The sequence below is a fragment of the Azohydromonas lata genome, from assembly GCF_034427735.1.
Taxonomy (GTDB): domain Bacteria; phylum Pseudomonadota; class Gammaproteobacteria; order Burkholderiales; family Burkholderiaceae_C; genus Azohydromonas; species Azohydromonas lata.
On sequence record NZ_JAXOJX010000019.1, the window covers coordinates 55,594 to 103,998 of the forward strand.

The 48,405-nt window shown below is 68.9% G+C and carries 42 protein-coding genes and 3 pseudogenes (1 of these 45 only partly in view); 18 read left to right on the forward strand and 27 right to left on the reverse strand.

Annotation, left to right across the window (positions count from 1 at the left end):
• Both SM757_RS13150 and SM757_RS13155 read left to right on the forward strand, forming a co-directional pair.
• A protein-coding gene (locus SM757_RS13150; protein ID WP_322465816.1) for a histidine kinase famiy protein crosses the window boundary here: on the forward strand, nucleotides 1-70 show its 3' end. Its footprint begins 1,556 nt before the window's first position; the window shows 70 of its 1,626 coding nt (coding positions 1,557-1,626); its start codon lies off the left edge, out of view; the stop codon is at nucleotides 68-70.
• A gap of 30 nt (nucleotides 71-100) precedes the next feature.
• On the forward strand, nucleotides 101-2,332 hold the full coding sequence (locus SM757_RS13155) for an ATP-binding protein (RefSeq protein ID WP_322465817.1): 2,232 nt from the start codon (nucleotides 101-103) through the stop codon (nucleotides 2,330-2,332).
• Nucleotides 2,333-2,587: 255 nt separating this feature from the next.
• On the opposite strand, the gene SM757_RS13160 is transcribed toward SM757_RS13155, so the two are convergent.
• The 7 genes from SM757_RS13160 to SM757_RS13190 all read right to left on the reverse strand — a co-directional run bounded on the left by SM757_RS13160 (nucleotide 2,588) and on the right by SM757_RS13190 (nucleotide 9,468).
• Nucleotides 2,588-2,845, reverse strand: coding sequence for a DUF3820 family protein (locus tag SM757_RS13160; protein WP_066342207.1), 258 nt, complete (start codon nucleotides 2,843-2,845; stop codon nucleotides 2,588-2,590).
• A gap of 46 nt (nucleotides 2,846-2,891) precedes the next feature.
• Nucleotides 2,892-3,800, reverse strand: a complete 909-nt coding sequence (locus SM757_RS13165; protein ID WP_322465818.1) for a hypothetical protein — start codon at nucleotides 3,798-3,800, stop codon at nucleotides 2,892-2,894.
• Between the two features lie 89 nt (nucleotides 3,801-3,889).
• Nucleotides 3,890-5,524, reverse strand: a complete 1,635-nt coding sequence (locus SM757_RS13170; protein ID WP_322465819.1) for a methyl-accepting chemotaxis protein — start codon at nucleotides 5,522-5,524, stop codon at nucleotides 3,890-3,892.
• Between the two features lie 45 nt (nucleotides 5,525-5,569).
• Nucleotides 5,570-5,968, reverse strand: a complete 399-nt coding sequence (locus SM757_RS13175; protein WP_322465820.1) for a hypothetical protein — start codon at nucleotides 5,966-5,968, stop codon at nucleotides 5,570-5,572.
• A gap of 12 nt (nucleotides 5,969-5,980) precedes the next feature.
• On the reverse strand, nucleotides 5,981-7,096 hold the full coding sequence (locus SM757_RS13180; protein ID WP_322465821.1) for a hypothetical protein: 1,116 nt from the start codon (nucleotides 7,094-7,096) through the stop codon (nucleotides 5,981-5,983).
• A 1,154-nt stretch (nucleotides 7,097-8,250) separates the two neighbouring features.
• Nucleotides 8,251-8,853 (reverse strand): flagellar basal body-associated FliL family protein, encoded by a 603-nt coding sequence (locus SM757_RS13185; protein ID WP_066342722.1) that lies wholly within the window; start codon nucleotides 8,851-8,853, stop codon nucleotides 8,251-8,253.
• A gap of 441 nt (nucleotides 8,854-9,294) precedes the next feature.
• A complete protein-coding gene (locus tag SM757_RS13190) occupies nucleotides 9,295-9,468 on the reverse strand; it encodes a hypothetical protein (RefSeq protein WP_157119360.1) in 174 nt (57 codons plus the stop codon).
• 309 nt (nucleotides 9,469-9,777) lie between these two features.
• On the opposite strand from SM757_RS13190, the gene SM757_RS13195 reads away from it, so the two are divergent.
• A complete protein-coding gene (locus SM757_RS13195; protein WP_066342717.1) occupies nucleotides 9,778-10,455 on the forward strand; it encodes a response regulator in 678 nt (225 codons plus the stop codon).
• Nucleotides 10,456-10,496: 41 nt separating this feature from the next.
• Here SM757_RS13195 and SM757_RS13200 read toward each other — a convergent pair whose 3' ends face one another.
• Both SM757_RS13200 and SM757_RS13205 read right to left on the reverse strand, forming a co-directional pair.
• Nucleotides 10,497-11,270 carry an endonuclease/exonuclease/phosphatase family protein gene (locus SM757_RS13200; RefSeq protein ID WP_407655754.1) on the reverse strand — a complete coding sequence of 258 codons (774 nt, stop codon included), beginning with the start codon at nucleotides 11,268-11,270 and terminating at the stop codon, nucleotides 10,497-10,499.
• A 140-nt stretch (nucleotides 11,271-11,410) separates the two neighbouring features.
• Complete coding sequence (locus SM757_RS13205; RefSeq protein WP_407655755.1) at nucleotides 11,411-12,691, reverse strand: aspartate aminotransferase family protein; 1,281 nt, start codon at nucleotides 12,689-12,691, stop codon at nucleotides 11,411-11,413.
• 186 nt (nucleotides 12,692-12,877) lie between these two features.
• Between SM757_RS13205 and SM757_RS13210 the strand changes: the two genes are divergently transcribed.
• Complete coding sequence (locus SM757_RS13210) at nucleotides 12,878-13,798, forward strand: LysR family transcriptional regulator (RefSeq protein WP_322465823.1); 921 nt, start codon at nucleotides 12,878-12,880, stop codon at nucleotides 13,796-13,798.
• A gap of 109 nt (nucleotides 13,799-13,907) precedes the next feature.
• On the opposite strand, the gene SM757_RS13215 is transcribed toward SM757_RS13210, so the two are convergent.
• The 4 genes from SM757_RS13215 to mdlC all read right to left on the reverse strand — a co-directional run bounded on the left by SM757_RS13215 (nucleotide 13,908) and on the right by mdlC (nucleotide 19,064).
• Nucleotides 13,908-14,885: a Bug family tripartite tricarboxylate transporter substrate binding protein gene (locus SM757_RS13215; RefSeq protein ID WP_322465824.1), complete on the reverse strand. Its 978-nt coding sequence runs from the start codon at nucleotides 14,883-14,885 to the stop codon at nucleotides 13,908-13,910.
• A 111-nt stretch (nucleotides 14,886-14,996) separates the two neighbouring features.
• Entirely contained in the window at nucleotides 14,997-15,923 is a 927-nt protein-coding gene (locus SM757_RS13220) for a ketopantoate reductase family protein (protein ID WP_322465825.1), read from the reverse strand.
• 23 nt (nucleotides 15,924-15,946) lie between these two features.
• Nucleotides 15,947-17,398 (reverse strand): aldehyde dehydrogenase, encoded by a 1,452-nt coding sequence (locus SM757_RS13225; protein WP_322465826.1) that lies wholly within the window; start codon nucleotides 17,396-17,398, stop codon nucleotides 15,947-15,949.
• Between the two features lie 43 nt (nucleotides 17,399-17,441).
• The gene (mdlC, locus tag SM757_RS13230; protein WP_322465827.1) at nucleotides 17,442-19,064 is read right to left on the reverse strand and encodes a benzoylformate decarboxylase; all 1,623 of its coding nucleotides are present in this window, start codon (nucleotides 19,062-19,064) and stop codon (nucleotides 17,442-17,444) included.
• 93 nt (nucleotides 19,065-19,157) lie between these two features.
• Here mdlC and SM757_RS13235 point away from each other — a divergent pair, with 93 nt between their 5' ends.
• Nucleotides 19,158-20,057, forward strand: coding sequence for a LysR family transcriptional regulator (locus SM757_RS13235; RefSeq protein WP_322465828.1), 900 nt, complete (start codon nucleotides 19,158-19,160; stop codon nucleotides 20,055-20,057).
• A 9-nt stretch (nucleotides 20,058-20,066) separates the two neighbouring features.
• On the opposite strand, the gene SM757_RS13240 is transcribed toward SM757_RS13235, so the two are convergent.
• A complete protein-coding gene (locus tag SM757_RS13240) occupies nucleotides 20,067-20,804 on the reverse strand; it encodes a fatty acid desaturase (protein WP_322465829.1) in 738 nt (245 codons plus the stop codon).
• A 106-nt stretch (nucleotides 20,805-20,910) separates the two neighbouring features.
• Here SM757_RS13240 and SM757_RS13245 point away from each other — a divergent pair, with 106 nt between their 5' ends.
• Nucleotides 20,911-22,242, forward strand: a complete 1,332-nt coding sequence (locus SM757_RS13245; protein WP_322465830.1) for a glycosyltransferase — start codon at nucleotides 20,911-20,913, stop codon at nucleotides 22,240-22,242.
• A gap of 82 nt (nucleotides 22,243-22,324) precedes the next feature.
• Here the strand turns inward: SM757_RS13245 and SM757_RS13250 are convergent.
• Nucleotides 22,325-22,651, reverse strand: a pseudogene (locus SM757_RS13250) (phage integrase N-terminal SAM-like domain-containing protein); the annotation flags it as partial.
• A 243-nt stretch (nucleotides 22,652-22,894) separates the two neighbouring features.
• Between SM757_RS13250 and SM757_RS13255 the strand changes: the two are divergent.
• The 5 genes and pseudogenes from SM757_RS13255 to SM757_RS13270 all read left to right on the forward strand — a co-directional run bounded on the left by SM757_RS13255 (nucleotide 22,895) and on the right by SM757_RS13270 (nucleotide 25,701).
• Nucleotides 22,895-23,443 carry an AbiU2 domain-containing protein gene (locus SM757_RS13255; RefSeq protein WP_322465831.1) on the forward strand — a complete coding sequence of 183 codons (549 nt, stop codon included), beginning with the start codon at nucleotides 22,895-22,897 and terminating at the stop codon, nucleotides 23,441-23,443.
• A 121-nt stretch (nucleotides 23,444-23,564) separates the two neighbouring features.
• Nucleotides 23,565-24,143, forward strand: coding sequence for a hypothetical protein (locus SM757_RS13260; RefSeq protein ID WP_322465832.1), 579 nt, complete (start codon nucleotides 23,565-23,567; stop codon nucleotides 24,141-24,143).
• Between the two features lie 84 nt (nucleotides 24,144-24,227).
• Nucleotides 24,228-24,353: pseudogene (locus SM757_RS35560) on the forward strand (Imm50 family immunity protein); the annotation flags it as partial.
• Nucleotides 24,354-24,698: 345 nt separating this feature from the next.
• Complete coding sequence (locus tag SM757_RS13265) at nucleotides 24,699-25,208, forward strand: methyltransferase family protein (RefSeq protein ID WP_322465833.1); 510 nt, start codon at nucleotides 24,699-24,701, stop codon at nucleotides 25,206-25,208.
• A gap of 181 nt (nucleotides 25,209-25,389) precedes the next feature.
• Complete coding sequence (locus tag SM757_RS13270; RefSeq protein WP_084267757.1) at nucleotides 25,390-25,701, forward strand: BON domain-containing protein; 312 nt, start codon at nucleotides 25,390-25,392, stop codon at nucleotides 25,699-25,701.
• A gap of 27 nt (nucleotides 25,702-25,728) precedes the next feature.
• Here SM757_RS13270 and SM757_RS13275 read toward each other — a convergent pair whose 3' ends face one another.
• The 12 genes and pseudogenes from SM757_RS13275 to SM757_RS13335 all read right to left on the reverse strand — a co-directional run bounded on the left by SM757_RS13275 (nucleotide 25,729) and on the right by SM757_RS13335 (nucleotide 38,756).
• Nucleotides 25,729-26,778, reverse strand: coding sequence for a carbohydrate porin (locus tag SM757_RS13275; RefSeq protein WP_322465834.1), 1,050 nt, complete (start codon nucleotides 26,776-26,778; stop codon nucleotides 25,729-25,731).
• A 384-nt stretch (nucleotides 26,779-27,162) separates the two neighbouring features.
• Nucleotides 27,163-28,128 carry a glucokinase gene (gene glk, locus SM757_RS13280; protein ID WP_322465835.1) on the reverse strand — a complete coding sequence of 322 codons (966 nt, stop codon included), beginning with the start codon at nucleotides 28,126-28,128 and terminating at the stop codon, nucleotides 27,163-27,165.
• Nucleotides 28,129-28,139: 11 nt separating this feature from the next.
• A pseudogene (locus SM757_RS13290) lies at nucleotides 28,140-29,834 on the reverse strand (glycoside hydrolase family 13 protein).
• Nucleotides 29,831-30,967 (reverse strand): ABC transporter ATP-binding protein, encoded by a 1,137-nt coding sequence (locus tag SM757_RS13295; RefSeq protein ID WP_322465836.1) that lies wholly within the window; start codon nucleotides 30,965-30,967, stop codon nucleotides 29,831-29,833. Before SM757_RS13295 ends, SM757_RS13290 begins: the two are co-directional and overlap by 4 nt.
• Nucleotides 30,968-31,028: 61 nt before the next feature.
• Entirely contained in the window at nucleotides 31,029-32,675 is a 1,647-nt protein-coding gene (locus tag SM757_RS13300) for an alpha-glucosidase family protein (RefSeq protein ID WP_322465837.1), read from the reverse strand.
• A gap of 5 nt (nucleotides 32,676-32,680) precedes the next feature.
• Entirely contained in the window at nucleotides 32,681-33,523 is an 843-nt protein-coding gene (locus SM757_RS13305; RefSeq protein WP_322465838.1) for a carbohydrate ABC transporter permease, read from the reverse strand.
• Entirely contained in the window at nucleotides 33,520-34,548 is a 1,029-nt protein-coding gene (locus tag SM757_RS13310) for a carbohydrate ABC transporter permease (protein ID WP_322465839.1), read from the reverse strand. The genes SM757_RS13305 and SM757_RS13310 overlap by 4 nt, the downstream gene beginning before the upstream one ends.
• Nucleotides 34,548-35,807 (reverse strand): ABC transporter substrate-binding protein, encoded by a 1,260-nt coding sequence (locus SM757_RS13315; protein ID WP_322465840.1) that lies wholly within the window; start codon nucleotides 35,805-35,807, stop codon nucleotides 34,548-34,550. Before SM757_RS13315 ends, SM757_RS13310 begins: the two co-directional genes overlap by 1 nt.
• A gap of 184 nt (nucleotides 35,808-35,991) precedes the next feature.
• Nucleotides 35,992-36,276, reverse strand: a complete 285-nt coding sequence (locus tag SM757_RS13320; RefSeq protein ID WP_322465841.1) for a hypothetical protein — start codon at nucleotides 36,274-36,276, stop codon at nucleotides 35,992-35,994.
• 24 nt (nucleotides 36,277-36,300) lie between these two features.
• Entirely contained in the window at nucleotides 36,301-37,047 is a 747-nt protein-coding gene (gene gpmA, locus SM757_RS13325; protein WP_322465842.1) for a 2,3-diphosphoglycerate-dependent phosphoglycerate mutase, read from the reverse strand.
• Nucleotides 37,048-37,050: 3 nt separating this feature from the next.
• Entirely contained in the window at nucleotides 37,051-38,466 is a 1,416-nt protein-coding gene (gene pyk, locus SM757_RS13330; RefSeq protein WP_322465843.1) for a pyruvate kinase, read from the reverse strand.
• 47 nt (nucleotides 38,467-38,513) lie between these two features.
• The gene (locus SM757_RS13335; protein ID WP_066340221.1) at nucleotides 38,514-38,756 is read right to left on the reverse strand and encodes a hypothetical protein; all 243 of its coding nucleotides are present in this window, start codon (nucleotides 38,754-38,756) and stop codon (nucleotides 38,514-38,516) included.
• A 306-nt stretch (nucleotides 38,757-39,062) separates the two neighbouring features.
• On the opposite strand from SM757_RS13335, the gene SM757_RS13340 reads away from it, so the two are divergent.
• The 7 genes from SM757_RS13340 to SM757_RS13370 all read left to right on the forward strand — a co-directional run.
• Nucleotides 39,063-40,088 (forward strand): substrate-binding domain-containing protein, encoded by a 1,026-nt coding sequence (locus SM757_RS13340; RefSeq protein ID WP_322465844.1) that lies wholly within the window; start codon nucleotides 39,063-39,065, stop codon nucleotides 40,086-40,088.
• A 42-nt stretch (nucleotides 40,089-40,130) separates the two neighbouring features.
• Entirely contained in the window at nucleotides 40,131-40,265 is a 135-nt protein-coding gene (locus SM757_RS13345; RefSeq protein ID WP_322465845.1) for a hypothetical protein, read from the forward strand.
• A 169-nt stretch (nucleotides 40,266-40,434) separates the two neighbouring features.
• Entirely contained in the window at nucleotides 40,435-41,916 is a 1,482-nt protein-coding gene (gene zwf, locus SM757_RS13350; protein ID WP_322465846.1) for a glucose-6-phosphate dehydrogenase, read from the forward strand.
• 118 nt (nucleotides 41,917-42,034) lie between these two features.
• The gene (locus SM757_RS13355; RefSeq protein ID WP_322465847.1) at nucleotides 42,035-43,660 is read left to right on the forward strand and encodes an NADP-dependent glyceraldehyde-3-phosphate dehydrogenase; all 1,626 of its coding nucleotides are present in this window, start codon (nucleotides 42,035-42,037) and stop codon (nucleotides 43,658-43,660) included.
• A gap of 501 nt (nucleotides 43,661-44,161) precedes the next feature.
• Nucleotides 44,162-47,281 (forward strand): response regulator, encoded by a 3,120-nt coding sequence (locus SM757_RS13360; RefSeq protein WP_322465848.1) that lies wholly within the window; start codon nucleotides 44,162-44,164, stop codon nucleotides 47,279-47,281.
• 44 nt (nucleotides 47,282-47,325) lie between these two features.
• Nucleotides 47,326-47,682, forward strand: coding sequence for a cation efflux protein, CzcI family (czcI, locus tag SM757_RS13365; protein WP_322465849.1), 357 nt, complete (start codon nucleotides 47,326-47,328; stop codon nucleotides 47,680-47,682).
• A 95-nt stretch (nucleotides 47,683-47,777) separates the two neighbouring features.
• On the forward strand, nucleotides 47,778-48,405 hold a 628-nt coding region (locus SM757_RS13370; protein WP_322465850.1), incomplete at its 3' end, for a TolC family protein.

The window sequence follows — 48,405 nt, forward strand, 5'->3', positions numbered from 1 at the left end:
CTCAGCCGAGGAGCTGGAGGCCAAGGTGCGGCTGGCGCTGGCGCGCCCCGCGGCCGGGCACGCGGCCTGATACTCCCGCCACCACCACCTGCCGCTGCGCATGCCACCCCCCAGCCGCCTTCCCGCCGCAGCCCAAGTGCTGCCGCCGGGCACCGTCATCTCGCTGGACAACTGCGACCGCGAGCCCATACACGTGCCCGGCGCCATACAGCCCCACGGTGCGCTGCTGGCGCTGGACCGCTTGGGGCGCCTGAGCCACGCCAGCGCCAACGCGCGCGCCCTGCTGGGACCGCTGCCCGCCTTCGGCCAGCCGCTGCGCGCCAGCGACTTGGGCAGCCAGGCGGCCGCGCACGAGCTTATACGCGAGGCGCTGCGGACCAACGCGGTGGACGGCGAGCTGGGCCTGCGCTCCGCGCCTATGGAGCTGGACGGGCACTGCTTCGACGCCGTGGTGCACGCCCACAACCAGCACGTGATCTGCGAGTTCGAGCGCCGCGAGCAAAGCGCCGAGGAGCGCGCCGCCTTCGCGCAAAAGGCCTACCGCTCCATGGGCAGCCTCAAGCGCCAGCCCAGCATCGAGCGCCTCATGGAGGAGGCGGTGGCGCAGATTCGCGACATGACCGGCTTCGATCGCGTCATGGGCTACCGCTTTCGCCACGACGACAGCGGCGACGTGGTGGCCGAGGCGCGGCGCGACGATCTGGAGCCCTACCTGGGCCGCCGCTACCCGGCCAGCGACATCCCCGCGCAGGCGCGGCGGCTGTACGTGCTCAACACGCTGCGGCTGATTGCCGACGTCACCTACGAGCCCGTGCCGCTGCTGGCCGGCGACGCCGCCTCGCCCCCGCTGGACCTGAGCCACAGCGTGCTGCGCAGCGTTTCGCCCATACACGTGGAGTACCTGCGCAACTTGGGCGTGGCGGCGTCGATGAGCGTGTCCATCGTGGTGGGCGCGCGGCTGTGGGGAATGATCGCCTGCCATCACATGGCACCGCTGCAGGTGCCCTTCGCGGTGCGGCTGGCCTGTGACGTGCTCGCGCAACTGCTGGCCTCCACCGTGCAGTCGCTGGACGCCAAGGCGCGCGAGGCCTCGGTGGCGCGCGCGGCCTGGCTGCGCACCGAGCTCATAGGCCGCGTGGCCACGGGCGAGACGGTGGAGGACGTGCTGGTGGCCGAGGCGCCGCTGATCGCCGACAACCTGGGCTGCGACGCGCTGGTGGTGGCCGGCGGCGAGCGGCTGCACGTGCACGGGCTGGTGGACGCGGCCTGGGCTCAGGCGCTGTTGGGCGCGCTGGCGCGACGCGAGGGCACGCTCGTTCACATCACCCGCGCCGAGGAGCTGCCCTCCTCGCCGGACGGCGCCGCGCCGCCCGCCACTTCGCGCTATTGCGGCGTGCTGGCCCTGGGCTACGACCGCGCCGGCGGCGGCTGGCTCATTGGGCTGCGGCGCGAGCAGGTGCAGACCATACGCTGGGGCGGCAAGCCCGATAAGGCGATCGCGCACGGGCCGCTTGGACCGAGGCTGACGCCAAGGGGGTCGTTTGCCGAATGGCGCGAAACGGTGCACGGCACGGCCGTGCCCTGGGACGAGACGCAGCTCGAAATCGCCCGCCAGTTGCTGGACGCGCTCAGCCGGGCGCACGCCGACCGCGTCATGACGCTGGACCGGGCCCGCACCCAGCTTTGGGCCGTGCTGGGCCACGACCTGCGCAACCCGCTGCAGTCCATCAGCATGGCCGCGCAGGTCATAGGCCGCGCCGGCAGCAGCGAGCGCATGAACTCGGTGCTGCGCAACTCGGCTCACCGCATGGAGCGGCTCATCGCCGACGTGCTGGACATCTCGCGGCTGCAAAGCGGCTTGGGCCTGGGCATGAGCTTCCAGTGCACCGACCTTGTCCCGCTGCTGGAGCAACTGGTGGAAGAGGTGCTGGTGGCGTACCCGGAAACGGTGATAGCGCGCAAGTTGCCCGCGCAACTGCGGGCAGACGTGGACGCGGGCCGCTTCGCCCAAGTCATCGCCAACCTGCTGAGCAACGCGCGCCAGCACGGCAGCGGCGGCATCGTGATCGAGGCCCGGCAGGAAGCGGGCGAGGCCGTGATCGTGGTGTGCAACCCCAGCAAGCCCATCCCTTCGGACATCGCCGCCAGCTTGTTCGACCCCTTCAAGCGCGAGTCGCTGCGCAATGCGCGCAACCCCAGCGGCATGGGGCTGGGCCTGTACATCGCCAACCAGGTGGCCCGCGGCCACGGCGGACAGTTGCGCTACGAGGCCCGCGGCAACGACGTCTGTTTCACGCTGCGGCTGCCGCTGAAGCAGGCGGCGCCAGCCTGAGGGGCAGCGTCAGCGCGAAACGCCAGCGCCGGTGGCGGCCCGCGGGGGCCGCCACCGGCGTCATGGCCGTGGCAGGGAAGGAAGGAGGGCGGCAGCCGGAGCTGCGCGGATCGGGAAAAGCGGCAAGGGGAGAAGGGAGGAGTAGTCAACCCGGCCCGCGATTCGCCCTGGAAAGGGATCAGTGTTCGGCGGACAGCGCCTTGTGTTTGGCGCTGCCCATGAAAGGCATGTTGCAGGGGAAAAGTTAGGCCAGTCTTAGACGCCGGTGCCCGCGTCACCCGGCTTTGAGCCAGCTTCGCCGTCCCCACGGCGCAGCGGCGAAAGCAGGTGGCGCAGGCCGTTGTGGTCCACCTCGTGCATGAGGGCCAGCAGGCTGCCGAGCTGTCCCTTGGGAAAGCCCGTGCGGGCGAACCATTGCAGGTAGGGGCCGGGCAGGTCGGCAATCGCCCTGCCCTTGTACTTGCCGTAGGGCATGACGGTGTCCACCAGTTGCTGCAGTTGCGCTTGTGCCATGGCGCGATTGTCGGCCGCGGCCGGCGTGGCCTGGCGGAGCGGCACCTCAGCGCGCGAGCACCTCGCGCTGCTTCATGGCGAGGTACTCGGCCTGCGTGGTCTCGTGCAGTTGCGCCGGGTAGCGCTCCAGCGCGGCGTGGAAGCGGCGCAGCCGCTCCTGCACCGGGGCGGACGCGGTGGCCACAAAGGAATCGATGGCCAGGAAGTAGCGCATGGTGTTGCGCTCGGCCACGCCCTGCATGCCGCGCACGAACTGCGCGTGGCCCTGCTCGTCGCGGTCCACGATGCTGAAGCCCACCTTGTCGCGCCCCGCGCTGGCGAGATAGGCGCTGGTGGCCAGCCGCGCGGCCAAGCCCATCTCGTAGGCGTAGGACATGTGCATGAAGGTGCGCCCGCCCGGCGCGGGCACGGCCTGCAGGCGCAGCCTGTAGTTCTGCGTGCCCAGGGGGCCCTGGTCGGCCGACAGCGCCACGGCAAAGAAGTCGTCCTGCCGCGCCGGCACGGCGAAGCGGAAGGCCAGGCTTTGCGCCTCGTCCACCGGGTCGGTGTAGCGGCGCGCCACGCCCACTTCCAGTTGCTGCGCCGCACCCTCGCCGGCGGAAGGCGCACAGCGCTTGACGTTGGTTTGCAGCAGCAGGATGTCGCACCAGTGGCGCGGCTGGCGCAGCGCGCCGGCCACGGCGTCGAAGGGCTGGTCGAGCACGGCCCACACCTCGCCCAGCGGCGCGCTGGTGGAGTCGTTGGACTGCAGCAGCAGCGGCCGGCCGAAGGGGCTGGAAGCGAGCCGAGGCTCCAGCTCGGACAACCGTGCCCGCAGCGCCTGCGCGTCGCCCTCGCCGCCCTGCGCCGCGGCGGTGTTCGGGGCGATGCAAGCCAGGCCGCCGGACAAGCCGGCCACCGCCAGGGCAAGGCGCAGGGCCGAAGAACGAACCGCAGAAGGAAGAAGGTGCTTCACCGCCAAGCTGGGGCAAGCACCGTTCCAGGCATGCCGCACCGGCGGTGCGGGCGAGCCGGCCGCAGCATCGCGGCGGCTTGCGGCCGGCTTCAGCCCAGGCTGGGCGCGGCGCTTTCCTTGTCGTAGCCCAGGGCAGGCGCGACGGTGCGTTGCAGCATCGTGGCGCGGCCCACGGGGGCGGAACCCTGGTTGCTGAAGCCTTGGCCATCGTCGCTGCCGTCCAGGCGGAAGGCGCTCACCGCCAGTGCCAGGCGCTGCGACTGTTCGCGCAGGCTCTCGGCGGCGGCGGCGGACTCTTCCACCATGGCAGCGTTCTGCTGTGTCATGCGGTCCAGGCTTTGCACCGACTGGTCCACCTGCGCGATGCCGCAGGACTGGCTGTGCGTGGCGGCGCTGATCTCGGCGATGACGGCGGTGACGCGCTGCACGCCCGCCACGATCTCCTCCATCGCGTTGCCGGCTTCCTTGACCAGCCTGGTGCCGCCCTCGACCCTCTCGGTCGAGGCGCTGATCAGGTCCTTGATCTCCTTGGCCGCTTCGGCGGAGCGCTGCGCCAGGGCGCGCACCTCGCCGGCCACGACGGCGAAGCCGCGGCCCTGCTCGCCGGCGCGCGCCGCTTCCACCGCGGCGTTCAGGGCCAGGATGTTGGTCTGGAAGGCAATGCCGTCGATCACGGCGATGATTTCGCCGATGCGCTGCGAGGCGTCGTTGATGCCGCCCATGCTGTTCATGACCTGCTCGACGATCTCGCCGCCGCGCTGGGCCGACACGGTGGCGGCGCTGGCCAGGCCGTCGGCCGTGCGCGCGGCCTGGGCCGTGTGCGACACCGAGCCGGTGAGCGTGGACATGGAGGAGGCCGTGTGCTGCAGGTCGGCCGACGTCTTCTCAGTGCGCGAGCTCAAGTCCTGGCTGCCCGCGGCGATCTCGTTGGAGGCGGAGGCGATGGCGTTGGCGGCGTGCCGTATGGTGCCCACGGTCTCGCGCAGCCGCGCGGTCATGATGGAGACGGCATCCTGCAGCGAGCCCGGCACCGCCGGGCCGCGCGCCATGTCGGCGCGCAGGTCGCCGCTGGCCACGCGCTGCACGAAGCGCTGCAGCCGCGAGGGCTCGTCGCCCAGCTCACGCCACACCGAAGTGACGATGAGCCGCGAGGCCACGCCCAGCACCAGCAGCACCAGCGTGCCCGTGCCCAGGTTGAGCAGCGTGTTGGTCTGCACGTCGGAGACGGCTTCGGACTGCGCGCTGTCCACGGCCGCCTCGGCCGTGCTTTGCTGCTCGGAGAGCCGCTTGTTGAAGTCCGCTTGGGCGGATTGCATGCGCGGCACCAGTTCGGCCGCGGGCCCGCCGGTGAGCATGGCACGGGTGACGGCGATGGCGGCCTGCTGGTAGGCATCGAAGGCGTCGCCCAGCGCCTTGGACGCGCCGGCCTTGCCCTGCAGCGCCGCCGCCTCCGTCACCGCTTCACGCACCGCGGCGATCGCGGGTTCGACGTCCTTGATCTTTTCCTCGTCGCCTTCAGCGGCTGCGGACTGCAGTGTCAGGCGGAACTGCTCGGCGCTCTGCGAGATGCGCCCCATCCTGGCCAGGTAGGGGTAATCCACCGCGCGCAGCTGCTCGATGCGCTCGGTGGTGCGCATGCCCAGCAGGAAGCTTGCGCCAAGGCCGACGCCGAAGACGACCGTTGCGCACAAAGGCAGCATCCAGATCTTGGTGCGGAAGTTCATGTGAAGTGCTCCTTGACCCAGCCCCACGGCGAGGCTGGACGCGGGTCAGTCGACGTTCAACAGCACCTTGACGCTGCCGTCCACGGCCGACTTGTCGATGTAGCCCACCGTCTTGGGATCGGCCGCCACGGCCTTCTTCACGGCAGCGGCGTCAGGCAGTTCCTTGGGCAACTGGCCGTTGCCCGAGAACACCAGTCGCGACCACGTCGAGCGCACCTGGGCCAGCGTGCGGCCGGTGAGCTTGGTGTAGAAATCGGCACGGATGGCAGCGGATTCGGGCTGGTCCACCGGCGTGCGCGCGGTGTTCTTGCCCAGGAACACGTCAGCGGCCTGCTCCTTGGTCAGGGCCGCCGCGGACTGGTTGCCGATCACGACGATCTCGGCCCGGACGCCGGCGGCTGCCGACAACGCCACGGCCGCAGCGATGAGGCGAATGTTGCGCATACCCACTCCCGGTCAGAACACGAAATCAACCGCGATGCTCCAGACGCGCACGCTGGGCGGCGTCAGTTGGAACGGCCAGGAGGGGTCCATGAAGGCGTAGTCGGTGTGCGTCACGCGCTCGAACTGCGCTTTCACCGCCACGTTGCGGTAGGCGTCCCAGCGCACGCCGACGGCGCGCGTGATGCCCTTGGGGATGTCGCCCGGGGCGGATGCGAGCAGGTTGGGGTTGTAGCCGCGATAGCCTTCGCCCTTGGGCTTGAAGTGGCTGAAAGTCACGTAGGGCGTCCACGCGCCCAAGCGGTAGCCGCCGCTGATGTAGTAGCTGTCGGAGTTGACCGAGCCGTCGCCCGCGGGGCCCGGGTGGCCCGGATTCTTGAAGCGCCGGGTGACGTATTCGGCCATGGCCACGGCCTGGCCGTCGTCGTACTGCAGGCCCAGGTTGGTGAAGGTGTCCTTGCCGTCGGGATCCAGGTTGAGGTAGTCGCCCTTGAGCTCGACGTCCTTGCCCACCGTGCGGCTGGCCGACAGGGTCCAGAAGCCCTTTTCCAGGGACAGGGCCAGCGAGTACAGGCGCGGGTACTTGAGCTCCGCCTTGGGCTTGTCCAGCAGGTAGATGTCGCCCTTGCTCTTACCGGCCGAGCCGCGCACCGTCACGTTGACGTCATCCACGGCGCTGGCCCAGCGGGCCTGCACGCCGTCGAACGAGGTCAGCGAGTAGGCGCCGTACACCTCCACCGGCGCTCGCAGCCAGTAGTGGGCGTAACCGACGTTGCGGTTGTCCGACACCATGAAGATGGGCAGCACCATGCGGCCCACGCGCAGGTCCAGGGCCTGCGTGGGCTTGGCTTGCGCATACAGCCATTCGACTTGCGGACCCTGCTGGCCGTCGCGGCGGCTGGTCAGCACCTGGCCGACGGCGGAAAAGGTGTCGTTGTGCGTGTAGGTGCCCTGCAGGCCCAGCCGGGTGTCCACGCCGAAGTCCACCGAGCGCGTGGCGCCACGGTCCTGGCGGGGGCCGGAGCGGAACTGCGCCTCGTCGGTGTTGGTCTTCACGCCGCCCACCGTGCCGTACCCGCTGAAGGCAAATCCCTGGTCAGCAGCTTGCGACGCCGTGGCACAGACGGTCATCAATGCGGCAAAAGCTAGAGATGAATTTCGCTTTAGATTCATTTCAACTCCCTCTTTATTTCTTTAAATCAGCTTTGAAAACGGACCGCAAAGGCACCCGGACCTCTGCGAAGCACTTTCAGACCAGTTCTGTTTCCCAACAAAACTAGCCTACGCCACGGAATTGCATGGACCTTACAAAGCCGCGAAACGTGGCTCACGAGGCACGAGCAAAACAATAAATACCCGAAAGGCAAATGGCGAACGGGGCCGTTTCCCGCAGCCCCCGAAATCCTCCGCCGCCGGGCTGAAACAGCGGCCTGCCGCACCCCAGCGTACGGGCTGCGCCAAGGGGCGGATGGCGCCAAACGCTCCATGCGACTGACGAGTAGGGACGGGGGACAACGCGACGAACCACCCGAAGCAGGAACCATCATCAAATACCAAGAGAACGCACGCCTCTCATGCAGCAAACGATTTCTTGAGGCACCGAAAACCACCGGGAGCAACTGCTCGGGCAAAATTTATTTCATGAATGCGGCTCTCGGCCGCCGAAATCAGGCTCAATTTCGTCCGACCCCGGCAGACCCATACAGCTCACTCATAAAATTTTTCCACTCACGGTATCGCGAGCACAGGCGCAAGGGCTGGACACCAATGCATGCGCAAACTGCCTAGGAAAGAGAAGTTGGCTGCTGCGGGGGCTCCTGTGGGTAGACCTGAATGCGCGCAAGGACCGCACCGGCATGCCGAACAACCGCATTACCTCGCGCGCACCGGCGCTGAACCTCGTGTCAGCGTCCTGGGGCCCACAAGCCCCGGCCACATCCAGCACCGCAGGGGTTCTTGGAGTCAGTCAGGGTCTTGCACAGCCCGAGCAGGGGATTGCGAAACTGGTTTGATTCTAGTGTGTCTGTTTGATAGTTTGCAAAGTGTTCGCAATGTTTGGAAACTTTTCTGGCTGCATGTGCTGATGCACCACAACCTCCCGGCGTTGTCCAAGGGACCGCGTGATGAATGGCACGCACATCGCACGGGCTGCGTGGGGCATGTCGTGGGGAATTGGCACCCGCCCATGACGAAGGCCGCCTTGCAGCCGCACGCATGGTGCGACCGCAAGGCGGCCCGGAGTGGGTCAATAAGAAATGCGCGCCGGCGGCGCGCGGCAGTGTCTGTTATTGAACGATGAAGTTGACGAAGTTCACGGCCTTGATGGGCAGCTTGGCCGGCTTGTGCGACTTCTTGCGCTTGCCCGCGCCGGCGTGGGCGGAGGCGTCACTCTCCATGAAGTCCTCGGCGTTGAGGTCGTAGCCCAGCGGGCGCAGCGCCTGTGCCTGCATCTCGGCGGCCAGCAGGCGGCGGCCTCCGTCAGTGCGCACGTCCTCCGAGGTCTTGTTGGCCACGGCCATCAGAAGATTGTTGCGGATCACGGGCATGAAGGCCTTGACGTGATCGGAGGACTTGTCGTCCTCCACTTCCAGTGCGATGACGATCTGCGCGTAGCGGTCGACGTCCCGGTCGGCCAGATTGATGGTGATGGGCTCCAGGTTCACGAACAGCGGAGCGTGCTTGGGGTCGAAAGCCTCGGGCTGCTTGTTCTTGGCCGGCGCGGCGTCGACTTCGACTTCGTCCTCCTCCGCGTGCGCCGTACGCGCCTTGAACACCATGAAGCCCCCAGCAGCGGCCGCCAGCAGCACCACCACGGCCAGCACAATGATGATGAGCTTCTTGTGCCCCTTCTTGGGTGTGTCAACGGCAAGGGCTGCGGCAGCGGACATGTGGTCTCCAGTCAACCGTGGAATTCAAGTGTTTACAGGGCCGGGCCAACCGCACCACGGTGGCTGTGGGCCGGGCCATTTGGGCAGCGGCTGCGTCAGGCGACGCCGCATCCGGTGCAGCGCTAGCGCCCTTGGACGCGGCGATGGATGCCCCGTTTGAGCCGGCCTCCTGGCCAAGAATCTGCGCCGGAACCATGCTGTCGAGGCTTGGCAACCGGCCTATGCATTGAAGCAAACACAGATCAAGCAATCGTGCAATGTTTGCAAAATGTCATGCGGCCACGGCGATGATTTGGCGCGGGCCGCCCAGCACCGCCACCGCCGCGGCGCGGCGCGGCGGGAGATAGGAGGGTCGCCAGGCCGGGCCCAGCCCCAATACCCCGGCGGACATTCCCCACCACCAATTCGCACAGGACCGGCGGGTTGGCCCGCCGTATTAATTCAGCCCAGCCAGGCCACGCCCGCGGCGCCCAGCCCCGTGATGCCGCCCAAGGTGGCCAGCAAGCGCACCGGCTCCGCACCCCAGCGCTTGCGCCGGGCATGCACGGCCAACCCCAGCACCAGCAGCGCCAGCGAGCTCAGGAACACGACGGCAAAGATTTCCACGGCATCCATGGCAAGCCTCCTTGTTGCGAGGCAGCCAGTTTCCAAGGCGGCGATGGCCGCATCCAGCAGGCCGTTGCGAAGTAATCGTTCGGCTGCACGGAAGTTGCCCGCGTCATCGGCTGCAGCGGTGGTTCAGGCAGCGCGCACTGCGCGCCTGAAGACACGGTCACGAACATTGCCGCCTCGACATACCGGGTTTCGTACGGCAGCCGCGCCACATATTGGGATGGCACAAACCCGGCAAAGGATGGAATTGAATATGTCAGCAAATGTGCGCTGCTAGCATGGGGTGCGTTTTTGAATATGCAAGGAGGTCACATGCAAAATATTCTGATCCTGGAGGATTTGCCGCAAGTTCGGACCTGGCTGAAATGCCTGGTCAACGAATTGTTTCCTCAAGCCAGTATTTCCGAGAGCGCACGTGTGCATGACGCGATAGGCCTGGTTTCCGTTCTCAACTTCGACCTCGCGCTGATCGACTTGGGCTTGCCTGACGGGTCGGGCGTGGACGTGGTGGCCACGCTGCGGGAAAAGCAGCCGGCGGCGCAGCCGGTGGTGGTGTCCATACACGACGACGACGGCCACCTCTTCCCCGCGCTGCAGGCCGGCGCCTACGGCTACATCCTGAAGGAACAGCCGCGTGAGATGGTGATGGAGCAACTGCAGCGCATCAGCCAGGGCGAGCCGCCGCTGTCGCCTTCCATCGCCCGGCGCGTCATGGCCTACTTCGCCGCGCTGCCCAAGCCGCAAGCCTCGCTCATGCCGCACGTGAAGCTCACCGAGCGCGAAAGCGACGTGCTGCTGCGCGTGGCCAAGGGTTTCACGCTGCCGGAGATCGGTGTGCAGCTCAACCTTTCGCGCCACACGATTGCCGACTATGTCAAGCAGATCTACCGCAAGCTCAACGTGAGCTCGCGCGCCGAAGCCGCGCTGGAGGCGCAGCGCCTGGGCCTGTTCAACAGCAGCCACTCCAGCAACCACAACCGCCACTTCTGAGCTGGCGCGCCATCCCGGCGCGCGGCGGCGCGGCTCCCCGCTCAGGAGCTGCCCGTGGAGTCCAGCCAGCTCTGCACCTGCGGCTGCGGCCAGGACAGCTCGACCAGGATGCCGCTCTGGTCGCTGAGCCGGTAGCCTTCGGCGCTGGCCGGCCAGGCTTCTAGGCGGCTCTCCAGGCCCTCCAGCGCCGAGAAGCACACGTGCGCCACGCCGGCGCGGCCCACGCCCTGCTCCAGCGGGTCGCGCTTGTCGTCGGTGGTCAGGCACTGCAGCCCGGCGTCGGCCAGGCCCTGCAGCAGGCTGTGGCGCGGGTCCACGCTGCCGTAGGAGGCGGTGGCGTCCAGGTTGGCATTGAAGTCGCCGGCCACGCACAGCGCGTGGTCCGGAAACTCCTGGCGCAGCCGCAGCCACTCGGCGCGCTGGCGCTGCACCATGTCCAGGTGGCGCTGCCAGGACAAGGCCGGGCGCTGCACCACGCCGCCCTGCGCGGGCGAGATCACGGTGCCGTAGACCAGCAGCGGGCGGTCCAGCCAGGGCACCTCCAGCCGCGCCGCGACGGTGGACAAGGCGTCCTCCGTGGCCACCGGCCGCAGCGCGAACCTGGACCACAGGACGACGCGGTGCTCGCCCTTCTGATGGAAATCGCCATGCGGCGCCGAGCTGCTGACGTGGCCGCCAGGGGGGATGTTGGCGTCGTGCGCCTCGGTGAGCACCCACAGGTCCGCATTGCGCTGCTGCAGCGCATGAATCTGCCGCGGGATGCGGGTGCGGTGAAAAGCGCCGGAGCGCCCAAGGTTCCAGGTGCCAATGCGCACTGAATGCAAATCGCGCCTCCGCCATGAGCCAACACAAACGCAGCGGTGCCGCCTGCGCACCCGTGCAGGCGGCACCGCTGCCCTGCCCTGCGTGGAGCAACGCGCGCGCCCGCGGCCGCCGTGGCACAGGGCGGCAAGGATCAGGGCTGCTCGGCCAGGGCCTCGGCCAGCGCGGCCACCAGCCGGTCTATCTCTTCCCGCGTGACGTGGAAAGGCGGCGCGAGCTGGAGGGTGTCGCCGCCGAAGCGCACATAAAACCCCTTTTGCCAGCAGCGCATGGCGATCTCGAACGGGCGGCGCGCCGGCTCGCCCGGCAGCGCGGCAATGGTCAGCCCCGCGGCCAGGCCGTAGTTGCGTATGTCCAGCACGTGCGGGCTGCCCTTGAGGCCGTGCACCGCGCTCTCGAAGTACGGGGCGATGGCGCGCACCGTGGCCGGCGCGTCCTCGCGCTCCAGCAGCTCCAGCGAAGCCAGCGCCGCGGCGCACGCCACGGGGTGGGCCGAGTAGGTGTAGCCGTGCGGGAACTCGACGTTGTAGTCGGCGCCCCCGGCGGCCATGAAGGCGTCGTGGATCTCGGCGCTGGCCACCACGCCGCCCATGGGAATCGCGCCGTTGGTGACCTGCTTGGCGAAGTTGAGGATGTCCGGCGTCACGCCGAAGGCCTCGGCGCCCGTCCACGCGCCGGCGCGGCCGAAGCCGGTGATGACCTCGTCGAAGATCAGCAGGATGTTGTGCTGCGTGCAGATCTCGCGCAGCCGCTGCAGGTAGCCCACGGGCGGGACGACCACACCGGCCGAGCCGGAGAACGGCTCGACGATGACGGCGGCGATGTTGGAGGCGTCGTGCAGGTTGATGAGCTCCAGCAGCTCGTCGGCGCGCTCGCGTCCCGTGGCGGGCTGGCCGCGGCTGAACTCGTTGCCCGGCAGCAGCGTGTGCGGCAGGTGGTCGGCGTTGAGGCCCTCGCCGTACAGCTTGCGGTTGCCCACCAGGCCGCCGACGCTGATGCCGCCGAAGTTCACGCCGTGGTAGCCCTTCATGCGGCCTATGAGCCGCGTCTTGCTCGGCTGGCCACGCATGCGCCAGTAGGCGCGCGCCATCTTCAGCGACGTGTCCGCCGCCTCGGAGCCGGAGCCCACGAAGAACACGTGGTCCAGCCCCGCGGGCATGTGCGAGACGATGCGCTCGGCCAACTGGAAGGACAGCGGGTGGCCGAACTGGAAGGCGGGCACGTAGTCCAGCCTGGCGACCTGGCGGGCGACGGCCTCGCTGATCTCGCGCCGGCCGTGGCCCAGGCCGCAGGTCCAGAGGCCGGAGAGGCCGTCGAACACTTGCCGCCCCTGCGCGTCGCGGTAGTAGTGGCCTTGCGCCTCCACGAGCAGCCGCGGGTCGGCCTTGAACTGGCGGTTGCCGGTGAAGGGCATCCAGTGGGCGCGCAACTGCGCCGGGGTGGGCAGTGCATCCGCGGCGGCGGCCAGGTCGGGGGCGAGGTCGTTGTGCATGGAGAAGCGGCGGGCCATCAAAAAGCGTGAGGTCTGCATCGTGCCCGCGCGCATGGTTTGAATAGAGTCCGATCTTTGCAAGCTCACGCGACAAGGATTGAAACTTTCATGGTGAAGAAGGCGCTGCTTGGGCAGGTGAGCGATGCCGAGATTCGGTTGCTGCGCGTGTTCCGCGCGGTGGTGGCCTGCGGCGGGCTGGCGGCGGCGGAGCTGGACCTCAACATCGGCCGCTCCACCATCAGCCGCCACCTGCGGGACCTGGAGGAGCGGCTTGGGCTGGTGCTGTGCCGGCGCGGGCGCGCGGGCTTCGCCCTCACGGCCGACGGGCAGCGGGTGCACGAGCGCGCGCTGGCGCTGCTGGACGCGCTGGACGCCTTTCGCGGCGAGGTGCGCGACATGCACACCGACCTGCACGGCACGCTGGAGCTTGGACTGTTCGACAAGACGGCCACCAACCCGGCCTGCCGCATTCCGCAGGCGCTGGGCGAGTTCCGCGCGGCGGCGCCGCAGGTTGGGCTGGACGTGCTGGTGGGCGGGCTCACGGAGATCGAGTCGCGCGTGCTGGACGGCCGCCTGCACGTGGGCGTGCTGCCGGACCATCGGCGCTCCGACAGCCTGGACTACGCGGACCTCTTCGGCGAAACCATGCTGCTGTATTGCGGGCGCGAGCACGCGCTGTTTGGCGCCGGCGAGGTCTCGGCGCAGCGGCTGCGCGCCTTCGACTACGCGGGCTTTGGCTTCCACTCGCCCAACATGGAGGCCACCCACCGCTTCGGCCTGCGGCGCACGGCCACGGTCAACGACCAGGAGGCCGTGGCCACGCTCATCCTCAGCGGCCGCTTCATAGGCTTCCTGCCTGCGCACTACGCCGCGGGCTTCGAGATGGCGGGGCAGATGCGGCACATCGCGCCGGGGTGCCGCTACGAGGTCCGCTTCGTGGCACTGACGCGCCGGGGCGATGCGCCCTCGCGCCTGGCGCAGGCATTTCTGGACGCCTTGGTGCGAGCGCATAGTCCCGCGCCCGGCTGAGCGGGGATGGCGCAGGTGCTGCCGGCGCTGGAGGGCTGCGCCTGCCTGCCGCTGGGCGCGCAAGTGCCGCTGGCCAGCGGGCCTTGCCTGGCCCGCGGGGCCCCGCGCTTCAGTCGAGCCGGATGTTGTTGGCCCGGATCAACTTGCCCCAGCGCTCGCGCTCGCTGCGCACGAAGCTGGACATCTGCTCGGCCGTGCCCGGCATGGGTTCCAGGCCGAGGGCCTCGAAACGCGCCTTCACCGTGCCGGAAGCCAAGGCGGCCTGCAGCGCCTGGCCCAGCCTGGCGGCCGCCTCCGCCGGGGTGCCTGAAGGCACGACCACGCCCTGCCACGCATACGCTTCGAAATCCTTGAGGCCTTGCTCGGCCAGCGTCGGCACGTCCGGCAACGACTTGATGCGCGCCGGGCTGGCCACGCCGATAGCGCGCAGCTTGCCGCCGGCAACGTACTGTTGTGCCGCCGCGGTGTCGATCATGCCCACGGGGATCTGTCCGCCCATGAGATCCTGCACCGCTGGTGCGGCGCCACGGTAAGGCACGTGCGTGAGGTTCAGGCCGCTTTGCTCGCGCAGCAGCTCGCCGGCCAGGTGATGCGGGCTGCCGGCGCCGGCGGAGGCATAGTTCACGCCCTGCGGCTGCGCCTTGGCCCAGGCCACGAACTCCTTCCAGTTCTTCACCGGCACGTTGGGCGCCACCACCACCAGCAACGGGAACCGGGCCAGCATGCCCACGGGCTTGAAGTCTTTTTCGGCGTCGTAGGGCAGCTTGGCGAAGAGCGCCGGATTGGCCGCCAGCGTGGCGAAGTCGGCCGTGAACATGAGGTTGCCGTAGTCCTTGGACTTGGCGGCGTAGTCGGCGGCGATGTTGGTGGCGGCGCCCGGCTTGTTGTTGACGACGATGGTGCGCCCAAGCGCCTTGCCCATCGGTTCGGCCACCGTGCGGGCCACCACGTCGGAGCCGCCGCCCGCCGCATAGCCCACCACCCACTCCAGCGGCTTGTCCTGCGCCGCAACCAGCAGCGGGGTGGCGGCAAGGGTTGCCAGCACAACTTGCGCGGCAAGGCGCCGGGAAAGAAGCGTCGAGCTCATCGTTTGTCTCCAGTTGGTTTTCCAGGAGGCCACCGCCAGGGGTGGCGCATTTCACACACGGGATGCCAGGCCGGCCACGCAGCCTGGCCGGCATTGGTTGGCGCTATGGATTCAATGGGCCAGGGCGCGCTGCTCCCGCAGCCTCACCAGGGCATCCAGCGCCTCGGTGCAAGGCACCGGCATGCCCAGCTCGCGTGCCGCGCGCAGCACGGCGCCGTTGATCGCGTCGATCTCGGTGGGCCGCCCGGCCAGCAGGTCCTGCAGCATCGAGGGCTTGTGGTGCACGTGGTGGTCCAGCGCGTGGTCCAGCGTCGCATGCAGCCCCGCTTCATCGACCTGCAGGCCGCGGGCCCTGGCGACCGTGAGCACTTCCGCCGCGATGCGATGGGCCAGCGAGCGGGCTTCGGCGCGCTCGCCCACCTGGCCCACGGTGCAGTCGCCCACGGCGCACACGGTGTTGAGCGCCGCGTTGAAGGCCACCTTCTGCCAGACGGCCGCCTGCGCGGACGGATCGACGGTGCTCGGCAAGCCCGCGCCGGTGAGCGCCTGCGCCAGGGACACCAGCCTGTCGCTGTGCTGGCCGTTGGCCATCGTCATCCGGACATGGCCCTCGCCATGCGAGTGCACATGCCCGGGGCCCACCATGTCCGCCGGCACGGTGGTCACGCCCACCGCGATTTGCGACAAGGGCACGAGCTCCGCCACCTTCTCGACGTTGCCCAGGCCGTTCTGCAGCGTGAGCACGAGCATGTCGTCGTGCAGGGCGCCGCGGGCCGCCTTCAAGGCGTCTGCCGTATGCAGCGTCTTCGTGAAGATGATGAGGCAGTCGGCCTTCATGCCGGCCGCTTCCGGCCGGGCGATGGACAGGCGCACGGCACGCCGGCCCCGGCCGTCGGTCTCCAGGGTCAGGCCCCGGGCCTGCACCTGCTCGATGTGCGCCGGGTTCACGTCCAGCAGCTCGACGGCATGGCCCTGCTCGGCCAGCAGGCCGCCAAACAGCGAGCCCATGGCCCCGGCGCCCAGCACGGTGATTCGCATCGTTGCGCTCCTTGCGGCAGACATCAGAACGGGTAGTGGCGGTCGGTGGTCTGCAGCGTGATCCAGCGCAGGTCCGTGAACGAGTCGATGCCGGCGCGACCACCGAAGTGGCCGTAGCCCGACTCCTTGACGCCGCCGAAGGGCATCTGCGCCTCGTCGTGCACGGTGGGCGCGTTGATGTGGCAGATGCCGGACTGGATGCGCCTGGCCACGTTCCAGGCGTTGGCGACGTCGCGGCTGAACACCGCGGCCGACAGGCCGAAGGGGTTGTCGTTGGCGCAGGCGATGGCCGCCTCGGTGCCCCGCACGCGCACGATGCCCTTGACCGGGCCGAAGCTCTCCTCGTGGTAGATCGCCATCGCGGGCGTCACGTGGTCCAGCAGCGTCGCGGGCATGAGCGTGCTGTCGGCCTTGCCGCCGCACAGCAGCTTCGCGCCCTTGGCCAGCGCGTCGTCGATGAGCGCGTTGCAGCGCTGGACCGTGCCCATGTCCACCACGGAGCCCAGCACCACCGGCCCCTGGCGCGGGTCGCCCAGCGGCAGGCTGCGGGCCTTGGCCGCGAGCTTTTCGACGAAGGCATCGGCAATGGATTCGTCCACGATGATGCGCTCGGTGGACATGCAGATCTGGCCCGAGTTGGCGAAGGCGCCGAAGGCCGCGCCATTGACCGCGGCGTCCAGGTCGGCGTCGGCCAGCACCAGGAAGGGTGCCTTGCCGCCAAGCTCCAGCACCGCGGGCTTCAAATGCTTGGCGCACAACGCCGCGATGATCTTGCCCACGCGCGTGGAACCGGTGAAGTTGACACGCCGCACGGCCGGGTGCGCCACCATGGCTTCGACCACGGCACCGGCATCGGCCGGTGCGTTGGTGACGAAGTTCACCACGCCCGGCGGCAGCCCCGCCTCCTGCAGCGCCTCGATGATCAGGCCGTGCGTGGCCGGCGACAGCTCCGAGCCCTTGAGCACCACGGTGTTGCCGCAGGCCAGCGGCGTGGCCACGGCACGCACGCCCAGGATCACCGGCGCGTTCCACGGCGCCAGCCCAAGCACCACGCCCGCGGGCTGGCGCACCGCCATGGCCAGGCTGCCGGGGACGTTGGACGGGATGATCTCGCCGGTGATCTGCGTGGTCAGCGAGGCGGCCTCCTGCAGCATGCCGGCCGCGACGTGCACGTTGAAGCCGGACCACAGGGCCGAGCCGCCGGTTTCAGCGGCCACGGCCTGCGCAAAGGCGTCGGCCTTGGCCTCCAGCGCCGCAGCGGCCTTGAGCAGCAGCGCGCGGCGCTCGCCCGGGCCCATCTCGGCCCAGGCCGGGAAGGCCTGCTGCGCGGCCTCGACCGCACGCACGGCGTCGGCCGGCGTGGCAGCCGGGGCGCGGGTGGCGACCTGGCCGTCCAGTGGATTGCGGCGCTCGAAGGTGGCGCCGCCCGTGGCGCCGACGCGCTCGCCGCCGATGAGCATGGAAATGGCATTCATGCGATGTCTCCGAAATGTTTGGTTGTCCAGTGACGCACCCGGTTCAGGCCACCACGAGCTCGATCAGGCAGGGGCCGCTGTGGTGCAGGGCCTGCTCCAGCGCCGCGGCCAGTTCCTGCGGCTGCTCGACGCGGTGCCCGGGCAAGCCGTGCCCCTTGGCCAACGCCACGAAGTCCAGGGCGGGCAGATCCGTCCCCGCGGGCTTGACGCCGGGCGCATAGCCGAACACCGGCGCGAAGTCCTGCAGCGCGGCGTAGCGGCGGTTGTTGAGGATCACGAAGGTGACGGGCACGCCCAGTTGTGCGGCGCTGTAGAGCGCCTGGATGGCATAGAGGCTGGACCCGTCGCCGATGAGCCCGATGACGCGGCCGGGCCGTCCCAAGCGCTGGCGGGCGAGTGCCACGCCCACGGCGGCGGGCATGCCGTGGCCCAGTCCGCCGCTGGCCATGGTGTAGAAGGTCTCGGCGCCGTCCATGGGCAGGCAGGCCTGCATCACGCCGCGCGAGCCCGGCGCCTCTTCCACGACCACGTCGTCGGCGTGGCGCACGGCATCCAGCGTCTGCAGCGCATAGGCCACCGACATGGGCATGCTGGGCTCCGCAGGGGCCACGGCCGCACGCGCCGCTGGCGCGCTGCGCGGCTGCGCCGGCCCGGGGCCCGCCAGCAGCGCATCGACGGCCAGGTGGATGCTGGACACCACGCTGTTGCCCGCGGGCGTCCAGGCGGCGGTCTGCGGGTCGTCCACGACCTGCCAGAGCTGGGCCCCATTCGGGACGTGGGGGCCCTCGCCTTCCACGTGGTAGATGAAGACCGGTGCGCCCAGCACCAGGATCAGGTCATGGCCCTCAAGGCTTTGCACGATGCGCTCGCGCATGGCGGGCAGGAAGCCGCGGAACAGGGCATGCCGCTCGGGGAAGCCGCAGCGCGCGCTCATGGGCGCGGCGTACACCGTGGCCTGGTGGCGCTCGGCCAGCTCGACCACGCGCTCCACCGCGGCGTCGCGGTCCACGCCGGCGCCGACGACGATGGCGGGCCGGCTGCTGTGGGTCAGCGCCTGCGCGACCTGGGCGATGGACGCCGGGTCCGGCGCGGTGGCGCGGCTCACGTGCCGCACCGCCACCCAGTCGGTCGGCCGCTCCCAGTCATCGGCCGGAATGGACAGGAAGACCGGGCCGCAAGGCGGCTGCATGGCCATCTGGTAGGCGCGCAGCAGCGCCAGCGGCACGTCCTCGGCGCGGGCGGGCTCGCAGGCCCACTTCACGTAGGGACGGGGCAGCTCGGTGGCCTGGGTGGCGGACAGGAAGGGGTCGAAGGGCAGGATGGAGCGCGCCTGCTGGCCCGCGGTCACGATCAGCGGCGTCTGGTTCTTGTACGCCGTGAAGATGTTGCCCATGGCGTGCCCCACGCCGGCGGCCGAGTGCAGGTTCACCATCGCCGCGTTGCGCGTGGCCTGGGCGTAGCCGTCGGCCATGCCCACCACCACCGATTCCTGCAGGCCGAGCACGTAGCGGAAGTCTTCGGGGAAGTCCCGGAACATGGCCAGCTCGGTCGAGCCGGGATTGCCGAACACGGTGTCGATGCCGAGGTCGCGCATCAGGCGCAAGAAGGCCTCGCGCACGGTGGGCCGGCGTGCTTGGGCCGGCCGGGGGGTGTCTTCAGGTCGCATGGGGTGCCCTTGGTGTCGGATGGGCACAGTTTGGGCACCGGGCAGGTATCCGCCAATAAAATGAACCTACTAAGCGTCATCCACCCAATCAATATGCGTGACCTGGACCTGAACCTGCTGCGCCTGTTCGACACCGTCTACAGGACGCGCAACATCAGCCGGGCGGCCGAGCAGCTTGGGCTGTCGCAGCCCGCCACCAGCCAGGCGCTGACGCGGCTGCGCCTGGCGGTAGGCGACCATCTCTTCGAGCGCACACCCGGCGGCGTGCGGCCGACGCAGCGTGCCGAGCGGCTGGCCCAATCGGTCCAGGCCGGGCTGGCCTTGCTGGAGGCCGGCCTGACCGACGAGGACGCCTTCGACCCGCTGGCCTCCTCGGCCGAGTTGCGGCTGCATCTGACGGACATCGGCGAAGCGAGGTTTCTGCCGGAGCTCATGGCCGAAATGCGCCGTGTAGCGCCGGGCATGCAGGTACAGGCCAGGACCTGGGCGCAAAGCGAGATCGCCCTGGCGCTGGACAACGGCGACATCCATTTCGCCATCGGCTTCCTGCCCGAGATCGGCAACACGGCCCGCACGGATCTGCTGACCGATCGCTACGTGCTGCTCATGCGGGCAGGCCACCCGCTTGCGGACCAGCTTGGGCGCAGGAGCCTGAACCTGCAGCAGCTTCAGCAGCTCGACCTGGTGGCCGTGCGCTCCCATGCCCAGACGCTGCGCATCCTGCACTCGCTGAACCTGGAGCGGCGCATCAGGCTGATGACGTCCACGTTCCTGGCCTTGCCGGCGATCGTGAGAGACACCGACCTGGCGGTGCTGATGCCGCGGGCGATCGCCTCGGGTTTCGAGCCGGCCGATCGCTTCCAGGTGCTGGACGCGCGGCTGCCCACGGACGATTTCACCGTCGCGCTGCACTGGAGCCGGCGGCACGAGCACCTGCCCATGCAGCGCTGGGCGCGCGAGCTGCTCGTCCGGCTGTTCCAGGCATCGAGCTAAGGCTGCGCCTCAAACCCGCCGCACCGACGGCAGCCGCCACCACGGCACGTGCGGGTGCAGGTGGTGCTCGTGGTGCCAGCCGAAGTGGTAGCAGGCCAGCAGCGAGGCCAGCCAGGGCCAGCGCAGCGAGCGGGCGCGGTGGTGGTCCGCGAACGCGTCCTCGCCATGGCGGTGCGGCAGCCAGGTGCCCACCGTGAACAGTTGCAGCGCCGACCCCAGGGCCGGCAGCGCCCAGAAGGTGACGAGGTTCAGCGCCTGGGCGCCCAGCGCGATGTAGGCCAGCAGCACCGCGGTGACGATGCCGAACTCCGTCCAGCGGAAATGCCGCGTGAAGAAGGCGTAGAGCCAGGGCGCGAAAGTGCGCGGGGCGGCGGCGTGGAAGTCGGGGTCGTCGGCGGTGCCGGGGGCCTCGTGGTGGCGCTGGTGCGAGGCCGCCAGGCGGCGGAAGTTGAATCCCGCGTACAGCGCCACGCAGAGCTGGCCGATCCAGGCGTTCACCCTGGGGCGCTGGGGCGCGAGCGAGCCGTGGATGGCGTCGTGCGCCACGATGAACAGCCCCGTGGACAGCCAGCTCTGCAGCGCCACCAGCAGCGGCACGCGCAGCGCGTCGATGGCGCTCCAGCGGTGGAAGAACACGCCCCAGACGTGCAGCGTAAGCCAGGCGGCGATGACGGCCGCTGCCAGCGCCAGCCCCACCCGGCGCTGGCGTGCGGGCGCAACCCGTTGCAGTTCGCTTGCGTGCGCCACGGTGGCGGTCTCCTTTGGGCTGGAGCCGCGAGTGTCCCGCAGGGCATGGTCCTCAGCCGTGCCAAGGGGCAAGGCGGCGCTGCGGCGGCTGGCAGACTGCCGGGCCATGCCGCGCCTACGCCTGCTCGTCGCCACCGTGCCCATGACCGGCCACGTGCGCCCAATGGCCGCGCTGGTGCAGGCGCTGTGCGCGCGGGGGCACGAGGTGGCGTGGCAGGCCGGGCGCAACTTCGAAAGCCTGGTGCGCACCAGCGGCGCCGGCTTCTTGCCCATGGCCGCGGACACGGACTGGGACGACGCCGACCTCGAAGCCGCCTTTCCCGCGCTGCGCGGGCGGCGGGGGCTGGCGCGCATCCGCGCGCACCTGGACGCGCTGTTCATCGAGCCCGCGCCGCGCCAGTGGCGGGCGCTGCAGGCGGCGTGCGACGACTTCCATCCGGACGCGCTGCTGGCCGACCAGGCGCACTTGGGCGCGGCGCTGCTGCACGAAACGCGCGGCCTGCCCTGGGCCACCTTGGGCATGAGCGCGCTGGGCCTGCCCAGCGAGGACACGGCGCCCTTCGGCTCGGCGCTGCCGCCTGCGCGCGGCGCGGCCAGCCGGCACCTGAACCGGCTGCTCAACGCGCTGGTGCTGCGCGGGCTGTTCGCCGGGACCAATGCCACGTGGCGCCGCGCCCGCGAGGCGGTGGGCCTGCCGGTGGGGCGCCAGATGTACTTCGAGGTGGCCTCGCCCCAGCTCTACCTGCAGCCCACCGTGCCGGGCTTCGAATACCCGCGCCGCGCGCTGCCGCCGCAGGTGCATTTCATTGGCCCGCTGTGGCCGCGCGACGCGGCGCAGGCGGCCGGACGGCCTGCGTGGTGGGCAGACGTGGAGGCGGCGCGCCGCCTGGGCCGGCCGGTGGTGCTGGTGACGCAGGGAACGCTGGCGACGCGCTTGAACGACCTTATCGCCCCCACGCTGCGTGCGCTGGCTGGCGAGGACGTGCTGGTGGTCGCCACCGCGGACCCCGCCGCCGTGGCGGTGGCGCTGGGCGGCGCGGTACCGCGCAACGCGCGGCTGGCGCCCTTCGTGCCCTACGGCGCGCTGCTGCCGCTGCTGTCGGCGGTGGTGACCAACGGCGGCTATGGCGGCGTGCAGCAGGCGCTGGTGCACGGGCTGCCGCTGGTGGTGGCCGGGGGCAGCGAGGAAAAGCCGGAGATCGCGGCGCGCGTGGCCTGGAGCGGCGCCGGGGTGGATTTGCGCACCGGGCGACCCTCGGCGCAGGCGGTGCGCGAAGCGGTGCGCCGGGTGCTGGTGGAGCCAGGGTTCAAGGCGCGGGCTGGGGCGCTGGCGGTGGAAATGGCGCGGTACGACGCAGCGGGGCTGGGAGCACGGCTGGTGGAGCGCTTGTCCGCGACGCGCGCGGTGGTGGCCGGTGCGTTGCCGGGAGACGGCTGAGCGCCTTTGCATCTGGATTTGAATGACCTCGTCCAGGCACGGTAGGTTCATTTTCAGGACTTGGCCGTGAGAAAAATGAGGCGGCCTTGGCCTGATTTTGGGCAAAGGCGCAAACCTGTCGCTCGGTGGCAAGCCAGGACAGGAATTTCGTGAATTCTTCCGCACGCATTTCCTTGGGATGGCGCTTGCTGTGGAAAAGAATGAAGCGCTTGGCCCAGGCGATGTAGGCGTCTTCAATGCGCGATGAATAGTGGCGCGGCCGGATTTCCTTGCGCAGGCGGTCGAGCAAGCGGGGCGGTTTAAGCTGATTTTCCTCAATGCCGGTGCCTGAATTTCCGTGGCAGGCGGTGGGCTCGGCAACGAAGGTTTCAGGCTTCGAGATCGCGGAGAGGGCATCGTCGGTGTCCATCGGCGGTTTTTTAAGCGCCTTAAGGCGCCGGCGACGGATCTGGAACGGAGGGGGAGTTGATCAACTCGTCGAGACAAGGTGCAAAGCGGGTGATTGCAACTTCGAGTTCTTTTAGACCGATCAAAATACAAATTTATTCTTAATGGTGTTTGAAAACGTTCTCGACAAGTAAAATACGATCTAACCAATCCGTTTGACCCGAATCGCCTCCGGCGAGCGGGTCAACTCAAACGTTAGACATTCATGTCCGCACTTTCGCCACTCGTTGCTACTGAATTTTGCAAGCTGTGCAATTGGGCTTACGAGTGCTGGCTTAATCATCGCGAACTTTTTGACGAGAACCCCCGCGCCAGCGAACTGCAGCAGTCACATGCTAGCCACGCGTTTGAGCGGCTGAGCATAATCAGCCACGAGTACGTCCTTCTTCAAATCGCCAAACTACACGACAACGCAGTCGTGGCAGGCCAAGTGACACTGAGTGTTGATTACGTTCTACGCTATGGCGGCTGGGATCCGGTAACACAAGATCAACTCAACGCCATCGCCGTGCAGATGGACCACTTCCAGAAAAATCTTCGCTCTGTTCGCAATCGTCTTCTTTCACACAACGACCTTTCAGCTGTTGTTTCTGGTTCCCCACTCGGGGACTTCCAGCCCGAAGATGACAACAAATATTTTGCTGCACTACAGGAGTTCGTGAATTTGGTCTACGACAGAACTATTGGGGGACCTTATCCATTCAACGATCTCGTGAAAAACGAAGTCGCTGATTTTCTTGCTCAACTTAAATGAACCAAGGATCTAATATGCCGTCAAGGCGCACCACCTCCGGCAGCCGCTCACCTTTACGTTAGACGAATGCCCAATCCGACAATCGCAAAAACCAGTCAATCCTTTTTAATAATTGACTAACATGACCAAAAGTCCCTACGACCATTTTCTTCAAAAAGCAAAAAAACTAGAGGAAAGTAGATTCTGGACGTGGCTTACGTCACGACGTGGAGAACCTGATTGGGATAGGGTTAAGCAAGGAGATTGGTTAGCACAAGACAAACTCAACCCAGACGAAATGGAAGCATTCTGCTTAAATTTGAGACTCCTCATTCAAGACCAAGACGGCTTTTCAATTAGAAAAATTAAACAACTTTCCGATCTATGGCCTGAGAAGTACAAAGAAAACAAAATTGCGATTCAGAAAACAGTTGATGAATTGAATACCAAATTAGATCAACCGAGTTTTGTCAATCCAAAAATCTCAGGAATAACAACCAATAAGGAATTATTTGATATCATCTTCTATGGAGGAATTGCTCACGCGAACCCTAGCAAGCGAGATGAATTCGACAGAATTACCCAATCTGGGCTCTTTTCTGTATTTGCCTTCCAAGCTTTCAGTAGCGTAATATTTCACTACCGGAACTGCATAGTTTCAATTGCTTATCAAGTTGCCACATATCTTGATGAAGAAGAAGCTAGAAGCAAAAAGGTCTAACCCATTCGTTCGAGCCAGATTGGCTTCGGAAATTGGCTTAACTCAAACGCTGGATAGAGCTGGCGCCGTGAGTCATTCACCACCTTATTCGGTAACAAAATTGACTTTCAGTCGATCGAGCTGCATGAAATATCTATTCATCGAGACGGCCCCACAATAACTCTCCGCTTCGACATTGCTAGGATACCTGCGCAACTGTCAAAGCGGTGACCCAAAACTGCTAATACCACTCAAATCACAATCCAAGCGATCTCTATCAGTGAGCTGGAGATTGCTGGCTGCATCGGATCCCTCACCACGTCCGAGCACAATGGCAAACACTATCTACTATTCAATAGCCCAACATGCAGACTCTATTGCAAGTTCGACTGATTATCGATCCAGCACATTAATTGCTACATAAAATCATCACCTGAATAGGACAACCATGGCCTACCCCAGCGTTACAGCAGTCCACCTGCCGGCCGCAGAACTCCAACGTCGGGACGCCATGAACAAGTGGAATCACATAATGCCAACATACGAGCTTTCACTTTATTCAAACGATCCGCAGAAATGACGCACGGTCTTGTAAACTTGGATCTCAAACCTCAGGTTATTCCGATGCGCGCACTGGAATTAAAAATCCCTCCTCTCCTGCTCACCGCAGTATTTCTCGCGCTCATCGTCGCCGTGAGCCATTGGATACCGGCCGCCGCGGTGACCTTTCCCCACCACCAAACTGCCGCCGCACTCTTTTCCATTGCAGGTCTCGCCCTGCTTTTCGGCGCCGCATTGCAATTCCGCATGCAGCGCACGACCCTGGACCCGAGAGTTCCCGACAAGGCCAGCCGCTTCGTGGCGCGCGGGCTCTTCCGCATCAGCCGCAATCCCATGTACCTCGGCATGGCACTGCTGCTGCTCGGCATCGCCTGCTGGTCGGCCAACGCGCTGGCCTATGCGCTGGTTATTGTTTTCTGCATCTACCTGACCGAATTTCAAATCAAACCCGAGGAGCGCGCCCTGCAGGCGCTCTTCGGCCAGGAATACCTGGCCTACAAGGCCCGGGTGCGGCGGTGGATCTGAGGCGAAACTCAAATACCGCGCCTTTTCCAGACGCTGATTTCCCAAGCGCGCCCGTCGCACGCCAATAACCCCTCCCCCGCGAGGTTGGTACGCGCTTGTGCGACGCTTGCCGCCTTGACAAGGCCTCGCCCCTGCGCGCCGGCAAAAGTCAATCGTCAACTACCCTGATTTAGGAGCCGACATGAACCTCCGCCTTCAAATGCTCGCTCCCGCTGCCGTGCTGGGCATCACGCTGGCATTGGGCAGCGGCGCCCAGGCCGCCACCGCGGACGACAGCCGGCTGCAGCAGCAGGTCGAGCAGGCGCTGCAGGCCGCCCAACTGCGCCACGCCGACGTGCACGCCGTGGTGGTGGACGGCAAGGTTCGCCTCCAAGGCTGGGTGGATGCGCCCAACGACGTGCTGCAGGCCATGCGCCTCACGGCGGCCGTGCCGGGGGTCGATGGCGTCACCAGCGACTTGCGCACCTGGCGTTCGAGCGAGCGCTACTACTGAGCCGCGGCCCCGGGCTGCGCCGCGGCGTCAGAACGCCGCGAAGGTGTAGTTCAGGCGCACGCGCACGGCCCGCTCGCTGGGCTTGGCCGAGCCGCCCAGCGCGGGCAGGTAGCTGTCCGCGGACGAGGAGGAGTACGACAGCGCCGGCGTGACGTAGGCGTTCTTGATGCCGAACAGCGAGAACTGCCAGCCCACGCCCACGGTGCGCACCGTCTCGCTGGCGCTGCCCGGCGCGTCCGCCTTCACCCGCCCAAGCTCCACGTGCACCCAGGGGCCCAGCGGCACCGTGTAGTTGGCGGCCAGCACGCTGCTCTTCCACAGGCCTTCGGCCCGCCCGCCGGCCAGGTTCACGTTGAGGTTGCCCGGCCCAACGGCCTTGCTCAGGCTCAGGGCCGCACCGCGCAGGTCCACGAAGCGGGCGTTGCCCGCCGCACCGCCGTCGCTCATGCGGCCGATTTCCGCGCCGGCCTTGAACAGCCAGCCGTTGGCGCTGTAGCTCAGCACGGGCCGCAACCCTTCGGCCTGGCCGGCCGCGAGGTTGTCGGCCTTGCCCGTATCGGCCAGGCCCAGCTCCAGGTTCAGGCCCTCGGCCAGCAAGGCATGCCCGGCCACGTGCACCACGTTGCCCGCTGAGCCGCCAAAGCGCCCGCGTATGAAATTGGCGCGGTACACGCCGCTGCCCGCGCGGTTGAGCACGGTGTCGCGGCCCTGCGGAAACAGGTCCACGGCTTCGAAACGGCCCAGCTTGAAGTCGAACTTCGCGTTGCCGGCCTGCACCCACATGTCGTCGGTGGCCGTGCCGCCGTCCTTCTTGGCCAGGAAGGTGGCCTTGCCGGCCAGGAAGGCGTCTCCCAGCGTCGTCCTGCCCATCAGGTTGAGCTCGACCCGCCCGCCCTGCGTGCCGCCCACGCCGTTGTTCTGCCGCGTGGTGTCGATCTCCACGTTGGCGTCGCCCCTGAACGCCACGGGCGGCGCACCGTCGCTGGAGCTCCAGCTTGGGCTCTGGCAGTACCCGCCCCCGGCGGTCAGCAGGCTGGTCGCGGCGAGCAGGGCTCGCGGAAAGGGGCGGTACGGCATGGCGCGGGTCTCCTTCACTTGGAATGGCTGGGCTTGCACAGGAAGCCGGTGCCGGTCTGTGGCCGGTACTCGGGTCAGTTACATTCAATCAAAGCGCTTTGGAATTCAGGCCAAACGGCGCGGATACGAAACCAAAAGACGTTGCTGTCAGGCGGGTCGGCGCCGGGCCGGCTTCAGCCCGGTGACACGCGCGGCGTCGCGGGGCGAATCGGCCCAACGCAGCGCTTTGGAGGTGGGCCCTGTCCTCCCGACAGAGCATCCAAAGCGCTTTAATAAAACCAGTTTAGTTATTGTTCCGCCGGCGGTGATCGGGGTTTTCGCGGGGAAGGATTGGTTTTTTCCCCGCCCTGCCGGGCCTGCCGCGCACGCCAGCGCGGCGGTACATCAGCAGGCGTCCAGCGCGCGTGCGGCGCCGCGCAGGGCGGGTGACTGGCGGCTGTTGATCACGAACACCGGGATGGCGGCGAGGTAGCCGCGGAAGCGGCCCTTGGCCTCGACGCGCTCGCGAAACGGCGAGCCGTCGATGAACGCGCCCAGGCGCGGCACGATGCCGCCGCCCAGGTACACGCCGCCGCGCGCGCCCAACGTGAGGGCCAGGTTGCCGGCCACCGTGCCGAGGAAGGCGCAGAACATCTCCAGCGCCTCCACGCAGCGTGCGTCGGAGCGCGCCAGCGCGGCGGCGGTGACGTCGGCGGCCGTGAGGGCGGGCGGCGGCCCGCCGGGTGCGTCCAGGGCGCACAGCGCCGCATGCAGGTCCACCAAGCCCTGGCCGCAGACGGCACGCTCGGCCGACACGTGGCCGTGGCGCTCGGCCAGTTGCGCCAGCACCTGCTGCTCGCGCGCCGTGCACGCGGGCAGGGTGACGTGGCCGCCCTCGCCCGCCACGGCCACGTGGCCGCCGCGGCCGTCAGGCAACAGGGCCGAGACACCCAGGCCCGTGCCCGGGCCAATCAGGCCCATGGGCGCCGCCGGCAACGCGCAGCCGCCGCCCAAGGGGCGCAGCTCCGCGGGCTCCAGGGCCGGCAAGGCCAGCGCCAGCGCGGTGAAGTCGTTGAGCACTTTCAACTGCGCGAAGCAGAAGCGCGCCTGAACGGCCGAGATGGAAAAGGCCCAGTGGTGGTTGGTCATGCGCACCAGGTCGCCCAGCACCGGGTTGGCGATGGCGATGGCACAGCGGCGCGGCGCGGGCCGGCCCAGGCGCTGCAGGATGTCGGCCAGCGCATCGTCCAGGCCGGCGTAGCCGGCGCAGGGCAGCGTGGCGACGTCCTCGATGGGCGCGCCGGGGCGGGCCTGCCAGGCAAAGCGGGCGTTGGTGCCGCCTATGTCGGCGAGCAGGCGTGATGTATCCATGGCCGTCCTCGTCAGTGCAGCCGGTAGGCGCGCGCCTCGTAGGGGCGCAGGGTGAAGGCGCGGATGTCCTCGCCGGCCTCCACGGGGTAGTTGGCGATCAGCAGCTCCTGCTCTTCGAAAGCCAGGTCCGCGGGCAACTCGCAGCGCGGCGTGGCGCGGCTGAAGTTGCAGACCACCAGCAGCCGCTCCTCGCCCAGGGTGCGCAGGTAGGCGTAGATCTGCGCATGCTCAGGCAGCAGCAGCTCGTAGCGGCCGTGCACCACCACGGGCAGCGCGCGGCGCAGCGCGATCAGGCGGCGGTAGTGGTGGAACACGGAGTCCGGGTCCGCCAGGGCCTGGCGGGCGTTCACCTCCCGGTAGTTCGGGTTCACGCCTATCCAGGGCGTGCCGGTGGTGAAGCCGGCGTGCGGGCCGTCGCTCCACTGCATGGGCGTGCGCGCGTTGTCGCGGCCCTTGGCATGGATGGCGGCCAGCACCTGCGCCGGCGCCATGCCGCGCTCGTCCACCGCCTCGCGCCACAGGTTGAGCGTCTCGATGTCGCGGTACTCGGCGATGGAGCCGAAGCGCACGTTGGTCATGCCCAGCTCCTCGCCCTGGTAGACGTAGGGCGTGCCCTGCAGCAGGTGCAGGAAGGTGGCGAGCATCTTGGCCGAGGCCACGCGGTGGGCGCCGTCGTCGCCGAAGCGCGACACCGGGCGCGGCTGGTCGTGGTTGGAGAGGTAGAGGCTGTTCCAGCCGCGGCCGTGCAGCGCGTGCTGCCAGCGCGACATGGACGCCTTGAGCGAGCGCAGCTCCAGCGGCTTGCGGCCCCACTTGCCCAGGCCTTGCGCCGGGTCGATGTCCAGGTCCACGTGCTCGAACTGGAAGAGCATGTTGAGAAAGCCCTCGCGCTCGTCCGTGAGCTGCACGCCGTGCTTGGGGGTCGCGTTGGGCGCCTCGCCGACGGTGATCAGGTCGTAGTGCGACAGCACCTCGCGCTTCATCTCGTCCAGGAATTCGGCCAGCCGCGGCCCGTGAAACACCAGCGGGCCCGGCGGCTGCCAGGGCCGCTGCGGCAGCGTTGCGGGCGCATCCGGCAGCTTGGGCGCCTTGGAGATCATGTTGATGACGTCCATGCGGAAGCCGTCCACGCCCTTGTCCAGCCAGAAGCGCATGAGCGCATACACCTCCTGGCGCAGCCTGGGGTTCTCCCAGTTGAGGTCCGGCTGCTTCCTGGAGAACAGGTGCAGGTAGTACTCGCCCGTGGGCTCGTGCAGGGTCCAGGCCGGGCCGCCGAAGGCCGAGGCCCAGTTGTTGGGCTCGGCGCCGTCGCGCGGCGAACGCCAGATGTAGTAGTCGCGGTAGGGGTTGTCGCGGCCCTTGCAGGCCTCGGTGAATCAGGGGTGCTCGTCGGAGCTGTGGTTGACCACGAGGTCCATCACCAGCTTGAGCCCGCGCTCGTGCAGGGCGTGCAGCAGCGCGTCGAAGTCGGCCATGGTGCCGAGCTCGGCCATGACGTCGCGGTAGTCGCTGATGTCGTAGCCGTTGTCGTCGTTGGGCGAGCGGTAGATGGGGGAAAGCCACACCACGTCCACGCCCAGGGCCTGGAGGTAGTCCAGCTTGGCCGTGATGCCGCGCAGGTCGCCTATGCCGTCGCCGTTGCTGTCGCAAAAGCTGCGCGGGTAGACCTGGTAGACCACGCTCTGCTTGAACCACGCCTGGCTCATGCCGGCAGCTCCACGGTGCGGCGGCAGGCCTGGTCCGCGTCGTCGAAGAGGTGCAGTTGCCCAGGGAACAGCCGCAGCGCCAACCGCGAGCCCGGGGCCTGCGCCGCGGCGCCTTCCACGCGCACAGTCAGCGTGCCCACGCCCGCGCCGCCATCGACGTAGAGCAGCGAGGCGTCGCCCAAGCGTTCCACGTGCAGCAGCCGCACCGGCAGCGCCGCGCCCTCGCCTTCGCCGGCCAGCACCACGTGCTCCGGCCGCACGCCCACCTGCACCTGGGCGTTGGGCGCCAGGTGGCGCGCATCCACGGCCACGCGCACCGGCTGCCCGGCCAGTTGCACCACGGCGTGGTCGGCCTGCGCGTCCAGCAGCCGCGCGGGCAGCACGTTCATCTTGGGCGAGCCTATGAACTCGGCCACGAAGCGGCTGGTGGGCCGGTGGTAGAGCGCCATGGGCGAGCCCACCTGCGCCACGCTGCCGCGCTCCTCGATGAGCTTGCCGGCGTGCAGCAGCACGATCTTGTCGGCCAGCGTCATGGCCTCCACCTGGTCGTGCGTCACGTAGATCATGCTGGCCGAGCCCAGGTCCTTGTGCAGCCGGGCGATCTCCAGGCGGGTCTGCACGCGCAGCGCGGCGTCCAGGTTGGACAGCGGCTCGTCGAACAGGAAGACCTTGGGCTCCTTGACGATGGCGCGGCCGATGGCCACGCGCTGGCGCTGGCCGCCCGAGAGCGCCTTGGGCAGCCGCTCCAGCAGCGGCGTGAGCTGCAGGATGTCGGCCGCGGCCTTGATCTTGCGGTCTATGGCCGCCTTGTCCGCGCCCAGGGTGCGCAACCCGAAGGCCATGTTCTCCGCCACCGTCATGTGCGGATACAGGGCGTAGCTCTGGAACACCATGGCCACGCCGCGCTTGGCCGGCGGCAGGTCGTTGACGCGCTGGCCGCCTATGAGCAGGTCGCCGCCGCTGATGTCCTCCAGCCCCGCCACCATGCGCAGCAGCGTGGACTTGCCGCAGCCCGACGGGCCGACGAAGACGCAGAACTCTCCACTGTCGATTTCGATGTTGGCGTCGTTGATGGTCAGGGGCTGCCCCGGCGCGTAACGCTTGCGAACCTGCCGGAAGTCGATGCGGGTCATGGTGGTCTCCTCGATGGGTGGCAATGGCGGGCGATGGCGGTGGCGATGGTGGTGGCGGCGCTCAGCCCAGGCGGGCGAACATCACGCCCCAGGGGGCGAAGTGCAGCGTGCCGTTGTCCAGCCGCGCGCCGTCGGCGCCGCTGTCGTGCAGCACGGCGTCGAGCGCCATGCCGGCGGGCAGCGCCAGCGCGGCAGGCGTGCCGCTCAGGTTGAAGGCGCACAGCACGCGCTGGCCGTGGTGCTCGCGCACATGGGCCAGCACCTGCGCATGGCGCGGCAGCAGCTGCATGTCGCCCTTGACCAGGGCGGCCTGGCCGCGGCGCCAGTGCAGCAGCCGGCTGTAGTGGTTCAGCAGCGAGCCCGGCTGCTCCCATTGCCGCTCGGCCGCCAGCCGGCGGTGCGGCTCGGCCAGCGGCAGCCACGGTTTGACATGGCCGCTGCCAAAGCCCAGGTCGGCGCCCTGGTCCGACCAGGGCATGGGCGTGCGGCAGCCGTCGCGGCCCTTGAACTCCGGCCACATGGTCTTGCCGTAAGGGTCCTGCAGATCCTCGAACGCGATGTCGGCCTCGGGCAGCCCAAGCTCCTCGCCCTGGTAGATGCACACGCTGCCGCGCAGGCTCAGCAGCAGCGCGGCGGCGGCGCGCAGTTGCGCGCTCGACGGGTTCGCGCCGCCCCAGCGCGTGGCCACGCGCATGCAGTCGTGGTTGGAGATGGCCCAGCAGGCCCAGCCGTCGCCGGCGATGCGCTGGAAGCGCTCTATCAGGTCGTGCAGGTAAGGCGCGTCGTGCGCCGCGCCCAGCAGGTCGAAGCAGTAAGCCATGTGCAGCCTGTCGCTGCCGCGGGTGTAGTCGGCCACCATGGCGAGGCCGGCCTCGTCGCCGATCTCGCCCACCATGGTCGTGTCGTGGTACTGGTCCACCAGCTCGCGCAGCCGCCTCAGGAAACCCAATGCTTCCGGCTGGCTCTTGTCGTAGCGGTGCACCTGCCAGGAGTACGGGTTCATGGACGGGGCGGTGGCGTCCTCGACGGTAGGCATGCCGCGGCCGGGGTTGTCGCGCAACTGCGCGTCGTGGAAGCAGAAGTTGATGGCGTCCAGCCGGTAGCCGTCCACGCCCAGCTCCAGCCAGAAGCGCACGGTGTCCAGCAGCGCCTCCTGCACCTCGGGGTTGTGGAAGTTGAGGTCCGGCTGGCTGGTGAGGAAGTTGTGCAGGTAGTACTGGCAGCGGCGCGTGTCCCACTGCCAGGCGCTGCCGCCGAAGACGCTGAGCCAGTTGTTGGGCGGCGTGCCGTCGTGCTTTGCATCGGCCCACACGAACCAGTCGGCCTTGGGGTTGTCGCGGCTGCTGCGGCTCTCGACGAACCAGGGGTGCTGGTCCGAGCAGTGCGACAGCACCTGGTCGATGACGACCTTCAGGTTCAGCGCGTGGGCGCGCTCGACCAGGGCCTTGAAGTCGTCCAGCGTGCCGTACATCGGGTCGACGTCGCGGTAGTCGCTGATGTCGTAGCCGAAATCCTTTTGCGGGCTCTTGAAGAAGGGCGACAGCCACACCGCGTCGGCGCCCAAGCGTGCGACGTGCTCCAGCCGGGACGTGATGCCCGGCAGGTCGCCGATGCCGTCGCCGTTGCTGTCCTTGAAACTGCGCGGGTAGATCTGGTAGATCACGCCGCCGCGCCACCACTGGTTGTTGGATGCCTTGGGCTTGTGCATGGAGTTCACCCCTTGACGGCCCCGGCGGTCAGGCCGGAGACGATCTTGCGTTGGAAGACGAGGACGAGGGCTATCAGGGGCAGGGTGACGAGCACCGAGGCGGCCATGATCTTTCCCCACGGGATGTCGTACAGGCTGGCCCCGCTGATGAGCGAGATCGACACCGGCACGGTGCGCTCGTTGTTGTCGAGCACGAAGGTGAGCGCGAACAGGAACTCGTTCCACGCCGCGATGAAGGCCAGCAGCCCGGTGGACACCAGCGCCGGCCACAGCAGGGGCATGAACACCTGCCAGATGATGCGAAGCGGCCCGCAGCCGTCCATGATGGCCGCCTCCTCCAGTTCCTTGGGCAACTGCTTCATGAAGGTGGTCAGCACCCACACGGTGAAGGGCAGCGTGAAGATCAGGTAGGGCAGCACCAGGCCGATGGCGCGGTTGTAAAGGCCCAGCGCGCGGATGAGCTCGAACATGCCGGCCAGCACCGCCACCTGCGGGAACATGGACACCGCCAGGATGCTGCCCAGCAGCAGCCCGCGCCCCTTGAAGCTGATGCGCCCAAGCGCATAGGCCGCCGTCACGCCCAGCGCCAGCGACAGCGCCACCACCGCGACCGACACCACGACGGAATTGAGCACGTGGCGCAGGAAGGGCTGCTCGGCGCCCGCCAGCAGCGAGGCGTAGTTGGCCAGGCTGGCGCCGCGGGTCCACAGGCTGGGGTCGAACAGCGCGCTGCCGGTCTTGAGCGAGGTCGAGACCGCGAACAGGAAGGGATAGACCGAGACGACGGTCACCAGGGCGGCCAGCCCGTAGATCACGGCCGAGCCCAGAGCGGAGCGTTGGTGGTTCATGCGTCCTCCATGCGGCGGTTGCGGGCCAGGCGCATGACCAGCACCGTGGCCAGGCCTATCATCAGGAACAGCACGGTGGAGGCGGCCGAGCCGTAGCCCATGTAGCCGTTGTCCACCATCTCGCGGCGCACGAAGCCGGACATGCTGATGGTGCTGGCGTTGTTGGACGTGAGCACGAAGATCAGGTCGAACACGCGCAGGGCGTCCAGCAGCCGGAACACCACCGCCACCATCAGCGCCGGGCGTATGAGCGGCAGCGTCACGCGCCAGAACACGCGCAGCGGATGCACGCCGTCCACGCGGGCGGCCTCGTAGCAGTCGCGCGGCAGCGTCTGCAGCGCGGCCAGGATGAGCAGCGCCATGAAGGGCGTGGTCTTCCACACGTCCACCGCCACCACGGTCCACATGGCGAAGGCGGGGTCGGCCGTCCAGGCGATGGGGTGCTGGATGAGGCCGGCCGACAGCAGCAGGTGGTTGATGACGCCGAACTGGTCGTGCAGCATCCAGCCCCACATCTTGGCCGATACGATGGTCGGGATGGCCCAGGGCAGCAGCACCGCGGCGCGCACCAGCGAGCGGCCCTTGAACTCCTGGTCGAGCAGCAGCGCCACGCCCAGGCCGAAGGCCGTTTCCAGCAGCACCGAGGCCAGGGCGAACTTCAGCGTGTTGGCGATGGCCACGCCCCAGTCGCCGGCCCAGAAGCCCTCGGTGTTGTTCGGGTTGAAGAACAGGCCGAACTCGCCGAAGTAGTTGCCCAGGCCGACGAATTGGGCCGCGCCGGGGTCGTTGATGTTGGCATCGGTGAAGCTGAACCAGATGGTGCGTGCCAGCGGCCACAGGGCCACGGCCGCCAGCGTCACCAGCATGGGCGCCAGGAACAGCCACGCGGTGCGCGTGCGCTGCGCGCGCAGCGGCTGGCGCGTCGCGGGTGTGGCGGCGGCCGCGGCCGCAGGCGCCACCACGGCGCTGCGCAGGGCTTGCGGCAGGGGCGGACCCTCCTGCCAGGCGTTGGGGGCGGCGCCCATTACCACTTGCCCCGGCGGATCTGGTTGAGGCGGCCGTCCAGGCGCTTGGCGGCGTCCTCGGCACTGGACTGGCCGGACATCACGTCGTGCGCGGCGTTCCACAGCGCCTGGCTGACCTCGGGGTACTTGGCGCCGGTGATGGTGGACGGGCGCGGCACGGCGTTGACCAGCACTTCGTACATGTCGGCCATGAAGGGGTTGGCCGCCAGCACGTCCTTGTCCTTGTAGAGCGCGGGCATGGTGGGGTTGAAGGAGTACTTCACCGCCCGCTCCTTCTGGATCTCGCGGCTGCTGAGGTACATCACCAGGTCGGCCGCCGCCTCGGGGTTCTTGGAGTACTTGCTCACCGCCCACTGCCAGCCGCCCAGCGCGGCCGCATGCTGCCCCTCGCCGCCGCCGCGCGGCAGCGGCGCCACGCCCACCTTGCCCTTGACGGCGCTGTCGGCGTTCTGGCTCAGCGACCAGGCGTAGGGCCAGTTGCGCATGAAGGCCGCCTTGCCGTTCTGGAACACGCCGCGCGCGTCCTCCTCGGCGTAGTTCAGCACCCCCTTGGGCGCGATGCTGCCGGGCCAGGACGCGGCCATCTTCAGCGCCTGCACGGTGGCCGGGCTGTTGACGGTGACCTTGCCCTGGGCATCGAGCACCTGGCCGCCGAAGCTGCTGATCCACTCCAGCGCGTTGCAGCTCAGGCCCTCGTAGGCCTTGCCCTGGAAGACGAAGCCCTGGAAGTCCGCGGCGCCGGCGGCGCGCTCGCCGTCCTGGATCTTCCTGGCCGCGGCGGCCATGTCCTGCCAGGTCTCGGGTGGTTGCAGGCCGTACTTCTGCAGCAGGTCCTTGCGGTAGAAGAGCATGCCCGCGTCGCTCATGTTGGGCATGGCCAGCAGCTTCCCGTCCACCGTGTTGTTGGCCACGATGGCCGGGAAATGCTCCGCCTCCGCGCCCTTGCTGTAGGGCTTCAGGTCCAGCAGGTGGTCCTTGAGCACGCCGGGCCAGACCACGTCGATGTTGAGCACGTCCAGGTCGGCCGACTTGGCCGCGAACATCTGCCGGAACAGCGACAGGATGTCCGTGCTGGAGCTCGGCATGGTGAAGATGTTCACCGTGTGTCCCGTCTTGGCGGCCCACTGCGCCGAATACCGCTTGCAGTTTTCGAAATCCACGCCCACCGAGGCGCAGGAAATCGTGAGCGTCGCCGCCTGCGCCGCGCCCAGTGTGGCCGCGAGGCCGGCGGCGCCCAGGAAGTAATGCAATGCCTTCATGAACCTGTCTCCTGCCAAATATCTAACGCGGTTTGATTATTGTCCAAAGCGCTTTGGATCAACCTATAGGAAACCCTCAAAGCGCTTTGGCTTGTCCGAGGGATGGATGGCCCCAGCCGGGCGGGCAAGGTTCAAACCTGCCCGGCGCGCGGCGGGCCGGGAGTGCCGGCCCTGCCGGCGGCGCTCAGTGCAGCTTGACGCGCGGCCCCGTGTGGCCGCTGAGCCAGCGCGCGACGGTGGCCAGGGCCACCTTGGGCCAGCCGTGCAGGCCCAGCTCGTGGCGCTTGTAGAGCGACAGGTACATGGCCTGCGCGAGGCGGCCCTCTACCATCAGCCCGCCGCGGCCCAGGCCGCCGAGCAGGTCGCCCAACGCGCCCTGGTGGCCCAGTGACAGCAGGGAGCCGAAGTCGCGGTAGTGGACGTCGCGCAGCGGCTGCCCGGCCAGCAGGCGCCGGATCTGGCCCAGCATGTGCCGCGCCTGCTGCCGGGCGGCTCAAGCCGCCACGCGGCCCTGGGCCGCCACCGCGCGCAGCGACGCCTCGATGGCGGCGGCGTCGCCGAGGTAGTGGTGGCGCAGCGGGCGCAGGTCGGCGTCCAGCTCGTAGACCAGCGGCTGCCCGGTGGGCAGGTTGACCTCGGCAATGGCCTCGTCCGAAACCCCGTCCAGGAGCTTGATCAGCGCGCGCAGGCTGTTGCCATGCGCGGCCACGATCACGCGCTGGCCGCCGCGCAGCGCCGGCGCGATGGCGTCGCGCCAGCAAGGCAGCACGCGCGCCACGGTGTCGCGCAGGCATTCGGTGCGCGGCACGTCCGCGCCGAGCCCGCGGTAGCGCGGGTCGCCGGCCTCGTGCCGCGGATCGCCCGCGGCCAGCGCCGGCGGCGGCTCGTCGTAGGCGCGGCGCCAGCGCTGCACCTGGGCTTCGCCGTACCGCGCGGCGGTCTGCGCCTTGTTCAGCCCCTGCAGCGCGCCGTAGTGGCGCTCGTTGAGGCGCCAGGTGGACTGCACGGGGATGTACATGCAGTCCAGCTCCTCCAGCACGCTCCACAGCGTCTTGATGGCGCGCTTTTGCACGGACGAAAAGGCCAGGTCGAAGTGAAAGCCGCGCGCCCTGAGCAGCCGCCCGGCCGCGTGGGCCTCTTCCAGCCCGCGGTCGCTCAGCGGGACGTCGGTCCAGCCCGTGAAGCGGTTTTCCTGGTTCCAGACCGATTCGCCGTGGCGCAAGAGAACGAGCTGATGCATGGCTCAGGCCTCCGTGATGTGCAGCAGGTTGGTGGTGCCGGCCGTGCCGAAAGGCATGCCCGCGGCAATGGCGATGGGTGCGCCCGGCGCGGCAAAGCCCTGGGCCCGCGCCACGGCGCGGGCGGTTTCGACCATGCCGGCCACGTCCTGTATGCCCGCGCCCACGTGCACGGCGTGCACGCCCCAGGCCAGCGCCAGCCGCCGCGCGATGGACAACTGCGGCGTGATGCACAGCACCGGCGCCGCCGGCCGCTCGCGCGCGGCGCGCAGGCTGGTGGCGCCGGAGCGCGTGTAGGTCACCAGCGCGGCGATGGGCAGCAGCTCGGCCGTCTGGCGCAGCGAGGTGCACACGGCGTCGGCCACGCTGGCCACCGGCGCGACGTGCGAGGCGTCGATCACGGTGCGGTAGTACGGGTCGCCTTCGACCTCGCGGATCACGCGGTCCATCACCGCCACCGCCTCCACCGGGTAGCGGCCCGCGGCCGACTCGGCCGAGAGCATCACCGCGTCGGCCCCGTCGTACACGGCGGTGGCCACGTCGGAGGCCTCGGCGCGCGTGGGCACCGGCGAGGCCACCATGGACTCCAGCATCTGCGTGGCCACGATCACCGGCTTGCCCTGCCGGCGGCAGGTGCGCACGATGCACTTTTGCAGCCGCGGCACGGTCTCGGCGGGCAGCTCCACGCCCAGGTCGCCGCGCGCCACCATCACCGCGTCGCACGCGTCGACCACGGCCTCCAGGCAGTCCATGGCCGCTGGCTTTTCCAGCTTGGCCAGCAGCGCCGCGCGGCCGCCCACCAGCTCGCGCAGCTCGTGCAAGTCCTCAGGCCGCTGGACGAAGGACAGCGCCACCCACTCCACGCCCAAGGTGAGGCCGAAGGCGAGGTCTTCGCGGTCCTTGGGCGTGAGCGCCGAGATGGGCAGCAGCACGCCGGGCACGTTGACGCCCTTGCGCTCCGACAGCGGCCCGCCGGTGACGACGCGGGTGTGCGCGTGGTCCAGCCCGCAACTTTCAACGTGCAGACGCAGCTTGCCGTCGTCCAGCAGCAGCTCGGCGCCCGGCTGCAGCGCGGCGAAGATCTCGGGGTGCGGCAGGTTCACGCGCGCCGCGTCGCCGGGCGCGGGGTCCAGGTCCAGGCGGAAGGCCGCGCCGGGCTCCAGCGTGATGGGGCCGCCGGCAAAGCAGCCTATGCGCAGCTTGGGGCCCTGCAGGTCCAGCAGGATCGCGATGGGCCGCCCAAACTCCTGCTCCAGGCGGCGGATCATGTCCACGCGCTCGCGGTGCTGCGCATGGCTGCCGTGGCTGAAGTTGAGGCGGAACACGTCCGCCCCGGCCTCGAACAGCGCACGCAGCACGGGCAGCGTGGCGCTGGCGGGCCCCAGGGTCGCGACGATTTTCGCTTTTCGTTGACGGCGCATCGGAATATCAGGCACGGTCGTGGCCTTTCTTGGTGGGGGAAAAAAACTCAGGCAAACCCGGCGGCCGCAGCGGTGGCGGCGCCATGGCGGTGAAGCAAGTCGGCGCTGCGCTGGCGCAGCAGGGGCAGCTCGCTCGCCAGCCCCAGGCGGGCGCATGCGCCGAGGTAGGCGGCGTCACGGCACAGGCGCGAGAGGTCGATGCGCCAGCCCAGGCCGACCATCAGCCACTTGAAGTCCACCAGGGCCAACAAGTGCTCATCGCCTTCAGGGCAGACCGGCAGGACTTCCATGACAACTCCTCGTCAATGCGCGCCGTCGCACCGGCGCCGTGGGCTCGCCACCGCGCACGGCGGCCGGCTGGCTGGCATCGCGCTTGGACCGCCAAAACGAACGGCCCGCTCAAAGCGCTTTGGATTCCTCACAACACTAGTCAAAGCGCTTTGGATATTGCTTGGTGTTTTCCCTGAGCGCGGCCCCCGGGCCGGGCTGCCGTCACTCGACCGCAGGCCGTGGCGCCACGTGCTACGATCCAAACCGCTTTAGATGGCGCGTAACACGCGCTGAACCTTGACTCAAGCCCGGCGGAGAAACGCGTCTTGAAAACCAATCTGAAAGTGCTGTCGCAGTCGCTGGGCCTGTCGCAGACGACGGTGTCGCGGGCGCTGGCGGGGTATTCGGACGTGAGCCCCGTCACGCGGCAGCGGGTGCTGGAGGCGGCGCGGGCGTCGGGGTACGAGCCCGACACCACGGCGCGGCGGCTGGCCACCGGGCGCTCGGAGGCGGTGGGGATCATTTACCCGTTTGGCGACAGCGGGCTGGGCGATCCGCGCTTCGTGGAAGTGATGGCCGGCTTGTCCGACGGGCTGGCCGAGGCGCGCATGGACCTCATGGTCGCGGCGGCGCGGGCGCAGACCGAGCTGGACTCCTACAAGCGGCTCACCAGCTCGCGCGCCGTGGATGCGCTCATCGTGGCCAACACCCGGCTGGACGACGCCCGCATCCAGTTCCTGCAGCAGCGCAAGTTTCCCTTCGTGGCCTATGGGCGGACGAACAGCGCCTCGCCCTACGCCTGGTTCGATTTCGACAACGAGGCCGGCGCCCGCCTGGCCACGCAGCGGCTGCTGGGCCTGGGGCACCGGCGCATCGCGCTGATCCATGCGCCGCTGAGCATGACCTTCGCCGCGCAGCGCCATGCCGGCTACGTGCAGGCGCTGCGCGAGGCGGGGCTGGAGCCTGAAGCCGCCCTGGTGGTGGAAGTGCCGCTGGATCGGCACGGCGCCTGCGAGGCCACGCGGCGGCTGCTGGCGCTGCCGCAGCCGCCCACCGCGCTGCTGGTGGACAACAACCTGAGCGGCGTGGGCACGCTGCGCGCGCTCATGGAAAGCGGCTGGCAGCCGGGCCGGGGGCCGTCGCTCATCGTCTACGACGGCGTGCCGGCCGACCTGCCGCTGCCCTACCGCGTCACCGCCGTGGAGCAGCCCACGGGCGAGGCCAGCGGCCGCACCCTGGCGCGGCTGGTGCTGGACCTGCTCGCGGGCCACCCCGTGCCCTCCCTGAACCAATTGGCGCAGCCCGTGATCGCGCCCGGCGACACGGACCGCCCGGCCAGCGCCGACGGCTGAATCCGGCCCGCCAGCCCCGCAGCGGGCCCAGGCCGTCGACGCATGGTCCTTGCGCCCGGCCGGCGCATGCCCGCACCGCTGCAAGGCGGCCTTTACCAGCGCTTCGGTGTCATTCATGCCGACTTCCTGAAAGCCCACACGGGCCTGAACACCAGTTTCGGTGAGACCAGTAAATAACTCAAGCTGATTGATTAATGGAAAACCCGCTGGCGCGATGGCGCTGCGGGCCCCAGCATGACGCCCATTCGAAAGCGCTTTGGATGATGGAGCGCGCGCTCGGCGGCGCGGCTTTCAAGGCGCGCCGCGCGGGCTGCGCCTGCCAAAGACCACGTCACCTGGAGATTCCATGTCCTTCGACCTTGTCCTCATCGGCGGCACCGGCGACCTGGCCTGGCGCAAGCTCATGCCGGCCCTGTTCCAGGCCTGGCGCCACGGCACGCTGCCGGCGGGCGGGCGCATCCTGGCGGTGTCGCGCGAGGACATGGACAGCGCGGCCTACCGCGTGTGGCTGCAGCAGCGCTTCCAGGACCTGTCGGGTCCGACGCGCCCAACGGCCGAGGCCCTGGCCGCCTTTACCGCCCAAGTGCACTACCTGCAGGTGGACCTGGCGCAGGACGCCCACTACCCGGCGCTGCGGCGCTGGCTCAAGGAGCCCGCGGCGCAGGAGGGCCGCGCCGACGGTCCGGCCGAGTCGGTGGTCTTCTACCTGGCCACCAGCCCGCACCTGTTCCCGCAGGTGTGCCGGCAGTTGGGCGCCATCGGGCTCCATGGCCCGGAGGTGCGCGTGGTGCTCGAAAAGCCGCTTGGGCACGACCTGGAGAGCGCGCGCGCCATCAACCGCGCCGTGGGGGCCGTGTTCGGCGAGTCGCAGGCGCTGCGCATAGACCACTACCTGGGCAAGTCCGCGGTGCAGAACCTCACCGCGCTGCGCTTTGGCAACGCCCTCTTCGAGCCGCTGTGGCGGCGCGACAGCATTGCCAGCATAGAGATCACGCTGGCCGAGTCCTTGGGCGTGGGCACGCGCGGCGACTTCTACAACCGCACCGGCGCGCTGCGCGACATGGTCCAGAACCACGCGCTGCAGTTGCTCACCATGATCGCCATGGAGCCGCCCGCGTCCGCCCATGCCGATGCCATACGCAACGAGAAGCTCAAGGTGCTGCAGGCCTTGAAGCCCTTCGACGCCGCCAGCGCGCGGCGCGACGTGGTGCGCGGCCAGTACCGCGCCGGCGTGTGCGAGGGCCGTGCCGTGCCGGGCTACCTGGAGGAGCGCAACGTGCCCGCGGGCAGCCGCTGCGAGACCTTCGTGGCGCTGCGCACCGAGGTGTGCAACTGGCGCTGGGCCGGCGTGCCTTTCTACCTGCGCACGGGCAAGCGGCTGGCGGCGGGCACGGCCTGCATCGTCGTGAACTTCCGCGCCGTGCCGCACCCGATCTTCGCGGGCCCGCACCCGGCCAACCGGCTGGTGATCAAGCTGCAGCCCGCCGACGGGCTGGAGCTGCACCTGCTGGCGGCCCAGGGCCCCACCGGCACGCAGGCGCTGGCGCCCGTGAGCCTGGACCTGGACTTCGACCACGCCTTTGCCGAGGACCGCGTGGGCGCCTACGAGCGGCTGCTGCTGGAGGCCATACACGGCCGCCTGAACCTGTTCGTGCGCAACGACGAGCAGGAAGAGGCCTGGCGCTGGGTGGAGCCCGTGCTGCAGGCCTGGCGCGAGGACGACGCCGCCGGCCTGGGCCCCCGCCCCTACGCCGCCGGCAGCTGGGGCCCGGCAGCGGCCAGCGCCCTGGTGGCCCGCGACGGTTTCACTTGGGCCGAGGAGCAGTGAGCGGCTGCCGGCCCGCGGCCTGAATTCCCCTGCGCGGCACGCCTGCCGCCGCAAGGCGCCCGCGTCCGCGGCGTGCGTCCTGGCTTTTTCACTTGCGCGGACACCCCCTCCTCCCTCCATGGACCACCACAGCCTGAAACAGCTTTTCCCCACCGCGGACCAGATCCCCGAGGCCCACCGCCTGCGCGAGCCGCTGCACCAGCGCGTCTCGGTGCTGGACGGCGAGCTGGTCACATGGGACGGCGAATGCCGCCCCGTGCTGTCGCCCATCTGCGTGCGCCATGCCGACGGCAGCGTGCGGCAGATGGACATCGGCAGCGTGCCCGTGATGGGCGTGGAGCACAGCGACCAGGCGCTGGCCGCCGCCGTGCGCGCCTGGGACCACGGCCGCGGCGCCTGGCCCACCATGAGCACGGCCCAGCGCATCACCTGCATGCAGGACTTCACCCGCCAGATGGCCGCGCAGCGCGACACCGTGGTGCGGCTGATCATGTGGGAGATCGGCAAGAGCCTGGCCGACTCGCGCAAGGAGTTCGACCGCACGCTGGAGTACATCGAGGCCACCATCGCCGCGCTCAAGGCGCTGGACAACGACGCCTCGCGCTTCGCGCAGGCCGAAGGCTTCGCCGGCCAGATACGCCGCACCCCGCTGGGCGTGGTGCTGTGCATGGGGCCCTACAACTACCCGCTCAACGAAACCTTCGCCACGCTGATCCCGGCGCTGCTCATGGGCAACACGGTGGTGTTCAAGCCGCCGCAGTACGGCACGCTGCTGTTCGCGCCGCTGCTGGAGGCCTTGCGCAGCGCCTTTCCGCCGGGGGTGGTCAACACCATCTACGCGCCGGGCTCGCTGGTGGTGCCGCGGCTGCTGGCCTCGGGGCAGGTCAACGTGCTGGCGCTCATAGGCTCCAGCCGCATCGCGGACCACCTCAAGAAGCAGCACCCCAAGTCGCACCGGCTGCGCGCGGTGCTGGGCCTGGACGCCAAGAACGCCGCCATCGTCCTGGCCGACGCGGACCTGGACCTGGCCGTGCGCGAATGCGTGGCCGGCGCCCTGTCCTTCAACGGCCAGCGCTGCACGGCGCTGAAGATGCTGCTGGTGCACCGCTCCATCGTGAAGCCCTTCCTGCAGCGCATGGGCGAGGCCATCGCCGCGCTCAAGCTGGGCATGCCCTGGGAGGACGGCGTGCAGATCACGCCGCTGCCCGGCCCGCACCGCACGGCCTACATGGACGAGGCGCTGCGCGACGCGCAATCCCGCGGCGCGCGGGTGCTCAACGGCGGCGGGGGCGACTCCTGCGTGACGCTGTACCGCCCGGCGCTGGTGTATCCGGTGCGCGAGGGCATGCAGCTCTACCGCGAGGAGCAGTTCGGCCCGCTGGTGCCGGTGGCGGACTTCGAGGACGTCGAGGAGGCGCTGCAGTACGTGGTGACGTCCGAGCACGGGCAGCAGGTCAGCCTCTTCGGCCAGGACCCGGCGCAGTTGGGCGCGCTCATCGACCCGCTGGTCAACCAGGTCTGCCGCGTCAACCTCAACTCGCAATGCCAGCGCGGGCCGGACGTGTTCCCGTTTGCCGGCCGCAAGGACTCGGCCGAGGGCACGCTCTCCGTCACCGACGCGCTGCGCGCCTTCTCCATACGCTCCATGGTGGCCGCCCGCCAGACCGAGGCCAACACGCGGCTGCTCAACGCCATTGCCGCGCAACACCATTCGCGCTTCGTCCACACGGATTTCTTGTTCTGAGACCGGGCTTTGCCGCCGCTGGCGGCATTTGAATGCCAGTATTTTGCGAATGGTGCACGCGCTGGGTGCGCCATTCGCTTTTTGTTTTTCAGAAAATTCCCCGCACCGTCCACGCATAATTCGAGGGCAATTCTCGACATATTATTCGGCACGAATAAAACCGCGCAGCCGGCATCCAGGCTGCCGCCTTTGAAATAAAGTTTTGCGATGACGGCATAAATTTATCCGCAACTTCCCGGCTTGCGAATAAAAAATCAAGCCCACTGTTGACAACCTGATCACAAAGCCAGGCCATAGTCAATATATTCTTGGAAGGCCTGCGCTCAAAGCGCTGTGCACCCTCCTTTGTACGGCACCGCCCATTCCAGCCGCACAGACCGAAGCCGAGATCAGGAAGTTATTGGAGGCAACATGGATAAACGATTATCCGCACCCGGCCTCGTCAAGCCGGAAATCAGGATAGTCTTGATTTATGCCGTGTTTGCCGCCACGTGGATTTTGTTGTCCGACAAAATCACGACCTGGTTTTTCCACGGGCCCGATACCATCGCCCTGGCCGGCACGGCAAAAGGGTGGCTTTTCGTGGTGGTCACTTCCTACCTTTTGTATTGGCTGCTGCGCCGCGCGCGCCAGGAGGCCTTGCCGCTGGGGCAATTGTTCGTTTACCCCTGGCGCGCCTGGATGGTGGCGAGCCTGTGCGTGCTGGCGGCCGTCTTTGCGGCGGGATACAGGATGTGGGGCGATGAGCGGGCGGCCGAGGTGCTGCGGCTCAACGAGGTGGCGGAGTTCAAGGCGAGGATGCTCACGGACCGGGTCGTCCAGAGCCGGCGCGCGGCCCGCTACATCCAGACCAGCCGGCACCTGCTGGCGCTGTTCAACTGCTGGCAGGCCGGCGACGCCGGCTGCGGCGACCTGCTGACGCAGCAGCTGGAAGGCCTGGCCGGCCATGCGGGCGCAGGCCGCGTGCGCATTTACGACAGCCGGGGCCACGGCCTGGGCGGCAGCCCGGGGAGCGAGGCCCACATGCCCAGGGAGCTGCAAAGCGCCCTGGACGCGGCGGCGCAGGACCTGGACATCCACCAGGCCGGCCCCTACGTGGATCGCGCCGAGCACCACGTGCTGGACCTGGTCGTTCCGCTGCTGGACGGCGGGCGGGCCAGGGCCTTCATCCTGCTGCACCCTTGCAGCGATGACGACGTGGATCAACTGCTGCAGGGCTGGCCCGTGCGCACGGACACGGGCGAGGTGTGGCTGCTGCGTCGAATGGACGGCGACGCGGAGCTGCTCAACCAGCCGCCTTCCAGCCGCGCCGTGGGCCCGGTGCAGGCGGTGCTGAATGACGAGGACGCCCTGGCCGTTGCTGCGCTGGCGCTGCAGCCGCCGCAGCAGCGCCAGGTCATTGGGCTGGGCCTGCGGGGCGAACGCCTGCTGGGGGCCACGCGCGCCATTCCGGGCACGGACTGGGTGCTGGCCGCGGTGATCGCCGACGCCGAGGTGCGCGGCAAGGCCCTGCGGCAAATGCTCTGGCTGGGCCTGGTCGGCGTGCTGGCCATCTTCAGCGCCGCCGTGGCCGTGCTGCTGCTGCGCCAGCGCGAGACCCTGGCCCAGGCCCGCGGCGAATCGCTGGCCAACGTGCGGCGCCTGAAGGAGCTGCAGTTGCTGGCGGCCATGGCCGACGCCACGGACGAGGCCATGTGCATCAAGGATGCCGAGGGCCGCTACGTGCTCTTCAATCAGGCCGCCGGCCGCCTCATGGGCCTGGAGCCCGCCGCCGCGCTGGACCGCACGGACACGGAAATCTTTCCGCCGCACACGGCCGGGCAGATCCACTCGATCACGGAGCAGGCCCTGGCCCAGCGCCAGCTTTCGTCGTCCGAGCAGTCCCTGCAGACGCCCCGCGGCCCGCGGCTGCTGCAGGTCACAGCGGCACCGCTGCTCGATGCCGAGGGCCGCTTCATAGGCTCGTTCTGCCTGGCCAGGGACGTCACCGAGCACCGCAGCCTGGAGGCCGCGCTGCGCAACAGCGAAAGGCGCCACCGGCAGCTTTTCGAAGGCAGCAAGGACGCCCATCTCGTGATCGAGCCGGGCGAGGGCGTCATCCAGGACGCCAACCCGGCGGCCCTGCGGCTGTTCCGCGCCGACGATCTCAAGCCCAAGACCGTGCTCGACATCTCCGCGCCGCTGCAGCCCAATGGCCGCGCTTCGCGCGACCTGGTGGCGGGCAACGAGCACGCCGTCCTGGCCGAAGGCTCGCTGGACATGGAATGGGTGCACCAGCGCCTGGACGGCAGCCCGTTCACGGCCCAGGTGCTGCTCACGCGGCTGGACTGCGACGCGCACAGCCTGATCCTGGCGACCGTGCGCGACATCTCCGACCGCAAGCGGCTGGACGTGGAGCTGGAGCGCTACCGCAAGCGGCTGGAGTGCCTGGTGAGCGAACGCACCAGCCAGCTGCGGGACGCGTTGCAGTCGGCCGAAGCGGCCAGCCAAGCCAAGAGCGTGTTCCTGGCCAACATGAGCCACGAGATCCGCACGCCGCTCAACGCCATCCTCGGCATGACGGAGCTGCTGCGCCGCGCCGCCTTGCCCTCCGAGCACGCCGCGCGGCTGGAGCGCATCGACATGGCGGGCCGCCACCTGCTGGCCACGCTCAACGACGTTCTCGACCTCTCCAAGATCGAGGCCGGCAAGCTGGAGCTGCAGTCCAGCGACTTCGAGCTGCGCGCGGTGCTGGACAACGTGTGCTCGATGATCGAGCCGATCGCGCGCGACAAGGCCTTGTCCGTGCAGGTGGACGCCGCCGGCGTGCCCACGTGGCTGCATGGCGACCTCGTGCGGCTGCAACAGGCGCTGCTCAACTACGCCAGCAACGCGGTCAAGTTCACGGCGCGCGGCGGCGTCTGGTTGAGCGCGCAAGTGATGCAGGACGCGGGCACCGAGCTGCTGCTGCGCTTCGAGGTTCGGGACAGCGGCATCGGGATCGCGGCGGACAAGCAGTCGCGGCTGTTCCGGACCTTCGAGCAGCTGGACGCCTCCATCACGCGGCGCCACGGCGGCAGCGGCCTGGGCCTGGCCATCACGCGCAGCCTGGTGCAGATGATGGGCGGCGAAGTGGGCGTGCACAGCGTCCCCGGGCAAGGCAGCAGCTTCTGGTTCACGGCCCGGCTGTCGCGTGGCGCGGGCAGCCCGCCGGCGGCGGCACTGCCGCGGGCCGATGCGGCGGCCGCCCTGCGCGAGCGCTGCGCCGGCATGCGCGTGCTGCTGGCCGAGGACAACCCCGTCAACCGCGAAGTGGCCCTGGCCATGCTGGCGGGCGCCGGCCTGTCGGTGGACACGGCCGAGGACGGGCTGCAAGCCGTGGAGAAGGCGCAGGGCACGGCCTACGCGCTGGTGCTCATGGACATGCAGATGCCCTTCATGGACGGCATGGAGGCCACGCGCCGCATCCGCGCCCTGCCCGGCTGGGCCACGCGCCCCATCCTGGCCCTGACCGCCAACGCCTACGACGAGGACCGCAAGGCCTGCCTGGAGGCCGGCATGAACGACTTCATCTTCAAGCCCGTGGACGCCGGCGCGCTCTACGCCACGCTGCTGCATTGGCTGGACGGGGCGCACGCCTGAAGCCTGCCCGGAGCCGGGCCTGCCTGGAAGGTAAACTTGCGGACATGCGCCGCTGGCTCCTCGTCCTTCTCCTGGCACTCCTGCCGCTGCAGCTCTCCTGGGCTGCGGTGGCGACGTACTGCCAGCACGAGAAGGTGCAGGCCGGGCACTTCGGCCACCACGAGCACCAGCACCATGACCAGGGCGCTGCCCAGGCCAAGGACGGCCATGGCGGCAAGAAGTCGCCGCTGACGGCGGACAACGATTGCGGCATCTGCCACCTGGGCCATGCGCAAACGCTGCTGGGCGATGCGCCGGCCCTGGCGCCACCCACGCTGCCGCCGCGCGTGGCCCGCCACGACGCGCTGCCGCCATCCCACGTCCCGGCGCTGCCGGAGCGGCCCGACCGACGCCCCGCCTGATCCGGCGAGCGCGTCCCTTTGCACCCTTTGTTTTCCTGAGCCCAGACGACTCGCCGGATCTGCCTCGTTGACCTGATCAACTAGCGGAGCATCCGATGAGATACCTTTGGCTGCCGCCACTGCTGGCGGCATGCATGACTTTGCCCTGCCTGGCCGAAAGCGGGGCCGATGCCGCGCGCCAGGCCACGCCGGCCGCGGCCGGCACCGTTGCGGCCACAACGCCGGCGCTGACGCTGGACCAGGCGCTGGCGCTGGCGCTGGCGCACTACCCCGATCTCGCGGCCGCGCGCAGCGAGGTGCAGGCCACGCAGGCCGCGCTGCTCGTGGCCGGGGCCCGCCCCGCCGCGCTGGCCGAAGGCGAGCTGGAAGACACCCGGCGCGAGACGCGCTCCACCACGCTGCGGCTGGCGCAGCCCATCGAGCTGGGCGGCAAGCGGCAGGCGCGGCTGGAGGCCGCCGGGCGCGGCCTCGACGTGGCGCTGGCGCGCCAGGCGCTGCGCCGCGGCCAGTTGCGCGCCGAGGTCACGGCGGCCTTCGCCGAAGCCCTGGTGGCGCAGGAGCGCGTGCGGCTGGCCCAAGCCGCACTGGAGCTGGCGCGCGGCGGCAGCGAGGCGGCGCAGCGGCGGGTGACGGCCGGCAAGGTCTCGCCCATCGAGGAGACGCGCGCCCGCGTGGCGCAGGCGGGCGTGGCCGTCGAGCTGGCCCAGGCGCGCGGCGAGCTGC

Excerpts from the sequence above, each read along its gene's own strand:
- SM757_RS13175 (WP_322465820.1), bottom strand. The coding sequence starts at position 5,968 with ATGCGCAACATTCGCCTCATCGCTGCGGCCGTGGCGTTGTCGGCAGCC.
- SM757_RS13185 (WP_066342722.1), bottom strand. The coding sequence starts at position 8,853 with ATGTCCGCTGCCGCAGCCCTTGCCGTTGACACACCCAAGAAGGGGCAC.
- SM757_RS13335 (WP_066340221.1), bottom strand. The coding sequence starts at position 38,756 with ATGGAAGTCCTGCCGGTCTGCCCTGAAGGCGATGAGCACTTGTTGGCC.
- mdlC (WP_322465827.1), bottom strand. The coding sequence starts at position 19,064 with ATGCGACCTGAAGACACCCCCCGGCCGGCCCAAGCACGCCGGCCCACC.
- SM757_RS13180 (WP_322465821.1), bottom strand. The coding sequence starts at position 7,096 with ATGACCGTCTGTGCCACGGCGTCGCAAGCTGCTGACCAGGGATTTGCC.
- glk (WP_322465835.1), bottom strand. The coding sequence starts at position 28,128 with ATGGATACATCACGCCTGCTCGCCGACATAGGCGGCACCAACGCCCGC.
- SM757_RS13190 (WP_157119360.1), bottom strand. The coding sequence starts at position 9,468 with ATGGATGCCGTGGAAATCTTTGCCGTCGTGTTCCTGAGCTCGCTGGCG.
- SM757_RS13215 (WP_322465824.1), bottom strand. The coding sequence starts at position 14,885 with ATGAGCTCGACGCTTCTTTCCCGGCGCCTTGCCGCGCAAGTTGTGCTG.
- pyk (WP_322465843.1), bottom strand. The coding sequence starts at position 38,466 with ATGCGCCGTCAACGAAAAGCGAAAATCGTCGCGACCCTGGGGCCCGCC.
- SM757_RS13160 (WP_066342207.1), bottom strand. The coding sequence starts at position 2,845 with ATGGCACAAGCGCAACTGCAGCAACTGGTGGACACCGTCATGCCCTAC.
- SM757_RS13355 (WP_322465847.1), top strand. The coding sequence starts at position 42,035 with ATGGACCACCACAGCCTGAAACAGCTTTTCCCCACCGCGGACCAGATC.
- zwf (WP_322465846.1), top strand. The coding sequence starts at position 40,435 with ATGTCCTTCGACCTTGTCCTCATCGGCGGCACCGGCGACCTGGCCTGG.
- SM757_RS13315 (WP_322465840.1), bottom strand. The coding sequence starts at position 35,807 with ATGAAGGCATTGCATTACTTCCTGGGCGCCGCCGGCCTCGCGGCCACA.
- SM757_RS13225 (WP_322465826.1), bottom strand. The coding sequence starts at position 17,398 with ATGAATGCCATTTCCATGCTCATCGGCGGCGAGCGCGTCGGCGCCACG.
- SM757_RS13260 (WP_322465832.1), top strand. The coding sequence starts at position 23,565 with ATGACCAAAAGTCCCTACGACCATTTTCTTCAAAAAGCAAAAAAACTA.
- SM757_RS13155 (WP_322465817.1), top strand. The coding sequence starts at position 101 with ATGCCACCCCCCAGCCGCCTTCCCGCCGCAGCCCAAGTGCTGCCGCCG.
- SM757_RS13235 (WP_322465828.1), top strand. The coding sequence starts at position 19,158 with ATGCGTGACCTGGACCTGAACCTGCTGCGCCTGTTCGACACCGTCTAC.
- SM757_RS13275 (WP_322465834.1), bottom strand. The coding sequence starts at position 26,778 with ATGCCGTACCGCCCCTTTCCGCGAGCCCTGCTCGCCGCGACCAGCCTG.
- SM757_RS13295 (WP_322465836.1), bottom strand. The coding sequence starts at position 30,967 with ATGACCCGCATCGACTTCCGGCAGGTTCGCAAGCGTTACGCGCCGGGG.
- SM757_RS13205 (WP_407655755.1), bottom strand. The coding sequence starts at position 12,691 with ATGCCCTTCACCGGCAACCGCCAGTTCAAGGCCGACCCGCGGCTGCTC.
- SM757_RS13310 (WP_322465839.1), bottom strand. The coding sequence starts at position 34,548 with ATGGGCGCCGCCCCCAACGCCTGGCAGGAGGGTCCGCCCCTGCCGCAA.
- SM757_RS13245 (WP_322465830.1), top strand. The coding sequence starts at position 20,911 with ATGCCGCGCCTACGCCTGCTCGTCGCCACCGTGCCCATGACCGGCCAC.
- SM757_RS13305 (WP_322465838.1), bottom strand. The coding sequence starts at position 33,523 with ATGAACCACCAACGCTCCGCTCTGGGCTCGGCCGTGATCTACGGGCTG.
- SM757_RS13320 (WP_322465841.1), bottom strand. The coding sequence starts at position 36,276 with ATGCTGGGCCAGATCCGGCGCCTGCTGGCCGGGCAGCCGCTGCGCGAC.
- gpmA (WP_322465842.1), bottom strand. The coding sequence starts at position 37,047 with ATGCATCAGCTCGTTCTCTTGCGCCACGGCGAATCGGTCTGGAACCAG.
- SM757_RS13345 (WP_322465845.1), top strand. The coding sequence starts at position 40,131 with ATGGTCCTTGCGCCCGGCCGGCGCATGCCCGCACCGCTGCAAGGCGGC.
- SM757_RS13270 (WP_084267757.1), top strand. The coding sequence starts at position 25,390 with ATGAACCTCCGCCTTCAAATGCTCGCTCCCGCTGCCGTGCTGGGCATC.
- SM757_RS13210 (WP_322465823.1), top strand. The coding sequence starts at position 12,878 with ATGGTGAAGAAGGCGCTGCTTGGGCAGGTGAGCGATGCCGAGATTCGG.
- SM757_RS13255 (WP_322465831.1), top strand. The coding sequence starts at position 22,895 with ATGTCCGCACTTTCGCCACTCGTTGCTACTGAATTTTGCAAGCTGTGC.
- SM757_RS13300 (WP_322465837.1), bottom strand. The coding sequence starts at position 32,675 with ATGCACAAGCCCAAGGCATCCAACAACCAGTGGTGGCGCGGCGGCGTG.
- SM757_RS13265 (WP_322465833.1), top strand. The coding sequence starts at position 24,699 with ATGACGCACGGTCTTGTAAACTTGGATCTCAAACCTCAGGTTATTCCG.
- SM757_RS13195 (WP_066342717.1), top strand. The coding sequence starts at position 9,778 with ATGCAAAATATTCTGATCCTGGAGGATTTGCCGCAAGTTCGGACCTGG.
- czcI (WP_322465849.1), top strand. The coding sequence starts at position 47,326 with ATGCGCCGCTGGCTCCTCGTCCTTCTCCTGGCACTCCTGCCGCTGCAG.
- SM757_RS13170 (WP_322465819.1), bottom strand. The coding sequence starts at position 5,524 with ATGAACTTCCGCACCAAGATCTGGATGCTGCCTTTGTGCGCAACGGTC.
- SM757_RS13220 (WP_322465825.1), bottom strand. The coding sequence starts at position 15,923 with ATGCGAATCACCGTGCTGGGCGCCGGGGCCATGGGCTCGCTGTTTGGC.